Consider the following 51,608-nt stretch of genomic DNA (forward strand, 5'->3'; position numbering starts at 1 on the left):
CCTTGTCTGCCATCAATGCGGCGAGACGAAACCGATCCCCACCGCCTGCCCCTCCTGCGGTGTCGAGGGCAAGCTGGCCCCCGTCGGCCCCGGGGTCGAGCGGCTGGCCGAGGAGGTGGCGGAACGCTTCCCCACGGCGCGGGTGGCGGTGCTGTCCTCGGACCTGTTCGGCTCGGCCCGGGCGCTGAAGGAGGCGGTGGCAAATATCGCGCAAGGCGGCGCCGACATCCTCATCGGCACGCAGATCGTCGCCAAGGGGCACAATTTTCCACTTCTGACGCTGGTCGGCGTGATCGATGCCGATCTGGGCCTGCAGGGCTCCGACCTGCGCGCGGCGGAACGCACCTTTCAGCTGATGCGACAGGTGGCGGGCCGGGCGGGGCGGGCGGAAAAACCCGGGCTGGCGCTGCTTCAGACCTTTCAGCCCGAACATCCGGTGATCCGCGCCATTCTGGGCGGCGACGAGGAGGCGTTCTGGAAGGCCGAGGCCGAGGGGCGCCGGGCGGCGAATGTGCCGCCCTATGGCCGGATGGCGGGGATCATCCTTTCGGGCGCCGAGATCGAGCCGCTTTTCGCCTATGGCAATGACCTTGCGCAGCACGACGGCCCCCTGCGCCACATCGGCGCGCAGCTTTACGGCCCCGCCCCCGCCCCCATCGCCCGCATCCGCGGCCGCCACCGGGTCCGCCTCCTGATCCGCGCCGACAAGACCGCGCCGCTGCAACAGGCGATCCGGGCCTGGCTGCGCGGGGTGAAACAGCCCAATTCCGTCCGCCTGGCCATCGACATCGACCCGCAAAGCTTCCTTTAGACCCGCTTTCGATTGACCGCCCGCCGCTTTCGCGCCATTGGGGGCAAAACCAACGGAGCCCGCCCATGACCACCTTCACCGCCTTTGCCGTCCTGCCCGAGCGCGAGCTTGCCGACGATCTGGCCGAGCGGCTGGAAGATCTGGACCCCGGCCCCTATGGCGTCGGCGTCTTCGAGATCGAGGATGGCTCGGGCAATTTCGAGGTCGGCGCCTATTTTCTGGACCGCCCCGATGACATCGTGCTCGATCTGCTCGCCGCCGCCTATGGCGCTACCGGCTTCGTCATTTCGGAACTGCCGGAAACCGACTGGGTGGCGCATGTGAAGCGCGAACTGGCCCCGGTCGTGGCCGGGCGCTTCTTCGTGCATGGCAGCCATGATGCCGACAAGGTGCCCGAGGGGTCGATCCCGCTGCTGATCGATGCCGCCATGGCCTTCGGCACCGGCCATCACGGCACGACGCTGGGCTGCCTGACCGCGCTTGACCGGCTGGCGGCCGAGGGGATCCATCCGCGCAGGACCATCGACATCGGCTGCGGCACCGCCGTTCTGGCGATGGCGGCCGCGAAGCTCTGGCCCGAGACCGTGCTGGCCTCCGACATCGACCCCGTCGCGGTCGAAACCGCCGCGGCGAATGTCACCGGCAATGATCTGGCGGGCCGGGTGATCTGCCTGCAGGCGGCCGGTTTCGCCCATCCCGAGCTGCAATCCGCTGCCCCCTTCGACCTTGTTTTTGCCAATATCCTGAAAGGCCCGCTGATCACGCTCGCCCCCGACATGGGGCGGTTTTGCGCCGAATCGGGCCGTGTCATCCTCTCCGGGATCTTGATCGAGCAGGGTGACGAGGTGATCGACGCCTATCAGGCGCAGGGCTTCCGTCTCGTTTCGCGCGACAATCACGGCGATTGGACGACATTGGTTCTGCAGCGGAGCTGATCCGCGGAAAGCCATCTCGCCGGAGCGGCGAAATTCGGGCATGATTGTTAATCAGTCGTTAGGCATGTTGCCCGCGACCGGTTTTGAGTGGAGCCCGTCATGCGTCGTTCGATCAATGCGGATTTCGAAGACCGCCTTGCGCGGATCGACCGGATTCACGCTGCTGGCGGGGCTTTCGAGGCGTCAGGGGCGCTTGGCCGCGCCTATTTCGACAGCCACCGCCCGAAGGAGCGCCGCCGCTTTCCCTGGCGGGCCGTGGCGATGCTGCTTTTGGGGATGCTGCTGTTCAAGGGCGCGATCCTGGCGCAGGTCGGCCCGGAAACCTATGCCCGCCGGGTCGAGGTCCTGCGGCAAGGCTCTGCGCTGGAACAGGCGGGGGCCTGGGTGTTGCAAGCCGATGCGCCGACGCGATTCATCGCCGCGCAGCTGCGCGCGCTGCTGTTCTGACCGCGATTTCGGCGTGAAAAAGCCGCGCAGGGCGCTGCGCGGCCTTTGGTAATTCCCGCGGCTTCAGCGGCCGATGCCGTCGATATCGAACCGCGTCAGGCCGATATCATTGAGTTCCCGGTCGCTCAGCCGCGCAAGCGCCCGCCGCGTCAGCCGGGCGTCGTTCCACAGCGTCATCGCGTCGATCAGGCGGGCAAACATCCCGGCCCGGCCATGGCGGGCGGAAAGGGCGAGGGTGTCGAGGGCGGACATGATACGGTTCCTTTGTATTCTGCCGATTTGTTAGGCGTCTCTTTGTTGACTGAGCAGTTAATCAAGGCAACTGGCGAAAACAAGCGCCCCCCGGTCAGCCCCGCCATGCAGTTTTTGCATGGCTTTTCGGACAGTTGACGGCTTCGTGACCGGCCCCGGCATTTTGTCGTCCCGCTTCGTCATTTTGCTGGCGCATTCGGCTGCGAAGCGTCGCTTTGCGCCGTTTGATGATCGTTTCGCCGCCAGGGCGCAGAGCTGTCGCCGCCGCTTTGCGCTTTCCGATGTTCTGCTTTTGTGCTAAATGCGGAAAAAATGCCACAGGCAAAAGGGCAGTCACATGCGGGTGATCGGGATCGATCCGGGGTTACGCAACCTCGGCTGGGGGGTGATCGAGGTCGAGGGCGCCCGCTTGCGGCACATCGCGAATGGAATCATCCATTCCGAGGGCACGGATCTGGCGAAACGCCTTGTCGTGCTGCATGCGGGCCTGACCGCGGTGATCGCGGCGCATCGCCCCGAGGCCGCGGCGGTGGAACAGACCTTCGTCAACAAGGATGCGGTGGCGACGCTGAAGCTGGGTCAGGCGCGCGGCATCGCGCTTCTGGTGCCCGCGCAGGCCGGGCTCGAAATCGGGGAATATGCGCCCAATGCGGTGAAAAAGGCCGTTGTGGGGGTGGGTCACGCCGACAAGGCGCAGGTGCAACACATGGTGCGCCACCAGCTGCCGGGCGTCGTCTTTGACGGGCCCGATGCGGCGGATGCGCTGGCCATCGCGATCTGCCACGCCCATCACCTGCAATCGGCACGCCGCGCCTCGGCGGCGATGCTCGGCCGCGGCGCGCTCGAAATCACCGCGGGGCAAGCCCGGATCCGGAGGACAGGCGCATGATCGGACGCATCGCCGGGATCATCCTGCACCGCGCCATGGACCATGTGCTGATCGACGTGCGCGGGGTGGGCTACATCGTCCATGTCTCCTCGCGCACCGCCGCGAACCTGCCGCCGGTGGGCGAGGCCTGCGCGCTTTACACCGAGCTTCTGGTGCGCGAGGACCTGTTGCAGCTCTTCGGCTTCCCGACGCTGATCGAAAAGGAATGGCACCGGCTGCTGACCTCGGTGCAGGGGATCGGCGCCAAGGCTTCGCTGGCAATCCTTGGCACGCTGGGCCCCGAGGGCGTCTCCCGCGCGCTCGCCCTTGGCGACTGGAACGCGATCAAGGCCGCCCCCGGGGTCGGGCCGAAACTGGCGCAGCGCGTGGTGATGGAGTTGAAGGACAAGGCGCCGACGGTGATGGCGATGGGCGGCACGCTGACCGTCGACACCGCCCCCTCGGACGAGGTGATCGAGGCCGCGCCACAGCCGGTCAAACGCCCCGCCCCCGCCGCCACAAGGCAGGTGAACTTCACCGCCGAGGCGCTCTCGGCCCTGACGAACCTCGGCTATTCCCCCTCGGATGCCGCCACCGCCGTCGCCCGGGCCAGCGAAAACCCCGAGGCCACCGACACCGCGAAACTGATCCGCACCGCCCTGCGCCTGCTCGCCCCAAAGGACTAGCCTTTTCATCTTGCCTCAAATACCTCGGGGGTGTGGGGGCAGCGCCCCCACCCTCGTTGAAAGCCCGCCATGACCGAACCCGATCCAACCCTTCGCCCCGACCGCCTGCCCGAGGACGCCGACCGCGCCCTGCGGCCGCAGGTGCTCGAGGATTTCGTCGGTCAGGCCGAGGCGCGGGCGAACCTGCGCGTCTTCATCGAAAGCGCGAAGATGCGCGGTCAGGCGATGGATCACACGCTGTTTCATGGCCCGCCCGGGCTTGGGAAAACCACGCTGGCGCAGATCATGGCGCGGGAGTTGGGGGTGAATTTCAAGATGACCTCCGGCCCGGTTCTGGCGCGGGCGGGCGATCTGGCGGCGATCCTCACCAACCTTGAAAACCGCGATGTTCTTTTCATCGACGAGATCCACCGGATGAACCCGGCGGTCGAGGAGGTGCTTTATCCGGCGATGGAGGATTTCGAGCTGGATCTGGTGATCGGCGAGGGCCCGGCCGCGCGCACCGTGCGGATCGAACTGCAGCCCTTCACCCTGGTCGGCGCCACGACCCGGCTCGGCCTGCTGACCACGCCGCTGCGGGACCGCTTCGGCATTCCGACGCGGCTGCAATTTTACACCGAGGACGAGCTCGACCTCATCGTCAGCCGCGGCGCCCGGCTTCTGGGCATTCCCGCCGACCCGGACGGCACGCGCGAGATCGCCAAACGCGCCCGCGGCACGCCGCGGATTGCGGGCCGCCTGCTGCGCCGGGTCGTCGATTTCGCGCTGGTCGAGGGCGACGGGCGGCTGACCCGCAAGCTGGCCGACAATGCGCTGACCCGGCTCGGCGTCGATCATCTGGGGCTCGATGGCGCCGACCGGCGCTACATGATGCTGATGGCGGAGCATTACGGCGGCGGGCCGGTGGGGGTGGAGACGCTCTCGGCCGCGCTTTCCGAAAGCCGCGATGCGCTGGAAGAGGTGATCGAGCCTTACCTGTTGCAGCAGGGTCTCATTCAGCGCACGCCGCGCGGGCGGATGCTCGGCCACCGGGCCTGGCGGCATCTGGGGCTCGAGGCGCCGCAAGTCCCGCCGCAAACGCAAGTTCCGGTCCAGACCGACCTTTTCGACGCGGGCTGACTGGACGCGCCGCGGTGGCGGTGTATCCTTGGCCCATGTCCACGCCCCTGCCCCCCCGTTTTCCCGTCACCGAAGCCCAGATCGAGGCCGTGGTGGCCGAGTTCTATGCCCGCGTCCGCGCCCATCCCGATCTGGCGCCGATCTTTGCCGCGCATGTGACCGACTGGGCGCATCACGAGGCGAAGATCGCCCGGTTCTGGAAGGGCTCGATCCTGCACATGCAGGGTTACGAGGGCAGCCCGATGATCTCGCATCGCCGCGCGGGCGATGTCGAGGGCGGGCATTTTCCGCTGTGGCTTGCGACCTTCGATGCGGTGCTGCACGACACGCTTGACCCGGCGGCGGCGGCGGGCTGGTCGGCGCTTGCGCATCGGATCGGCAAGGGGCTGCGGATGGGGGTCGAGGATGTCGGCCGCCCGGCCGGGGCGGTGCCCAACCTGCGCTGAGCGCCCCTTCCCGGCCCGGGAAAGGGCGTATTTGGACCAAGAAAAAGCCGAAGGCTCAGTCTTCGTCTTTCGATCTGGTGAAGACGCCTTTCAGCGCGCCGCCGGTCAGTTGCGTGACTTTCGGGCGCGGCAGCGCGGCGAAGGGCATCGGGCGGCAGACCTCCATCGCGGCGATGCCGACCCGGGCGGTCAGCGCGCCGTTGATCACGCCCTCGCCGAAGCGGCGCGAGATTTTCGCGGCCAGATGGCCCCCGGTCATCGTCTCGATCAGATCATCGCCCGCGGCGACGGCCCCCGTCGCGATCACATGCGTCATCACCGTGCGGGCCAGCCGCAGCGCCCCAAGGCTGCCCGCGCGGCCGCCGTAGATCTCGGCCACGCCGCGGATCATCCGCAGGTTGGCAATCAGCGCGGTGGCGACATCGGCCAGCGCCAGCGGCACCAGCGCCGTCACCGTCGCCACCGTGCGCGCGGCGGCCTCGATCTCCAGACGCGCGGCAGCATCGAGCGGCGCCATCAGCTCGGTTTCGGTCAGCCGCAGCAGGGTTTGCGTGTCAAGCTGCTCGGGCGCGCGCTCGCGCAGGCGGGCGAGCGACCATTTCATCTCGGGCCGGGCGGAGTAAAGCTTCGCCATCCGGTCGACCGCCTTGCGCGCGGCGCGCAGATCGTCGCGGTTGCCCGCCTCGATCACCTCCTGATGCAGCTTGTCGAGACGGCCAAGCTTGGCGAAGGCGGTCAGCTCGCGCAGGGCCACCAGAACGCAGGCGATCAGGAACAGGATCAGAAGCCCCGTCGCCACCCAGCCCAGCATCGGATTGGCGGCGAAAAGCCCGGTGACGAAATTCCACAGCGCGACGGTGATCAGGAAGCCCACCAGCGCCCCGGTCGCCTGCCAGAAGAACCGCGTCAGCCGCGAGCGCGGCCGGGCGGCGAGTTTCGCCGCGATCTGCATGGCGCGGCCCTGCGGGGCGGCGTCGAAAGCGGGTTGATCGATCACCGGCGGCGCCTCGGCGGGCGAGGCGGGCGGGGCGTCCAGTTCCAGAATGACAGGTCGTTTCACAGCTTGTCCCCGATCAGGAATTCGGCGGCGCGGTCGATGCGGATATGCGGCGGGCCCTCGCCCGGGCGCAAAACGCCCGGCGCGGGCGCAAAGTTCATCAGGCCGAAATCGGCATCCAGCCACTCCTCGGCGCCGTCGCGGGCGGCGGTCAGGAGTTCCGCCGGATCGGCGGGCAATTCGCCGGGATAAAGCGCGACCGAGCGGCCATCGGCCAGGCGCCCGCGCACCGCGGGCAGATCCTCGCCGCCATGGGGGATGATGTCTTCGGTCGTCGTGCGCAACGAGGCCAGCGACATCGCCGCGGTCTCGGCCCCGGCAAAACTGGCGCGGTCCTTGGCCTCGCGCAAAAGCGCCTCGGTGATCGCGGTCAGTTTCGCATGCTGGATGTGGTGCAGATGATCGGCCTTGGTCGCGGCGAACAGGATCCGTTCGACCCGTTTCGCCCCCAACAGCGTCAGCAGGAACCCGGGCACGCCGGGGCGGAAGGCCGTCAGGATCGCCGCCATGGATTGGCGCAGATCTTCGAGCGCCGCGGGCCCGGCATGGATGGCGCCGAGCACATCGACCAGCACCACCTGCCGGTCGATGCGGGCGAAGTGATCGCGGAAGAACGGTCGCACCACCTCGCGCTTGTAGGCCTCGAACCGGCGTTCCATCTCGCGCCCAAGCGAGTCGCGCGGATAGGTGGCGGGCGGGATCGGCGCGAAGGTCAAGACGGGCGAGCCCGCCATTTCGCCCGGCAACAGGAACCGCCCCGGCGAGCAATCGGAAAACCCGGCCTCGCGCGAGGCGATCAGATGCGCGGTGAAGGCTTCGGACAGCGCCTTCGCCGCGGTCTCGCTGAAGCGGGCGTAAAGGTCGATCTCGTCCAGCGTTTGCAGGAAGGCATCCGATCCGGGGCGGCCGGGCAGACGGTCAAGCACGCCCGCCGACCATTCCTCGAAGGTCTTGTCGATCAGCCCAAGATCCAGCAGCCATTCGCCGGGATAATCGACGATGTCGAGATGCACGGTGCGCGGCTTGTAAAGCGCGCCCAGCATCCCCGAAGGCTGCAGCCGGAAGCTGAGCCGCAGTTCCGAAACCGCCCGCGTGCCCTCGGGCCAGGCGGGATTGGCGCCGGTCATGCTGGCGAGATGGCTTTCATAGTCGAACCGCGGCACGGTGTCGTCGGGTTGCGGTTTCAGATAGGCGGCGCGGATGCGCCCCGCCCCGGTCAGCGCGGGCATCCGGCCGCGGTCGAGCAGATTGGCCACCAGCGAGGTGATGAAAACGGTCTTGCCCGACCGCGACAGCCCGGTGACGCCCAGCCGGATCACCGGCTCGAACAGGGCTTCGGAAACCGAGGAGCCGAGCCCCTCGATGCTGCGGCCGATGTCCTCGGCAAGGTCGCTGATGCCCACTGCGCTGCCTTTCCCGGTCGTTCTGGTTGCGCCGAAGATAGGCATTGCGCAAAGCGATTCACAGAGGGGAAAGCAGCGCACCCCCGGGGGCATTGCGCAAAGCCAAAAGCCGCGCTATCGCCGGGACATGCCCAGATTTGCCTTCAGGATCGAATATGACGGCGGCCCCTTTGCCGGGTGGCAAAGACAGGCCATCCTGCCCTCGGTGCAGGGCGCGGTGGAGGCTGCGCTGGCCCGGCTTGAACCCGGGGACCACACGATTGCCGCCGCCGGGCGGACCGATGCCGGGGTGCATGCGACGGCGCAGGTCGCCCATGCCGATCTGACGAAGGACTGGGACCCGTTCCGGCTCTCGGAGGCGCTGAACCACCATCTGCGCCCGGCTCCGGTGGCGATCACCGCCTGCGCGCGCGTCAGTGACGATTTCCACGCCCGGTTTTCCGCGCGCGAGCGGCGCTATCTGTTCCGGCTGGTCAGCCGCCGCGCCCCCGTGGTGCATGACCGCGGCAAGGTCTGGCAGGTGCAGAACCCGCTCGATGTCGCGGCGATGCGGGAAGGGGCGGCACAGCTGATCGGGCTGCACGACTTCACCACCTTCCGCGCCGCGATGTGTCAGGCGAAATCTCCGGTGAAGACGCTCGACGAAATCGCGATCACGGAAATCGCCCTGCCGAGCGGGCAGGAAGTTCGCTTCCATCTGCGCGCGCGCAGCTTCCTGCACAATCAGGTGCGCTCGATCGTCGGCACGCTGGAACGGGTGGGGGCAGGCGCCTGGGCGCCCGAGGATGTCGGCCGGGCGCTGGCCGCGCGCGACCGGGCCGCCTGCGGGCCGGTCTGTCCGCCGCAGGGGCTTTACCTTTGCGGCGTGGGCTACCCCGAAGATCCGTTTGCCTGAGTCATTCGGCGGGCAGGTCCGCGGCGCGCTCGTTGCGCTGCGCCTGCACGACCTGACATTGCAGCGCCGAAGCGGGCAGGCTTTGCGGCGCATATTCCGGCACCGCCCGCGCCACGACCGCAATCATGTCGGTCTCCGAGCCGCGGTCGATCGCCTCGCGCAGATCGCGCAGCGCCGCCGCCGTGGCCAGTTCCGACAGGTGATCTTCCCGCACCGAGATGATCTTCGGATGCGCCGTCGTCTGCGCGCCCTTGCGCACCATCAACTCCTCGTGCAGCTTTTCGCCCGGACGCAGCCCGGTGGTGACGATCTCGATATCGCCATCGGGGGTGTTCGCGTCGCGCACGGTGAAGCCCGAGGTCTCGATCAGCCGCCGCGCCAGATCGATGATCTTCACCGGCTTTCCCATGTCCAGAACGAAGACCTCGCCTCCCTCGGCGAAGGAGCCCGCCAGCAGCACCAGCCGCGAGGCCTCCTGGATCGTCATGAAATAGCGCGTCACCCGTTCGTCGGTCAGCGTCACCGGGCCGCCGCGGGCGATCTGTTCCTGAAACAGCGGCACGACCGAGCCCGAAGAGCCGAGCACATTGCCAAAGCGCACGATCGAGAACACCGTCCGCCCCGGCCGCGCCGCCAGATCCTGCACGATCAGTTCCGCCAGCCGCTTCGAGGCGCCCATCAGATTGCCCGGCCGCACCGCCTTGTCGGTGGAGACCAGAACGAAGCGCTTGACCTGCGCCTCCCGCGCCGCCCGCGCCAGCACGGCCGTGCCCAGCACATTGTTCGCCATGCCCGCCCGGGCATTGATCTCGACCAGCGGCACATGCTTGTAGGCGGCGGCATGCAGCACGATGTCGATGCCATGCCGGTCCAGCACCTGCATCACCTGCACCCGGTCGGCGATCGTGCCCAGAACCGCCACGATCTCGACACCGGTCGCCTCGGCCAGAAGCCGCATCTCGGCCTCGGCATTGTAAAGCGCCAGCTCGGAAAGTTCGTACAGCACCAGCGTCTTCGGACGGCAGACCACGACCTGACGGCACAGCTCCAGCCCGATCGAGCCCCCCGCCCCGGAAATCAGCACATTGGCATCGCGATAGGCGTTGCGGCCCGCGGTCAGCTCATGGTTGAGAGGGTCGCGGCACAAAAGCCCCGCGGTGCCCGCCGGGCGCATCAGGTCAAGCAGTTCCTGACCGCCGTGGATCTGGGTGAAGGCGGGCAGGCTGTGCACCTGCAGCCCCAGCTTTTCCAGCCGTTGCGACAGGAAGGTCTGCTTGTCGCTCGAGACCGAGGGCATCGCCAGAATGACCTGATTGATCTTGTATTGCTCGATCACCCGCGCCGCGTGAACGCCGGAATGGATCGGCACGCCGTTCATCGTCATGCCCGCCAGCGTGGCGTTGTCGTCCAGAAAGGCGCAGACGACGAAATCGTCGCTGTTGCGCAATTCGCGCGCCAAGGCCATGCCGGTGCGGCCCGCGCCATAGATCGCCACGCGCGAGAGGGTGCGGGAATTGCGATAGATCGCCGTCAGGATCCGCGTCAGCGCCAGCCGGGTGAAGAAGAAGGCGGTGAAATAGAGCAGGCCGAAGACCACATGCAGCCCGGGCGATTGCTCGACCGCGGCCAGGTCCGATTGCACCGCCGAGGTGATCGCCAGCGCCGAGGCGAGGATCGCCGAGCGCACCACCGCCTCGCCCTGATATTCGCGCAGCTTGATCCGCGACAGGCCCAGAAGGCCGCTCAGCACCCCGGCTTCGGCGATCAGCAGCGGCTGCTCCAGCGCATGCGCCCGCAAAAGCGGCAAAAGGGCGGTGCCCTCGTTCAGCAGCACCAGCGCAAGGCAAAAGCTCAGCGGCACCAGCATCAGATCGATCGCCATCAGGATCGAGGACTTCTGCCTGCGGCTGAGCGAGATAATGGACTTCAAGAGCACCGCCAGCCCCGCTCCGAGATATGTATTGCGACTGCAGCATACCCTGTGCCCGGTTTCGGTCAACGGGATGCATCCAAAATCAGCGGCTTGTCGCTAAACCATTGCAAAAAGGACGCGCCATCGGCGGCAATCAGCTTATCATCCGTGCAATGGTGCGCCCGATCAGCCGCAAATCGAGGCAGACCGAGGCGTGACGCGCATAAATCAGATCCAGTTTCGCCTTGGCCGGGATGCAGATGCGGCAATAGAGGCGGTCGGTCTCCTCGGCGCTGCGCGAGCGCGCCAGCAGCCATTCCTCGTGCCGGTGATAATGGATCGAGGCCAGCCCGGTCACGCCGGGGCGGGATTTCAGCACCTCGGCATAGATCCCGGGGAAGCGCTCGACATAGGAGCGCAGCGGCGGACGCGGCCCGACGAAGCTGATGTCGCCGCGCAGGATGTTCCAGAGCTGCGGCAGCTCATCAAGCCGGAAGCGGCGCAGCAGCCGGCCGACCGGGGTGATCCGCCCGGCCTTGTCGCCGCCCGAGACGCCCGCATCGGTGGCGACCACGGTCATGGTGCGGAATTTCCACAGCCGAAAGGCGGTGTCGGGCGTCTTCATCCGCTCGGCGGCATAGAAATAGGGGCGGCCCTGGGTCAGCGCCAGCGCCGCCAGAACCAGCAGGCCCAGCAGCCCAATCACCGGCAGGATCAGCAGCGCAAAGCCGATGTCAAACAGTCGTTTCGTCAGGCTCATGCCCGTCCCTCCTCGAACCGCAGATCGGCGATCAGCCCCGCCGCGGTGACCGGCAGATCGGGCACGAGGCCCAGCGCCAGCGCCCGATCGACCGCAAGCTCCACCGAGGCGATCGCCTCGGGCGGGGCCGGATCGGCCTGCCAACTTTCCCCCGCCGCGCGCAACAGCGCCTCCATGCCCACGGCCCCGGGCAGCGCCAGATTGATCACCCCGGGCAGCGTCGCCCCGCCGCCCGCCGCCAGCCGCACCAGCCGCGCCAGCGCCCGCGCCAGCGCCTGCGGCCCGATGTAGCTGCGCCGCGGTGCAAGCCCGTCGGCAAAAACATGCAGCCGCCGCCCGCCCGGCGGCGCGGCCTGCCCCAAAAGCGCATCCGCCCCGGCGACATTGCCGATCCGCAGCACCACCGCGCCGGGCCGCCCGGCAGCCACCGCCTCCATCGCCACCTTGGCGCGGCCGTAGTCCGAGACCGGCGCGGGCGCGTCCTCCTCGTGGCAAAGCCGCCCGGCAGGCCGACCATAGACCGCCGCCGAAGAGGCCAGCAAGACCGGCCGCCCCCCGGCCCGGTCGAGCACCGCCGCCGCCAGATCGCGATGCGCCGCCATCTCCGCCGCCGTGCCCCGGGTCGGACCGGCCAGCAGCAGCACCGCCGCGGCCGACGCCACCGCGCGGGCCAGCGCCTCGGGCTCGGCCAGCGGATCGAACACCACCGTCGGGCCGCCGAAAGCGGCGAAATCCTCGGGCCTGCGCGCCTGCCACACCGTCTGCGGCGCGACGCCGCCGGACAGGCTCCAGACCCGGCGCAGCAACCCGCCCAGCCGCCCGGATCCGCCCAGAACAAGCAGGCGCGGAAACTCTGGCTTGAGGTTTGATCTGAATGACCGCATAGACTTGGCTGCCGTGGATCTGCTGACTCGTCGCTGCAACGAGCCTTAGCATCCGATGCGCGGCGCGGAAACGGGGGAACGTGAATGGCTTCGAAACCGGGACTCATCGTCGCCGTGATGCTGGCTGTGGCCGCTTCGGGCTGCACCTTGCCGCGCGGCGCGGCGATGCAAAGCGAGATCCTGAAGAACGCCTCCGACAAGACCCCGGAGTTTTCGCATTACCCGGTGGATTCGAAACTGCTTGCCGAGCTGCCGCACTGGCCCTCGGGCAAGGCCGCGTCGCACCGGCGGTCCTGGATCAAGGGCGGCAGCGGCGGCGCCGGGCAGGTTCTGGCGGCGGGCGACACGGTGTCGCTGGCGATCTGGGAAGGCGGGCAGAACAAGCTTCTGACCAGCGAGGGCGCCCCCACGACGCAGATCGCCCCCACCACCGTCTCGAACAGCGGCCAGATCTTCGTGCCCTATGTCGGCGCGGTGAAGGTCTCGGGGCTCAGCGTCGAGGCGGCGCGCGAAAAGGTGCAGCAATCGGTTACCGCGCTGATCCCCGAGGCGCAGGTGCAACTGGCCGCGACGCCCGGCAAGGGCAATGCCGTCTCGCTGATCGGCGGCGTGTCGAGCCCGGGCACGATCCCGCTGATCGACCGCTCGCTGACCGTGCTGGGCGCGATTTCCGAAGCGGGCGGCGTGCAATCCTCGATCGAGAACCCGCAGCTGCGGCTTTACCGCGGCGGCAAGGTTTATGAAACCTCGTTGCAACGCGTGCTGGACGATCCGGCGCTGGATGCCGGGCTGCGGCCGGGCGACAAGCTGATGGTGCTCAAGGACGATCGCAGCTTCCTCGCGCTCGGCGCCTCGGGGGTGGAAAAGATCATCGCCTTCCCGAAAGATCATGTGAATGCGCTTGAGGCGGTGACGCTGGCGGGCGGCATCAGCGACACCCGCGCCAACCCCAAGGGCGTGCTGATCTTGCGCGAATATCCGGCCAGCGCGGTGCGCAGCGAGGCGACGCAGGGGCCGCAGAATGCCCGGGTGGTGTTCTCGATGGATCTGACCTCTTCCGAGGGGCTGTTCTCGGCGCAGAATTTCGAGGTGCAGTCGAATGACCTCGTGCTGGCCACCGAAAGCCCGCTGGTCAACACCCGGACGATCCTGGGGCTCTTCGGCTCGACGCTGGGTCTGGCGCGGACGGCGGACACGATCACGAACTGATCCCCTGTCCCCGATACAATCCGGTCTCTGGACCTTTGGGCGCGGCTGTGGCTAGGGTCGCGGCCGACAAAGGAGACCGTCATGGCATTCGGAACGAATATCCGCACCTGGTTCGAGGGACGCTGGCACGAGGGCGACGTCGCCGTCATGCGCGCGGCCGATCACGGCATCTGGCAGGGCTCGTCGGTGTTCGACGGCGCGCGGCTGTTCGACGGGCTTGTGCCCGATCTTGACCTGCATTGCGCGCGGGTGAACCGCTCCGCCGCGGCGCTGATGATCACGCCGACGATCGATCCCGCCGAGATGGTCGAGATCGCCCGCGAAGGCCTGCGCAAATATGCGAAAGGCGCGGCGGTCTATGTGCGGCCGATGTATTGGGCGCTCGACGGCTCCGATCTGGGCGTGGCCCCGCAGGAGGGCGCGACGGGTTTCGCGCTTTGTCTGGAAGAGGTGCCGATGCCGCCCGCCGACAGGGCGACGACGCTGACGACAACGCAATTCCGCCGCCCGGTGCTCGCTGACAACGTCTGCAACGCCAAGGCGGGCTGTCTTTATCCCAACAACGCCCGGATGCTGGTCGAGGCCAAGCGCAAGGGCTTCGGCAATGCGCTGGTGCAGGACGCGATGGGCAATGTCGCGGAATCGGCGACGGCGAACGTTTTCATCGTGAAGGACGGCGTGGTGCTGACGCCGGTTGCGAATGGCACCTTCCTTGCGGGCATCACCCGGGCGCGGCACATGGCGAACCTGCGCGCCGCCGGGGTCGAGGTGCGCGAAGCCGTGCTGACGCTCGAGGACGTGCGGGCGGCGGACGAGGTGTTCCTGTCGGGCAACTTCGGCAAGGTAACGCCGGTGACGGGCTTTGAGGACGTGACCTATGCCCATGGCCCGATGACGAAACGCATCCGCGAGATCTACATGGACTGGGCGCTTTCGTCGCCGCTTTGAGCCAGTTGCCAAAGGGTCCGGTTCCGGTCCATGATGGCCGCAATCCGGAGGACAGGATGCGCAAGTTTCTCGTGGTGCTGGACCAGACCCGCGAATGTCTGAATGCGATGCGCTATGCCGCGATGCGGGCGGCGCATACGGGCGGGGGCGTCACCATCCTGTCGGTGATCCCGCCCGATGATTACCAGCACTGGATCGGCGTCGCGGAAATCATGCGTGCCGAAGCCCGCGAAACCATCACCGCGCATTTCGAGGTCTTCGCGAAATGGATGCGCGACAAGCAGGGGGTGAACCCCGATCTGGTGATCCGCGAGGGCGATCCGGTGACGGAGATCATGGCGCTGGTGCGCGAAGACCCGGAAATCGGCGTGCTGGTGCTGGGCGCGGGGACGGAAAAATCCGGCCCCGGCCCGCTGGTGACGCAGCTGTCGCGCAGCTCTGGCAGCCTGCCGATCCCGCTCACCATCGTTCCGGGCGACATGTCCAAGGAACGGCTGGAATCGATCACCTAAGCCGCCAATCTTGACGGTTTCGGTCGCCAAGCGCATATAGACCGCAAGCCAAGGAGGCGCCCGATGTTCATCCAGACCGAGACCACCCCGAACCCCGCCACGCTGAAATTCCTGCCGGGCCTTGACGTGATGCCCGAGGGGGTCGCGGATTTCACCTCTGCCGAGGCCGCGCAGGTCTCGCCGCTGGCGGGGCGGATCTTCCGCGTCGCAGGCGTCAAGGCGGTGTTTCTGGGATCTGATTTCGTCACCGTGACGAAGGACGAGGCCACCGAATGGGCCCATGCCCGCCCCGCGATCATGGGCGCGATCATGGAACATTACCAGTCGGGCCAGCCGGTGCTGATGGGCGCGGCCGCGGGCGGCCACACCGAGGGCAGCGCCGACACCGGCGAAGACGGGGCGATCATCACCCAGATCAAGGAATTGCTGGATACAAGGGTGCGCCCGGCGGTGGCGCGCGACGGCGGCGACATCACCTTCCACGGCTTTGAAAAGGGTGTCGTCTATCTGCACATGCAGGGCGCCTGCGCCGGTTGCCCGTCCTCCACCTACACGCTGAAGATGGGGATCGAGAACCTGCTGCGCCACTACATCCCGGAAGTGAGCGAGGTCCGCGCCGTTGCGCAGTGAGCCGCTCGTTCTGGGCTTTGATACCTCGGCCGCGCATTGCGCGGCCGCTTTGGTTCGGGGCGACACGGTTCTGGCCGCCAGCGCCGAGGATATGGCCAAGGGGCAGGCCGAACGGCTGATGCCGCTGCTGGAAGAGCTGCTGGCCGAGGCGGGTCTGGGCTGGCACGATCTGGCCGCGATCGGCGTCGGCACGGGCCCCGGCAATTTCACCGGCGTGCGGATCTCCGTCGCCGCCGCCCGCGGTCTGGCGCTGGGGCTGGGCATCCCGGCGGTGGGCGTTTCGGTCTTCGAGGCGCTGGCTCAGGGTGCCCCGCGCCCGGTCGCGGTGGCCCTCGATGCGCGGCGCGACGAGGCCTATGCGCAGCTCTTCCCCGCGACGGGCGCCGAGGCGCCGACCCTGACCCCCGCCGCCGATCTGGCGCAGGCTCTGGCCGGGGTTCCGGTGATCGGCCTTGCCCTGCCCCATTCGGCGCCGCTTGCCCCCTGCCATCCGCTGGCCGTGGCGGTGGCGCTGGTCGCGGCCTCGAGATGCGGCACGCCGCAGCCCCGGCCCGCGCCGCTTTACCTGCGCGGCGCCGATGCCGCGCCGCCCTCGGACCCGCCGCCGGTGATTCTCGACTGATGACCCCCGAAGCCCTGGCCGATCTGCATGCGCGCTGCTTCACCACGCCCCGGCCGTGGTCGGCGACGGAATTTGCCGATTTTCTGGGCTCTCGCTTCTGTTTCCTGCTGACCGAACCGGCCGGTTTCCTGCTTGGCCGGGTGATCGCCGACGAGGCCGAACTGCTGACCGTCGCCGTCGATCCGGCGGCGCGGCGGCAGGGCATGGGGGCGCGGCTTCTGGCCGGCTTTGCCGCCACCGCAAGGGCCCGCGGCGCCACCACCGCCTTTCTGGAAGTCGCCGCCGGAAACACCCCGGCGCAGGCGCTCTACCGGCAGGCGGGCTGGGTCGAGGCCGGGCGGCGCAAGCGCTATTACCACGCCCCCGACGGCACCGCCGAAGACGCGCTGGTGCTGGGATGCGACCTGTCGCGCGGCTGAGGCCGTGCCGCGAAGTCCCCCTTGACCCCCTGCCCCGGTTCTGGCCCTATCGGCAGCGGGTTGCCCATCCTCGCCGGGCGGACCAGAACGGACAGAGGCCGCCAGAACCGGCGGCCATAGTCGACAGGAGAGATGTCATGAAGAACGTTTTGCTGGGAACCGTCGCTTTCCTCGCGGTGGCTGCGGTCGGTGGGTATGTCCTCGTCCTCAAGCCCGGAGCGTCTTCCGCCCCGCAACCCGCCCCCGCGGCCGCCGCCCCGGCTGCCCCGGCAGCGGATGCCACCGCCGCGGCCGGTCCGGCGCTGATCTTCGATCTGGGCGGCAAGTTCGACAAATCCTTCAACGAAGCCGCCTTCAACGGCGCGCAGAAATGGGCGGCCGAGACCGGCGCGACCTTCAAGGAACTGGAAATGCAGTCGGAGGCCCAGCGCGAACAGGCGCTGCGCCGCTTCGCCGAGGCGGGCGCGAACCCGATCGCGATGACCGGCTTCGCCTTTGGCGACGTGCTCAACACCGTCGCCCCGGACTATCCGAACACGAAATTCGTCATCGTCGATGCGGTCGTCGATCAGCCCAACGTGCGCTCGGTGGTGTTTCAGGAAGAACAGGGTTCGTATCTGGTCGGCATGATGGCGGCGATGGCCTCGAAGACCGGCACCGTGGGCTTTGTCGGCGGCATGGACATCCCGCTGATCCGCAAGTTCGAATGCGGCTATGCGCAGGGCGCGAAAGCGGCGAAACCCGAGATCAAGGTCGTCTACAACATGACCGGCACCACCCCCGCCGCCTGGAACGACCCGGTGAAGGGCTCGGAGCTGACCAAGGCGCAGATCGCGCAGGGCGCCGACGTGGTCTTTGCCGCCGCGGGCTCGACCGGGCTTGGCATCCTGCAGACCGCCGCGGATGAAAACATCCTCGGCATCGGCGTCGACAGCAACCAGAACTTCCTGCACCCGGGCAAGGTCCTGACCTCGATGATCAAGCGCGTCGACGTGACGATCTATGACGCGTTCAAGGAAGGCGCCGCGATGCAGACCGGCACCGTCGTCGCCGGGCTGAAGGACGAGGGCATCGGCTATGCGCTCGATGAACACAACGCCAAGCTGGTGACGCCCGAGATGAAGGCCGCGGTCGATGCCGCCGCCGAAAAGATCAAGTCGGGCGAGATCAAGGTGCATGACTACATGACGGACAACACCTGCCCGGTGAACTGATGGCATCGGCCACCGACACGGGGCGGCAGGCAACTGCCGCCCCCGCGGCCGGGCCGCCTGCGATCGAGCTGCGGGGGATTTCGAAATCCTTCGGCGCGGTGCAGGCGAACCGGGACATTTCGATCCGCGTGCGGCCGGGCACGATCCACGGCATCGTCGGCGAGAACGGCGCGGGCAAATCGACGCTGATGTCGATCCTTTACGGCTTTTACCGCGCCGATGCGGGCGAAATCCTGATCGACGGCCGCCCGACCGAGATTCCCGACAGCCAGGCGGCGATCCGCGCGGGCATCGGGATGGTGTTCCAGCATTTCAAGCTGGTGCCGAACTTCTCGGTGCTGGAAAACGTCATCCTGGGCGCCGAAGACGGCGCGCTGTTGCGCCCCTCGCTCGCCAAGGCGCGGAAAACGCTGGCCGATCTGGCGCGGGACTACGACCTTGACGTCGATCCCGAGGCGCTGGTCGAAGAGCTTTCCGTGGGCCACCAGCAGCGCGTCGAGATCCTCAAGGCGCTTTATCGCCACGCCGACATTCTCATTCTGGACGAGCCGACCGGGGTTCTGACCCCGGACGAGGCCGACCATCTGTTTCGCATCCTGCGCGGGCTGAAGGCGCAGGGCAAGACGATCCTTCTGATCACCCACAAGCTGCGCGAGATCATGGAGATCACCGACGAAGTCTCGGTGATGCGCCGCGGCGAGATCGTGGCGACCGTGACGACGGCAAAGACCAGCCCCGAACAGCTGGCCGAGCTGATGGTGGGCCGCAAGGTGCTGTTGCATGTGCCCAAGGGCTCCGCCCATCCGGGGCGCGAGGTGCTGCGCATCGAGGATCTGCGCGTCACCGATGCGCAGGGCGTGGCGCGGCTCAAGGGCGTCAGCCTGACGATCCGCGCGGGCGAGATCCTCGGCATCGCGGGGGTGGCGGGCAACGGCCAGTCGGAATTGTTGCAGGTGCTGGGCGGTTTCGCCAGGGGCAGGGTCAGCGGCACGATCGCGGTGGACGGGCAACAGATCCCCGCCGCGGGCAAGGGCGCGACCGGCCAGACGCGGCGGCAGATCGGGATCGCGCATGTGCCCGAGGATCGCCACCACCTCGGCCTGATCCTTGATTTCACGGCCTGGGAAAATGTCGCCTTCGGCTATCAGGCGGCGCCGGACTATCAGGCGCATGGGCTGTTCATGGACAATGACGCCATCCTGCGCGACACCCGGGGCAAGATGGACCGCTTCGACGTGCGCCCGCCCGATCCCATGTTGCCCGCGAAAAGCTTTTCCGGCGGCAATCAACAGAAAATCGTGCTGGCCCGCGAGATCGAGCGCAATCCGGTGCTGCTGCTGGTCGGTCAGCCGACGCGCGGGGTCGATATCGGCGCCATCGAATTCATCCACCGCCGCATCGTCGCGCTGCGCGACGCGGGGGCGGCGGTGCTGCTGGTCTCGGTCGAACTGGATGAAATCCTGTCGCTCTCGGACCGCATCGCGGTGATGTTCGACGGCCAGATCATGGGCGAACGCCTGCCCGCCGAGACGAACGAACGCGAGCTGGGCCTCTTGATGGCCGGGGTCGCCAGCACCGCGGGGGCCGCGTGATGGAGAAACTTCCGGCCTGGGCCGATCTGGTGCTGGTGCCGTTGATTTCGCTTTTGCTGGCGGCGCTGATCTCGGCGCTGGTGGTGCTGGGCATCGGCGGCGACCCGATCGAGGCGGTCTCGGTGATGGTCAAGGGCGCGCTTGGCTCCGCCTATGGCTGGGGCTACACGCTTTACTACACCACGTCTTTCATCTTCACCGGGCTTGCGGTCACCGTCGCCTATCACGCCAGCCAGTTCAACATCGGCGGCGAGGGACAGGCGCAGCTGGGCGGCCTTGGCGTCGCGCTGGTGCTTCTGGCGGTCGACTGGCCGCATTGGTCGGTGGCGCTGCTTGCGGCAAGCCTCGGCGCGGCGGCTTTCGGCGCGGCCTGGGCGGCGATCCCGGCCTGGCTGCAGGCGAAACGCGGCAGCCATATCGTCATCACCACGATCATGTTCAACTACATCGCCGCGGCGCTGATCGTCTATCTGCTGGTCGAGGTGCTGCGCCCGGTAGGCCAGATGGACCCGGCCACGGCGCGGTTTCCGGCCGCAGCGCATCTGCCAAGCTTCGGCGAGATCCCGGGCCTGTCGCTGATCTTCTCGAAACAGGTGCCCGCGAATATCAGCTTCTTTCTGGCGCTCGCGGCCTGTTTTGCGGTCTGGGCGCTGTTGTGGCGGACCCGGCTGGGCTATGAGATCCGCGCCTTCGGCAAATCCGAAAGCGCCGCGGTCTATGCCGGGATCTCGCCGACCCGGGTCATCCTTGTCTCGATGCTGATTTCGGGCGCGCTGGCCGGGCTGATGGCGGTCAACAACGTCATGGGCGAGGCCGAACGGCTGATGCAGAACGCCTCCGAAGGGGCCGGGTTCATCGGCATCGCGGTGGCGCTGATGGGGCGCAACCACCCGCTGGGGGTGTTTCTGGCGGCGCTGCTGTTCGGCGTCCTCTATCAGGGCGGCGCCGAGATGGGGCTTTGGACCAATATCCCGATCGAGCTGCGCACGCTGTTGCAGGGGCTCGTGATCCTCTTCACCGGTGCGCTCGATACGATGGTGCGGATGATGCTGGTGCCCGCCTTCCGGCTGGTCGCGGCCAGACGCATCGGGGGGGCCGCGTGATGGACTACATGACGCTGATCGAGATTCTCGGCTCGACGCTGCGCCTTGGCACGCCCTTGCTGCTCGCCTGCATCGCCGGGCTTTATTCCGAACGCGCGGGCATTTTCGACATCGGGCTGGAAGGCAAGATGCTGATGGCCGCGATGGCCTCGGGCGCGGTGGCGGCGCTGAGCGGCTCGGCCTGGATCGGGCTGGGCGCGGGCATCCTTGCGTCGCTCCTTTTCGCGGCGATCCATGGGCTGGCCTCGATCACCTTCCGCGGCAACCAGCTGATTTCCGGGGTGGCGCTGAACTTCGTCGCCTCGGGCGCGACGATCCTGATCGCGCAGACGCTGTTCGGACAGGGCGGCCGCACGCCGCCGCTGACGGGCGAGGCCCGGTTCGGCCCCATCACCCTGCCCTTTGCCGAGGCGCTCTCGGGCGTGCCTTTCCTTGGCCCCTTCTATGGCCGGGTGATCTCGGGACAGTCGCTGCTGGTCTATCTGGCGCTGGCCACCGTGCCGCTGACCTGGTGGCTTCTCTATCGCACCCGCTTCGGGCTGCGGCTGCGCGCGGTGGGCGAAAACCCGGAATCCGTCGATACCGCCGGGGTTTCGGTGGTGCGGCTGCGCTATACCGCCGTCGCGCTGACCGGGGTTCTGTGCGGCATTGCCGGGGCCTATATGGCGACATCCCTGCAGGCGGGCTTCGGCCGCGAGATGACCGCGGGGCGCGGCTATATCGCCTTGGCCGCGCTGATCTTTGCGAAATGGCGGCCGTGGCAGGCGCTGTGGGCGACGATGCTGTTCGGCTTCCTGCAGGCGCTCGCGCTGCGCCCCGACGTGATCGACGCCGCGCTGCCCGGCAGCCTGACCATCCCGGTCTCGTTCCTTGACGCGCTGCCCTATATCCTGACCGTGATCGTGCTGGCGGGCTTCGTCGGCCGCGCCATCCCCCCCCGTGCCGGAGGCCAACCCTATGTCAAAGAGCGCTGAACTTGCCGATCTGATCCGCGCCCGCGCCGGGGCGGAGCCGCCCGCGATCGGGCTGATCCTCGGCTCGGGCCTTGGTCACATCGCCGAAGAAGTCGAGGGCATCTTCATCGATTACGCCGAGCTGCCGGGCTTTCCCCATGCGGGGGTCTCGGGGCACAATCCGAAGCTGGTGATCGGCCAGCTTGAGGGCGTGCGCGTCGCGGTCTTCGGCGGGCGGGTGCATTACTACGAACACGGCAACCCGGCCGAGATGCGGCTGCCGCTGGAAATCCTGCGCGATCTGGGCTGTTCCGAAGTGCTGCTGACCAATGCCGCGGGCTCGTTGCGCGACGACATCGGGCCGGGCGATCTGATGGCGCTCTGCGATCACATCAATTTCGCCGGGGTGAACCCGCTGATCGGCGAGCCCACCGAGGCCCGCTTCGTGCCGATGACCGAAGCTTACGATCCGCAGCTGCGCGCCGCGCTGCAAACCGCCGCCACGGCCGAGGGCATCGCGCTGCCCGAGGGCGTCTATTGCTGGTTTTCGGGCCCGTCCTTCGAGACCCCGGCCGAGATCCGCGCCGCGAAAATCCTCGGCGCCGATGCGGTCGGCATGTCGACCGTGCCCGAGGTGATCCTGGCCCGTTTCCTCGGCCTGCGGGTGGCTGCGGTGTCGATCGTCACCAACATGGGCGCGGGGCTGTCCTCCGAGGCGATCAGCCATGACCACACCAAGGCGATGGCCCCGCTTGGCGCGGCGAAATTCGAACGCATCCTGCGACGGTTCCTGCGGTCTCGATAACGTTACGGCAAGCCCCTCTTGCTACGCTTTGCCGCACGGGGCATGGTGGGGCAACCAAGCCGTCGGACACCCATGCAGATCTACCTCCCCATCGCCGAGGTATCGGTCAACCTCTTCCTGTTGCTGGGTCTGGGCGGCCTTGTCGGGCTGCTGTCCGGCCTTTTCGGCGTCGGCGGCGGCTTCATCATCACGCCGCTTTTGTTCTTCATCGGCATTCCGCCCACCGTCGCCGTGGCCACGGGGGCCAATCAGGTCGTCGCCTCCTCGGTCTCGGGGGTGCTGGCGCAGTTCCGGCGCAAGGCGGTCGATGTGCCGATGGGGATGGTGCTGCAGGCGGGGGGGATCCTCGGCTCGGGGCTTGGCATCCTTGTCTTCAACTGGCTGACCCGATTGGGGCAGGTCGATCTGGCGGTGCAGCTGGCCTATGTCGTGTTTCTGGGCGGCATCGGGGCGATGATGCTGCAGGAATCGATCCGTGCCCTGCGCCGCGCCAATCGCCCCGGGGCGGTGCGGCCCCGCGATCAAAGCCGCAAGCTGGTGCACCGGCTGCCCTTCAAGATGCGGTTTCGCACCTCGGGGCTGTACATCTCGGTCATTCCGCCCTTCGTCATCGGCATGGCCGTCGGCGTGCTGGCCGCGGTGATGGGGGTGGGCGGCGGCTTCATCATGGTGCCCGCGATGATCTACCTGCTCGGCATGCCGACCAAGGTGGTGATCGGCACCTCGCTGTTTCAGATCCTGATCGTCTCGGCCTTCACCACGCTCTTGCATGCGATCACCAACCAGTCGGTCGATGTGATGCTGGCGCTTTTGCTGATCGTCGGCGGCGTCGTCGGCGCGCAGATCGGCACCCGCCTTGGCGCGAAGCTGAAGGCGGAACAGCTGCGCATCCTGCTGGCGCTGCTGGTGCTGGCCGTCGCGCTGAAACTTGGCCTTGATCTGGTCTTGCCGCCCTCCGAGCTTTACAGCCTGCAGACGGGGGCCTCGCGATGATCCTGCGCGCGCTCCTGCTGCTGCTCCTGCTGACCCTGCCCGCCCGGGCCGAGCGGGTCGTGGCGGGCATCAGCGCCGACAATATCGGCATCACCACCGCCTTTGACGGCTCTTCGATCCTGATCTTCGGCGCGGTGAAACGCGCCGCCCCCGAGCCCGACGGCCCGCTGGGCGTCATCGTCACCCTGGAAGGCCCGCCGCAAAAGGTCACCGTCCGGCGCAAGACCCGCGAGATGGGGATCTGGGTCAACAGCGACAAGATGGTGATCGACTCGGTGCCCAGCTTCTATGCCGTCGCCTCCTCGGCGCCGCTCGACCGCATCCTGGCGCCCGAGACGGATGCGAAGGAACGCATTTCCGTGCCCGTCGCGGTGGAGGCCTATGCCGGGCCGCTCGGCCGCAGCGACGGCCGCCCCTTCGCCGAGGCGCTGTTGCGGCTGCGCGCGGGGTCGGGGGCCTATACGGTTTCGGAACGCGCGGTGACGCTGGCGGCGGACACGCTGTTTCGGGCCGATTTCGACCTGCCCGCGAACCTGATCGAGGGCGATTACACCGCCCGCATGTATCTTCTGCGCGAGGGCCGGGTGATCGACCAGACCTGGGCGCCGATCAAGGTGCGCCGGATCGGGCTGGAACGCTTCACCTATGTCCTGTCGCGCGAACAGCCGCTGGCCTATGGGCTTCTGTCGCTGGGGCTGGCGATCTTTGCGGGCTGGGCGGCGGCGGCGGCGTTCCGGCTGATCCGCAATTCCTGACCGTTTCGGAACGCCCTGCCTTCAGAACGCCCTGAACGTCATCGTCGTCAGGGTGCGGGCGATGCCCTCGATGCCGAACAGCTTTTCGTTCAGCCAATGGCCGACATCGGCCTCTTCCGGGATATAGACCTTGGCGATCAGGTCGAACTCGCCCGAGGTGGAATAAAGCTCGCTCACCACCTCGCGTTCATAGATGGCATCGGCCACGGCATAGGTCTTGCCGGGCTGGCAACGGAACTGGACGAAAACGCAACGCATCGCGGGCCTCCATGGGGCGGGGCAGATTGGGGTTGCAGCCAGATTAGGCGCGGACGCCGGAAAGGAAAAGCCTCACTCTTCCTCGGGGGCAAGCGTCAGCGCCGCGGCGGCACTGGGCAGATCGTCGATGCCCAAGGGCGCCGAGGGCCGCGCCAGCATCGACTTGGTGATCCACAAGAGCCGGTGTTCCGCCCGGGTGATCGCCACATAAGCGAGCCGCTTCCACAGCGCGATCCCGGCCTCGCTGCGCCCGGTGCGGAAGGCAGCATAGATGTCGGGGGCGAAGACCTGCACATCGGGCCATTGGCTGCCCTGCGCCTTGTGGATGGTGACGGCGGCGCCATGCAGGAAGGTCGCCCCCATCCGCGCGGCAAAGGGGATGAAGGGCTCTTCCTCGTCCGGCATCTCGATCTTCACGATCGAGGCGGCGGACAGCCGCGGATCCTCGGCGCCGATCACATGCAGCCGCGAAAAGCCGGGCTTGCGGCCGGGACCAAGATAGATCACTTGCGCCCCCTTGATCAGACCGCGGGCCTCAAGGTCGATACGCTTCTTGCGATGCTTGAGCGGCAATTCGATCCCGTCGCAGATCAGCGGTTCCCCGGGCAACAGCGCATCGGCGGGGGCGCCATGGGCATTGCGGAAGGCCTGAATGAGCCGGATGCGGGTGGCATTGCGCCAGACCAGCACCGGCGAGCGCGCCATCAGATCGCTTTCCACCCGCTCGGCCCGGACCACCCGCGGATCGCGCCGCGCCGCCTCTTCGACCATCCGCTCAAAAGTGTAGAAATCAAGGCTCTCGTCGGCCAAGGCATGGGCCAGATCGAGGATCGGGTTGTCATCGGCCTGCCGGTGGATGCGGTGCAGCGCATGCACCGAAGCCTCGGGCAGGCGTTCGAAACTCATGTGGCCGGACTGGTTCACCGGCGCGAGCTGCGCCGGATCGCCAAACAGAACCAGCGTCGGGAAGATCTCCTTCAGATCGTCGAACTGGCGTTCGTCCAGCATCGAGGCTTCATCGACAAAACCGATGTCGAGCGGGTCTTCGCGCCGCTTCCAGCCCGAGATGAAATCCGACCCGCGCAGCCCCGCCGCGGCCAAGGCCCCGGGGATCGACTTGTTGGTCTCGTAGAACGCCTTCGCCCGGTCGAGCGCCAGATCGGTCAGCCCCTCGATGCGCAACAGGTCGAGGTTCGGCCGCTCGCCCTGCCCCGCCAGCCATTCCGCGATCGCCTCATATTCCGGATGATAGACGGGGGTATAAAGGATGCGGTGAATGGTGGTCGCGGGCACGCCGCGCGAACGCAGGACGGAAGCCGCCTTGTTCGTCGGCGCCAGGATCGCCAGCGTGCGCCGGTCCTTGCGCCGCTTGCCCTCCCAATCGCCCGAGACAAGCTCGACCCCCGTGGCCTCCAGCGCCTTGTAAAGCTCGGCCAAAAGCAGGGTCTTGCCCGAGCCCGCCTTGCCGATCACCGCCATCACCGAGGGCTCGCCGCCCTCGGGCATCACCGTGCCATCGACAAGATCGACCCCCGCGCGTTCCAGCGCAGCAGCGACGGCATCCCAGGCTTCGGCCTGATCTTCGGAAAAGGTGACGGTGGCAGGCAGGCTCATGGCCGCGACCCTACACGGCACGCCCGGCTTTCGAAAGGCACGAAATCACCCGCGGTGGGAGCCTCCGGCGGAGGTATTTGACGCAAGATGAATGGGGCTTGTTTCATCTTGCCCCAAATACCTCGGGGTGAGACGGGATCGAGCAAGCGTCCAGGGAACGCTTGCCCCGTCGAACGGGCTGCCCGTGGCAGCCCTGGGGGGCAGCGCCCCCGCTTCCACGGCTCAGGCCGCGACCGTCTCCGGGGTCGCAAGCGCAACGATGTCCATCATGATCCGGTTCAGTTCGAAATCCTTCGGCGTATAGACCCGGGCCACGCCCATTTCCTTGAGCTTGACCGCATCTTCCTCGGGGATGATGCCGCCGACGCAGACCGGAATATGGTCAAGCCCCGCCGCGCGCATCCGTTCCATCACCTCGGAGATCAGCGGCAGATGCGAGCCCGACAGGATCGAGAGGCCGATCACATGTACCTCTTCGGCGGCGGCCTGGGTCACGATCTGCTCGGGCGTCAGGCGGATGCCCTCGTAGGTGATGTCCATCCCGCAATCGCGGGCGCGGAAGGCGATCTGCTCGGCGCCGTTGCTATGCCCGTCAAGCCCCGGCTTGCCGACCAGGAATTTCAGCCGCCGCCCCAGTTTCGACGACACCGCATCGACCGCGGCGCGGATGTCATCGAGCCCCTCGGTCCGGTTCGACGGGCTGCGCGAGACCCCGGTGGGCCCGCGATATTCGCCATGCACGGCGCGCATCACCCCCGCCCATTCGCCGGTCGTCGCCCCGGCCTTCGCCGCCGCGATCGAGGCCGGCATGATGTTCTTGCCCGCCGCCGCATCGGCACGCAGCTGTTCCAGCGCCACCGCCACCGCCACCGCATCGCGCGACGCCCGCCAGGCCTGCAGCCGGGCAATCTGATCGGCCTCCACCGCCGGATCGACAGTCATGATGCCGCCATCCGACCCCACCAGCGGCGAGGGCTCGGCCTCGGTCCAGCGGTTCACGCCCACGATCGTGGTCTCGCCGGTCTCGATATTGCCGACGCGGGCGGCGTTGCTGTCGACCAGACGCGCCTTCATGTAATCGATCGCGGCAATCGCGCCCCCCATCGCATCGAGGGTTTCGAGCTCCTGCCGCGCCCCCGCCTTCAGGCTTTCGACCTTCGCCGTCACCACCGGATTGCCGTCGAACAGATCGCCATATTCCAGCAGGTCGGTCTCATAGGCCATGATCTGCTGCATGCGCAGCGACCATTGCTGATCCCAGGGCCGCGGCAGGCCCAGCGCCTCGTTCCAGGCGGGCAGCTGCACCGCCCGCGCGCGGGCATTCTTCGACAGCGTCACGGCAAGCATCTCGATCAGGATGCGGTAGACGTTGTTTTCCGGCTGCTGCTCGGTCAGGCCCAGGCTGTTCACCTGCACGCCGTAGCGGAAGCGGCGGTATTTTTCCTCGGCGATGCCGTAGCGCTCGCGGCAGATCTCGTCCCACAGCTCGGTGAAGGCGCGCATCTTGCACAGCTCGGTGACGAAGCGGATCCCCGCGTTCACGAAGAAGGAAATCCGCCCCACCATCGCCGGGAATTCCGCCGCCGGAACCTTGCCCTTGAGGTCATCGAGCACCGCAATGCCGGTGGCCAGCGCAAAGGCCAGCTCCTGTTCCGGCGTCGCCCCCGCTTCCTGCAGGTGATAGGAACAGACGTTCATCGGGTTCCATTTCGGCAGGTTCTGCGCCGTATAGGCCGCGACGTCGGTGATCATCGTCAGGGACGGTTTCGGCGGGCAGATATAGGTGCCGCGCGACAGATATTCCTTGACCAGATCGTTCTGCACCGTGCCCTGCAGCTTCGAAACATCGGCGCCCTGCTCCTCGGCCACCGCGATGTAAAGCGAGAGCAGCCACGGCGCCGGGGCGTTGATCGTCATCGAGGTGTTCATCTGCTCGAGCGGGATCTGGTCAAAGAGCGTGCGCATGTCGCCCAGATGGCAGACCGGCACGCCGACCTTGCCCACCTCGCCGCGCGCCAGCACGTGGTCGCTGTCATAGCCCGTCTGCGTCGGCAGATCGAAGGCCACCGACAGACCCGTCTGCCCCTTGGCCAGGTTGGTGCGATAAAGCGCGTTCGACTTCGCCGCCGTCGAGTGACCCGCATAGGTGCGGAACAGCCAGGGGTGATCCTTCTTGGGCTTCATCGTCTCGGTCATGGCGGCCTCCGGCGTCGATTCTGGTTTCGCAAGAATGTTGCTTTGAAAGACCTGATAGGCGAAAGAATGTGTCCCTGTCAATTCGCCGCAGTGCGGCAAGATGCGGACGGAAAATCTGCGCGGCCTTGCAACACGGCGCTTGCCGCCGATCACGTTTCTATCATCCTTGCCGCGATGGCGCGTTAGGCCATCCACACAGGGGGACGAACATGTTGCACAAAAGACTTGTGACTGCGCTGGCCTTTGCGGCCGTCGTGGGGTCGATTGCCTCGCCGGGTTGGGCGTTGAACCGTCATGTGACGGTCGTGAACAACACCGGGTTCACCATGGTGAAATTCTACGGCTCGAACACCGGCTCCGAAAATTGGGAGGAAGACATTCTCGGCGAGGACGTGCTGCCCTCGGGCGCGTCGGTCGACATCAATTTCGACGACGACTCGGGCTATTGCAAGTTCGACTTCAAGGCGGTCTTCGAAGACGGCGACGAGCTGGTGCGCCAGAACGTGAACGTCTGCGAAGTCAGCACCTTCACTTACAACTGAGCCCTCGGGCCCCGGCGGCCGCGCCCTGGGTGCGGCCGTCTGTCTCGATAATGCTGCGCCCGCTCGGTCATAAAATTACAAAAACCTAACGTCACCAATTGCATTGTTGCGTAGCCAAGTTTATTTACTCCTCGGACCCCGCGCTGATTCTGCACCGCGGCGAAAACAGGAGACGCTGATGGCCCTCGATCAGAACACCGGCATCGCGCCTTATGAGGCGCCCGAGAAAGACCTTTACGAAATCGGCGAGATGCCGCCGCTCGGCTATGTGCCGAAGAACATGTACGCCTGGGCGATCCGCCGCGAGCGTCACGGCGAGCCCGAGCAGTCGTTTCAGGTCGAGGTCGTGCCGACCTGGGAGATCGACAGCCACGAGGTGCTGGTGCTGGTGATGGCCGCGGGCGTGAACTACAATGGCGTCTGGGCGGGGCTTGGCGTGCCGATCTCGCCGTTTGACGGCCACAAGCAGCCCTATCACATCGCGGGCTCGGATGCGTCGGGGATCGTCTGGAAGGTCGGTTCCAAGGTCAAGGGCTGGAAGGTCGGCGACGAGGTGGTGATCCACTGCAACCAGGACGACGGCGACGACGAGGAATGCAACGGCGGCGATCCGATGTTCTCGCCCAGCCAGCGGATCTGGGGTTACGAAACCCATGACGGCAGTTTCGCCCAGTTCACCCGGGTGCAGGCGCAGCAGCTGATGCGGCGTCCGCAGCACCTGACCTGGGAGGAATCGGCCTGCTACACGCTGACGCTGGCCACCGCCTACCGGATGCTGTTCGGCCATGCGCCGCATGACCTGCAGCCCGGTCAGAACGTGCTGGTCTGGGGCGCTTCGGGCGGGCTGGGCAGCTATGCGATCCAGCTGATCAACGCGGCGGGCGGCAATGCGATCGGGGTGATCTCGGACGAGGACAAGCGCGAGTTTGTCATGGGGCTGGGTGCCAAGGGCGTGATCAACCGCAAGGATTTCAAGTGCTGGGGCCAGCTGCCCAAGGTCAACACGCCGGAATACAACGACTGGCTGAAAGAGGCGCGCAAGTTCGGCAAGGCGATCTGGGACATCACCGGCAAGGGCGTGAACGTCGACATGGTGTTCGAGCATCCGGGCGAAGCGACCTTCCCGGTCAGCTCGCTTGTCTGCAAAAAGGGCGGCATGGTGGTGATCTGCGCCGGCACCTCGGGCTTCAACTGCACCTTTGACGTGCGCTACATGTGGATGCACCAGAAGCGTCTGCAGGGCAGCCACTTCGCGCATCTGAAGCAGGCGGCCTCGGCGAACCGGCTGATGCTGGAACGGCGGCTCGACCCCTGCATGTCCGAGGTCTTCCCCTGGGCCGAAATCCCCAAGGCGCATACGAAAATGCTGCGCAACCAGCACAAGCCGGGCAACATGGCGGTGCTGGTGCAGGCGCCCACGACCGGACTGCGCACGTTTGAGGACGCGCTGGAAGCCGGTCCGAAAGCATAAGTTTCCTCCGAAACGCTTGTGAAACCCGCGCCCCCCGTGGCGCGGGTTTTGCATGTCTGCCATGCGTTAAATCAACATTGTTTAGGTATTCCTTGACCGGCGCCGTCCTGCGCGTCATGCTTGGACGAAGCGGGGGGCAATCGTGCAACGGATGGTCAGGGACGAGACGGACAGCGCGAAGATCGGCACCGACCATTCGGCGATGCGGGCGCGCAACGAACGGCTGGTGCTGTCGCTGATCCGCCGTCACGGCGCGCTGGCGAAATCCGAAATCGCGCGGCTGACCGGGCTTTCGGCGCAGACCGTGTCGGTGATCATGCGCGGGCTTGAAGCCGCCGGGCTTCTGACCCGTCAGGCGCCGGTGCGCGGCAAGGTCGGCCAGCCCACGGTGCCGATGTCGTTGGCGCCCGAAGGCGCGTTGTTTCTGGGCCTCAAGGTCGGGCGGCGCCGGACCGAGATGGTGCTGATCGACTTTCTGGGGCAGGTCCGCGGCGCGCAGGTGATGCGGCATGACTACCCGACGCCCGATGGCGTGCTGGACTTTGCCCGCAGCTCGGTCAGCGCATTGACCGAACCGCTGCCCGAGGATTTGCACAAGCGGATTCAAGGGCTTGGCATCGGCCTGCCGTTCCAGCTCTGGGACTGGGCGGGCACGCTTGGCCTTGCCTTCAACGCGATGGACGATTGGCGTCACCGCGATATCCGCGCCGAGCTGGCGCTGGAAATGCCCTGGCCGGTGCTTTTGGAAAACGACGCCTCGGCCGCCTGCAATGCCGAACTGGTTTTCGGCAAGGGCCGCCTGCCGAAGGATTTCGTCTATGCCTTCCTCGGCTTCTTCGTCGGCGGCGGGCTGGTTCTGGGCGGCTCGATGTTTGCCGGGCACAGCGGCAATGCCGGGGCGCTGGCCTCGACCCCGGTGCCTGACGGCAAGGGCGGCGCGCGGCAGTTGGTCGAGGTGGCCTCGCTTTCGGCTTTGGAACGGGCGCTGGCGGCGCGCGGGCAAAGCGGGGCGTTTCTGTGGGAATCCGCCCCGGATTGGGAATTGGACGAAGAGATCGTCGCCCCCTGGCTGGCCGAGGCGGCCAAGGGGCTGGCCCATGTCGCGGCCTCGGCGGGGGCCCTGTGCGATCTGCAGGCGATGGTGATCGACGGCTGGCTGCCGGAGCGGTTGCGGGCCCGGCTGATCGCGGCGATCGAGGCGGAACTGGATCGCATCGACCTGTCGGGGATGGCGCGGCCGCGGATCCTGGCGGGCACGGCGGGGCCGCAGGCCCGCGCGCTGGGCGCAGCAAGCCTGCCGCTTTCGGCGAAGTTTCTGGTCGAATTCGCCGCGCTGCCCGACGTGCCCGATCGCGACTAGGCCGCAAGGCCCCGCATCGCCACGATCTGCCCGATGGCGCGATGCAGCGGCACGGTGCCGAACATGTCGGCCAGCATGCGGATATCGGCCCGGATCCCGGCCAGACGACCGCGTTTGGCACCTTTCCAGGGGCTGGCCACCCCGGGCCAGCGCACGATGGCCAGCCGCGCCCGCGCCGCGATCAGACGGCGGTTCAGGTGCATTTCCAGCCCGAAGCGCGGCAGCGCCCGCAGCGCCTGCGGATCGCCGATCAGCGCCCGGCGCAGAACCCGCTCGCCCGAGATGTAATCCAGCCCGATCAGCCGCCACGGCCAGGGCGCATTGCCGCGCAGCGAGATCGCCACATCGGCCCGCCCGGATTGCACCGGGTCGATCAGCGCGGCAATCGCCTCGGGCGCCAGTCCCAGCAGATCGCTGTCCAGAAGCAGGATCAGCTCGTGGCGGGCCACCTCGATGCCGACCGAAACCGCCCAGCTCTTGCCCCGGTTCGGGCTTTGCCGGATCAGCCGCACGCCCGGCACCTGCGCCGCCACTGCGGCGGTGCCGTCGCTTGAGCCGTCATCGACGACGATCACCTCGTCGATCAGCGGATGGCCGACGACACTCTGCAGCACGGCGGCGATGCGCGGGGCCTCGTTATAAGCGGGGATGATGCAGGAAACGCCCATGGCCTACACCTTCGCTTCCTGCCCGGGCGCGAGCGCGTTGCCGCGCCATTCAAACCCGCGCGACCGCCAGGTGGCGACCCAGAGCGGGGCGAGCAAAAGATCGCGCAGCACCATGGCGAGGATGTCGATCCGCCGCGCAGGCCAGCCCGCGACGCGGTTCATCGCCACCTCGACGCCATACCAGAGCGCGAGGAAAGGCAGCGCCAGCGCCGCCGTCCAAAGGCCGAGCGCCGGGATCAGCGCGGCCAGCGGCACGAAGGGCCCCAGCAGGATTTCCGCGGCAAAGAGCGCCGGGAACCCGTCGCGCCGCACCCGCGCCCAGCGCAACTGCCGCTTCCAGACCGCGGCAAAGCTGCGCTTGCCGATCGGCTGGGTAAAGGCCCGCCGCGTCAGCCGCACCTTCAGCCCCTGCGCCCGCACTGCCTTGGTCGAGGCGACATCTTCGGCCAGATCGCGGCCCAAAGCCACCAGACCGCCCGCGTTTTCCAGCACGTCGCGCCGCCACGCCAGTGTCTTGCCCTGCGCGAAACCGTTGCCCAGGCTGTCCGCGGCCAGCTGCCAGCGATCCTGAAACCCGTCCAGAAAGGCACATTCCAGCGCCGCCCAGAGCCCCTCGGCGCGGATGCCCACGGGGGGCGAGGTGACCAGCCCGGTATCGGGGCGGAAGGTGGCGAGGATCTGCTCGATGTAATCGCGCGGCAACAGCAGGTTCGAATCCGCCATTGCGACGATTTCGCCCCGCGACGCGGTCCAGCCCTTTTGCAGATTGTTGAGCTTGGGGTTACCGGTGATCCGGTCCTCGCCAATCAAGAGCTGCGCCCGCGCCTGCGGGTACTCGGCAATCAGGGCGCGCAACAGCGCCACGGCGGGGTCGTCCTCGACCGCGGCGCAGAAGATGATTTCGAGGTTCGGATAGCTGAGTTCAAAGGAGGAGCGCAGGGTTTCGGCATCATGCGTGTCCAGCCCGCAGACCGGACGCAGAAGCGTCACCAGCGGCGGGTTGGCGGGCAGGACGGTCGGCGCGGGGCCGCGATAGCGCCAGGCGGTCAGCGCGGCAGAGGCGACATGCAGGGCAGCGGCCAGACCGGCAAACCCGGCGAGCGTTTCGGCGATCATGCGTCCACCTCTTCCATCAGACCCTGGCGGACCGGGGCGGCTTCGACCTCGGCGCGCCATTCCACAAGTTGGAGTGCGCCCTCGAAGGTTTCAACCAGCGCGGTCCGGCTGTCGACCCAATCGCCGCAATTGGCATAGGTGATCGGGCCGCTTTGCCGCAGCGCCGCCTTGTGGAAGTGACCGCAAATCACCCCGTCGTGCCCGGTCGTGACCGCCATCGCGGCCAGACGCTTTTCAAAACCGTTGCCGACCATCATCAGCGCATTGACGCCGCAGATCGCCCATTCGAAGATCCCGCGCTTAGCCGAGGGCCGCAGCCCGCGCAGGGCGTGATCGACCGCGCGCAGCGCGGCATCGAGCCGCGAGCCGATCCGGGTCATGACATGAAAGCGGAAGATCCGCGCATCGACCTGATCGCCGTGCAGCACCAGATAGCGGGTGCCGTCGGCGGCGACATGGGTCAGGCTGTCGGTCAGCTCGAAGCGGTCGAAGCGGCCGGTCGCGATCTCGCGCAGCGGCGCATCATGGTTGCCGGGCAGATAGACGACGCGGGTGCCGGTGTTGGCGCGGTTGCCCAGCTCGGTCCAGATCGCATCCTGCAGCCCGCCCCAATGCACCCGGCCGGGGTGCCAGACATCGAGGATATCGCCGACAAGATAGATCGTCTCGGCCTCGACACTGTCCAGAAACGCGAGGATCTCGGCGGCGCGGCACCCCCGCGCCCCCAGATGCAGATCGGACAGAAAGAGGCTGCGGTAACGACGGCGCAGACGGGTAGCGGAAGCGTCGAACATGATCATTCCCCGTTGTCGATGCGTTTGCACTATCAACAACCGGGAACGACGCTTCCGTTGCAGCTTCACGAAGATTTCATGACGCGGCGCCGCAATGCAGCGACAGGCTGTCGCATTCCCGGGCAAAGCGCTTGAAAAGCCCGACGCGCGGGCGCTTCGGGCGGATTTAGGTCCGCTTCGGACTCAGCCGCGGGCGAGCAGCGCCGAGGGGCGGTATTGCGCGATGGTGCGCGCGACCAGCCCCGTCACCACCACCTTGATCAGATCGCCCGGGATGAAGGGCGCCATGATCAGCGTCGCGGCCCAAAGGCTCATCGGCGCGTCCCCGGGGTTCAGCCCGGCGTTCTTCACCAGCCAGAAGCCAAGGATGCCCAGCGCATACATGATAACGATCCCGCCCAGCGTCGCGCCGATCCCGGCGGCAAGGGCGACCGGAACGCGGCGCAGGCGCTCGACGATCAGGCCGGTGACGAAGGCGGCCGGAAGCCAGCCGATCAGGAAGCCCGCGGTCGGGCCGACGAAGATGCCAAGGCCGCCGCGGCCGCCCGCCAGCACCGGCAGGCCGATCGCCACCAGCGCCTGCACCAGAAGCACCGCCAGCGCGCCACGCCAGCTGCCCAGCACCGCGCCCGCCAGCATCACGCCCAGCGACTGCAGCGTGATCGGCACGCCAAAGCCCAGCGGAATCGCGGGCACGAAGCCAAGCGCGACGATCAGCGCGGCGAAAAGCCCGATCAGGGTCACGTTACGTTCCAACTGTGTCTCTCCCTTTGCGCGGCAGGGCCAATCCACCGCGTGCGCGCAAGGCATCGGCCATATGATCCGCATCGTCAAGCAGCGAAAACGTCAATGGCGCAAGGAGTTTCATCCGCGGCTTGCGGGCGGAGCGGGCCCGCCAGGCCTCGGCCAAAATGTCGTGACGGGCGCGCAGGACCGGCACGAAGCGGATCACCAAAGCCACCGAAATCGCCGGGACACGCGGGGAAATCCCAAGCCGCGCAAGCGGTTGCGCCAGCCATTCGATCAGCGCCACGATCTCGGGCAGCGGCGTCGTCAGGGTGACGAGATTGGCCAGACCGACCATCGCCAGCACCCGCAGGCCGAACACAACCCCCAGCTGAAAACGCCCCTGCGCCGTGTCCCAGAGCAGGATCACCGCCACGATCCAGACCAGCGGACGCAACGTCACCAGGCTTTGCCGGATCGCCCCGCGGCCGAGGCTGGCGGTCAGGGCGGCCACGACCAGCACCGCCGCCCCCTGCCCCGCCAGACTGCCGATCCGCATCAGGGCGATCATCGCCACGGCGAGCAGGCCGAATTTCACCGCCGCGGGCAGCCGATGCGCCCAGGTGCGATAAGGCAGCGCCAGGCTCAGCATGCGCCCTCGCGCGCCAGCGCCTGCATCGCCGCGATGTAGCGCGGCAGCACCTCGGCGGGCGGGCCGTCGGCCTCGATCCGGCCGGCCTCCAGCCACAGGACGCGGTCAAACCCGCTCAGCCGCGACGGGTCATGCGTCACCAGCACGACATTTTGCGCCAGCCCCGCGATCCGCGCCTCGATCGCAAGCGCGGTGGGCAGGTCAAGCGCGTTGAACGGCTCGTCGAACAGGATCCAGTCCGGCTCCATCGCCAGGACCGACATCAGGCACAGAAGCTGGCGCTGCCCCTGCGAGAGCGTGTGGCACAGCCGGTCGCCCCAGTCCGCGCGCCCCTGCGCCGCCAGAACGGCCTCGGCCCGGGCCAGCGCCGCGGCGCGTTTCAACCCCTTCTGCTCCAGCCCGAAGGCGATCTCGTCACGCACCACCGGAAAGATGATCTGATGATCGGGGTTCTGGAACAACAGCCCCACCGTGCCCAGCGCCCCGGCGCGGTCGGCGGCGACATCGACGCCATTCACCATCACCCGGCCCTTTTGCGGCGCCACCAGCCCGGTGATCAGCCGGATCAGCGAGGATTTGCCCGCGCCATTGCGCCCGACGATGCCGATGCGCCGCTCGGTCAGGCGCAGGGTCAGGTCGGAAAACACCTCGGTCCCGTCGCGGTCCAGCGTCACATGTCCGATATCGATTGCCTGCATCATGGCCTCCGGCTGCTGCCTTGCCCGCTTGGCGCCGCAAGGTCAACCGCGAAGCGGTGGCGATTGCGCGACGGGGGTGATAAGGCTGGCCGTGGTGGGCGGAATCATGTCGCCGATCCTGACCCATCGCCTCGCAAGGCCCAAGACCGAAGGCTCGATGACCGAAACCTGTCTTTCCCCCGCTGACGCCAAGGCCGAACTGGCCCGCCTGACCGCCCCGGTATCGAAGCAGCTGCGCTCGGCCGGGATGCTGGCCTCGCTTTCCGAAGTGCTCTGGGCGGCGCAGGCGGCGCTGGTCGCGCTGGCTTTGGGGGGGCTTGTCGCCCCGCCCGCCAGCCTGAGCGTGCCGCAGGCGGCCTTGGGCTTCGTCTTCGTGATGCTGCTGCGCGCGGGGCTTGACGCTGCGGCGCAGGCCCGCGCCAACCACGCCGCGACGACGCTGGTGGCGGCCGAACGCGCCCGGCTGCTGACCGAGGCGGCGCGGCTGGACGCCCGCGCCACCGGCCTTGCCCCGGCGCAGCTGGCCAGCCTTGCGGGCGAGAAACTGGCGCTGCTTGGCCCCTATGTCTCGCGCTTCACCCCGGCGATGACCCGCTCGCGCATCGTGCCGATCGTATTTCTGGCGCTGGTGGCGCCGCTCTCCTGGGTCGTGGCGGTGATCTTCCTGATCGCCGGGCCGCTGATCCCGGTCTTCATGGCGCTGATCGGGATGGCGGCGCAGCAGGCGTCCGAGCGGCAGATGGCGCATCTGGGCACGCTGAACGGCACGCTGGCCGACCGCATCGCCGCCAGCGCCGATCTGCGGCTGCTGGGCGCCGAGGCCCGGGCGGGGCGCGAATTGTCGATCGTGTTCCATATCCTGCGGGCGCGGACGATGAAGGTGCTGACGGTGGCCTTCCTGTCCTCGACCGTGCTCGAACTCTTTTCCGCGCTGGGCGTGGCGCTGGTCGCGGTTTACGTCGGCTTCAACCTGCTGGGCGAGATCACCTGGGGCTCCTGGGGCACGCCGCTGCATCCGGCCGGGGGGATCTTCCTTTTGATGCTGGCGCCGAACATGTTTCAGCCGATGCGCGATCTGGCCGCGGCCTGGCATGACCGGGCCTCGGCCTTTGCCGTCGCGGGCGAACTCAAGGCCGCCAAGGCGATGCTGTCCGAAGAAGGCCAGATCATGGGCACGGGCGCTGCGGCCAAGGCGCTGCCGCCCGCGGTTCTGTCCTGGGCGGGGCTCGCGCTGCGGCCGGGCCCCGGGGCGGCGCCGATCGCCCTGCCCGACGGGCAGGTCGCGCCCGGTGAGGCCGTGGCGATTTCCGGCCCCTCGGGGGCGGGGAAATCGACGCTGATCGCCGCGCTCGCCGGGCTGATCCGTCCCGATGCGGGCGAAATCCGCTGGGGCGAAACCGTGCTGGCCGAGGACAGCGCCGATGCGATCCGGGCGGGGATGGGCTGGCTGCCGCAGGCGCCGCAATTCATCGCCGCGCCGCTGTCCGAGGCGATCACGCTCGGCCGTCCGGGCGATCTTGCCGCGGCGTTGCGGGCCGCCCATGCCGAGGAAATCATCGCCGCCCTGCCCGAGGGGCTGGCAACGCCGCTCGGCGACATCGGCGGCGGGGTTTCGGGCGGCGAGGCGCGGCGGCTGATGCTGGCGCGCGCCCATCACGCCCAGGCGCATCTGATCCTGGCCGACGAGCCCACCGCCGATCTGGATGCCGAAACGGCGCAGGCGGTTCTGGCCGGGCTGATGGCACTGCGCGATGGCGGCGCGGCGCTCTTGATTGCCAGCCATGACCCCGCCGTGATCGCCGCGATGGATCGCGTCATCACCCTGGGTCACGATGCGGAGGACCGGACATGATCGCGCTTTTCCGTCTGGCACGGCGTCTGTCAGAGGCCGAACGCACCGCCTTTCTGCGCGGCCTTGCACTGATGGTGACGGTGCTGGTGATGGGCGTCGCCCTTCTGGGCCTGTCGGGCTGGTTCGTCACCGCCGCCGCCGCCGCGGGCATCGCCGGGGTCATCGGCTTCGATTTCTTCCGCCCCTCGGCCGGGGTGCGGTTTCTGGCGCTGGGCCGGGCGATGGCGCGCTATGGCGAGCGTCTTCTGACCCATGACGCCACTTTGCGCGCGCTGGCGGGGATGCGCAGCGCGGTCTATGCCGGGATCACCCGGCTGCCGCATGAGGTGCAATCGCGCCTGCGCGGCGCCGAGGCGCTCAACCGCATCACCTCGGATATCGACGCGCTCGACGGGCTGATGCTGCGCCTGGTGCTGCCGCTTTCCGCCGCTGTGGCGGGGCTGGCGGCGGGCACGCTGGCGATCTGGTTTCTGGTCACGCCCGCCGCCGCGTTGGCCGTGGCGCTGATCTATGCGCTGGGCGGCACGCTGGTTCTGGTCGTGACCGCCCGCATCGCGCATCGCCCCGCCGCCGAGGCCGAGGCCGGGCTGCAGGGGCTGCGCGCCGCGGGGCTTGATCTGATGCGCAACCGCGCCGATCTGGCGGTGGCGGGGGCGCTCGACCGGCTGACCGGGGTGGCGCTGGAGGCCGTGACCGCCGAGGAAACCGCGCGCAACCGGCTCGATGACATTGAACGGCAATCCTCCTCTGCGCTGGCGCTGACGGTGGGCAGTGCCGCCGCCGCCGCGCTTTATCTGGGCGGCAGTGCCGCCGAGGCCGGGCTGATCTCTCCCGCCCGCGCCGCGATCGGGTTTTTCGTCGCGCTGGCGCTGGCCGAAAGTCTGGGCGCGCTGCGCCGGGGTCTGGCCGAATGGGGTCGGATGCAGGGCGCCGCCGAACGGGTTCTGCGCCTGACCGACACGCCGCCGCGGCCCGATCCGCAGGTGGTGCCGCTGCCCTTGCCGGAAAAACCGCTGCTGAGTGTGACCGACCTGCGCCACCGCCGCACCGGCGCGCAGCGCGACAGTTTCGGGCCGGTCAGCTTTGAGTTGATCCGCGGCGAGACGCTGCTGATCACCGGCCCTTCAGGGGTCGGAAAATCGACGCTTCTGGCCACGCTCGCCGGGCTGACGGCGCCGGTCTCGGGGCAGATCCTGCTCTCGGGCGTGGCGCTTGCGGATTGGTCCGAGGAGCTGTTGCGCTCCTGGCTGACGCTGGTGCCGCAACGCTCGGCGCTGATGGCGGGGACCGTGGCCGAGAACCTGGCGCTGGCCCTGCCCGAGGGACAGCCGGTCGACGAGGCGCAGCTCTGGCAGGTGCTGGAGGCGGTCGATCTGGCCGGGCCGCTGCAGGCGCGCGAGGGTCTGGCGACGGCTCTCGGACCGCATGGATCGGGGCTTTCGGGCGGTCAGGCGAAGCGGCTGGCGTTGGCGCGGGCGCTGTTGCGCCGCCCCAAGGTGCTGCTTCTGGACGAGCCGACCGAGGGGCTGGATGCGCCGACGGCCACGGCGACGCTGCAGGGCATCCGCAAGCTCTTGCCGGAAACCGGGATCGTTTTCGTCAGCCACCGCAGCCCCGATGCCGATCTGGCCGACCGGGTGCTGCATCTGGCCGAGTGACCTGCCCCCGCTCAGCTGCGGGGGGTCAGTGTCAGCCTGATCCCGGCATCGGACCGCACCGTCAGATGCGCCACCGGCATCGGCACCGCGCCCGGGACCGGATCAAACCGGAAGGCGCGCAGGAACATCGACAGCAAAAGCGGCCCTTCCGCCATGGCGAAAGCCGCGCCGGGGCAGACCCGCGGCCCCTCGGAAAACGGCACATAGGCGTCGCGCAGCCCGGCCTTGCCGTTCTCCGTCTCCCAGCGGCCGGGGTCGAAAGCGTCCGGGTTGTCCCAGATCCGTTCATGCCGGTGCAGGTGCCAGGGGGAAACGATGATCTGCGCCCCCTTTTTGACCTTCCGCCCGCGGAAGGTCATCGGGCAGGCGGCTTCGCGCACGAACATCGGCACCGGCGGGTAAAGCCGCATCGCCTCGCGGAACACCGCGCGCGAGAGTTTCAGCCGGTTGACGATGGAAAACACCGGCACGCCATCGCCCAGAACCTCGGTCGCCTCGACGGCCAGTTTCTCCTGCCAGTCGGGATGGGTAGCGAGCAGATAAAGCGACCAGGCCAGCGCCGCGGCCGAGGTCTCGTGCCCGGCCAGGAAAAAGATCGCCACCTGATCGACCATCTCTTCGGTCTCGAAGACCCGGCCGGTTTCCGGGTCGGGCGTCGTCATGATCTTCGTCGCCAGATCGTCGGGCGCAGTGCCGTTCTCGATCTCCCCCGCCCGCATCCGCGCCAGCTGCCCGATCAGCGCCCGGATTGCCCGGGCAGTGTCGCGCGTCTGTTTCGAATGGAAACCGGGGACCCATTTCGGCAAGGGCAGGATCGCCGCCAGATTGGCCACCGGATGCGCCGCCTGATGGGCGCGGAACCCTTCAAAGGCCGCCTGCGCGATCTCATGCTCGATCGGCATCGAGAACATCGTGCGGAAGATCACATCCATCGCCACATGGCTGGTTTCCGCCTCGATCTCCAGCGGTTGCCCATCGGCTTTCGCCCGCAGCCGGTCGACCGCCGCGACGCCGCTGTCCCACATCGCGGGGAAAACCTCGCGCAATCTGCCGCCCTCGAAAGCCGGGTCGATGATGCGGCGCTGATGTTCCCAAAGCGCGCCGTTGGTGATGAAGACAGAGTCGCGCAAAAGCGGCTTCAGGCCAAAGCGGATGCGCTCGGACTTGGGGAACTCATGCGGCGAGCCGCGCAGGACGCGATGCACCAGCTCGGGCTCGTTGCACAGGAAGGACCGGAAGAACGGCGTCTTCATCTCGGCCATCCAGGCCCGGTAAAGATGCGCGGGCTGCGCCGAAAGGATGTCGCGCTGAAACAGCCGCAGATATTCCAGAAGCGAGACCTTGCCCGCGCGCGCCTGCGGTTTCGGCGGCAGGGTCACTGCGGGCGGCGCGGCGGCGGTTTCATCGGTCATCGGCGCACTCCGGTTCTGCATCTGGGGGCTCGGGGCCATCGGTCGGGTATCCGGAGAGGTTTCGGGCTTGTCAGTGACGGCTATCACAGGAAATTGCCCTTGTCCGCCCCGTGATACCTTGGGTCGCACTCGCCCGCGCCGGGAAAGACGCGTAAAGTCACGCGACCCCACTCCGCCGCAAAGGCCGTTCGTCCATGCTCGACGCCCTCGACACCCCGGCGCATCCCTGCGGGAAGTGCCTCTTTTACGAAAAGAGCCTGTGGAACCCGGTGGGCCTTGGCGGCGTCTCGGTGCTGGCCTGCGGCTTTTCCCGCCGCGATGTCGCCGCGGGCGAGGTTCTGTTTGAACAGGGCAGCCGCAACAAGGGCGTCTTTTGCATCTCGAAGGGGCTGATCGCGCTGCGCAGCCACAATCCCGACGGCTCCTCGACGCTGATGCGGCTCGCCTATCCGGGCGAGATCGTCGGCTTCCGCTCCTTCCTGAGCCATGGCGAGCACCAGACCGAGGCGCGGGCCTTGATGCCCGCGCGGGTCTGCACCGTGGCGCGGGGCAGCGCGGAAAAGCTTCTGCGCAACAGTCCCGCGATCATGGAGCGGCTGATGGTGCGGGCCGTGGCGGAAATCGACCGCAGCCATGCGCGGATCATCGCGGCGGCCACCACCTCGAACAAGGACCGGCTGGAACAGTTGCTCGGTTGGCTGATGGCGCGGCATGGCGCCCGCATCGGCGCCGAGATGCGGATGCAGTTGCCGATGACGCGCTCTGACCTCGCCGATCTGATCGGGGTGCAGCGGGAAACCATGTCGCGGCTGATCAAGCGGCTGGAGGAAGACGGCGTGTTCCGCTTTTCCGGCCGCGAGGTCTGCATGCGGGTTCCGGGCGATCTGATGGCGCAATGCTCCGACGCCGAACGCGAAGAGGTCCGGCTGCTGGTGCAACGGCTGCGCTGAGATCGCTCAGCGCGGGCTCAGCGCCAGCCAGATCCCGTCGCGACCGCGCACGGTCAGCTGCGCCACCGGCATCGGCTCGCGCCCGGGCACCAGCGCGACGCGGAAATGCTTCAGCATCATCGCCAGAAGCAGCGGCCCCTCGGCCATGGCAAAACCCGCCCCGGGGCAGACCCGTGGCCCGGCCGAGAACGGCACATAGGCCAGACGCGAGCTTTCCCGCCCCTCGGGCGTGTCCCAGCGCGTGGGGTCGAAATCGTCCGGGTCCTTCCAGATCCGCTCGTGCCGGTGCAGGTGCCAGGGGCTGACCACGACCAGCGCGCCTTTGGGCACCTTGCGACCACGGAAGGTCTCTTCCTGCACGGCCTCGCGCAGATACATCGGCACCGGCGGGTAAAGCCGCATCGATTCGCGAAACACCGCGCGGGCCAGTTTCAGCCGCGGCACCGAGGAGGCATAGATCTTTTCGATGTCGATCACCGCCTCGGCTTCCTCGGCCAGACGGTCCTGCCATTCCGGGTAAAGCGCCATCAGGTACAGCGACCAGGCCAGCGCCGCCGCCCCGGTCTCGTGCCCGGCCAAAAGGAAGATGCCGACCTGATCGACCATCTCGCCCGGGCTGAAGCACTTGCCATCCTCGGGGTCGGGGGTGGTCATGATCCGCGTCGCCAGATCATCAGGCGCGGTGCCCGCGGCGATCTCGGCCGCGCGGGCCTCGACAAGACCGGAAATGAAGCCGCGGATCTGTTTCGCCGTCTTCGCCGTCGCACCAAAGCGCAGCCGCGGCAGCCAGCGCGGCAGGCTGAACAAGGTCCCCGTGTTCACCATCGGCCGCGAGGCCTGATGCGCGCGGAAAGCATCGAAAACCGCATTCGCCGTCGCGTTCTCGACCGGGATCGAAAAGAGCGTGCGGAAGATCACATCCAGCGCGATATGGCTGGCCTGGCCCTCGACATCGACGGGGCGGCCATCGGCGAGCGGTTTCAGCCGCTCGACGCCAGACAGGGCCGCATCCCACATCGCGGGCAGCACGTCCTTGGTGCGGCCGCCGTCAAAGGCCGGGTCGATGATCCGGCGTTGCCGTTCCCATTCCGGGCCGTTGGTGATGAAGATCGAATGGCCCAGAAGCGGCGTCAGCCCCTCGAAAAGGCGCAGCGATTTCGGGAAATCCTCGGGGCGGCGGGTCAGGATCAGATCGACCAGATCGGGGTCGTTGCACAGGAACGAGGTGAAGAAGGGCGAATGGAATTCGGCCATCCAGGCGCGGAACATCCGGGCGGGTTGCACGGCCAGGATGTCCTGGCGGATCAGGCGGAAGAAATCGCGCGGGCCGACGCGCTCGGGCCGGGGCGCGGGCTTGACCGGGCGGCGATGCGCAAAGGGGCATTGCGGCGCTTCGGCGGAACGGTCGGCGGCGTCTTTCATCGGGTCTCTCACCTTGGCCTGCTTCGGCCCCTTGTGGCATGAAGCAGGCGCAGGCTTGGTGACCATCGTCAAGTCGATGCTGCGATCTCAGTCGGCGACAGGCAGCAGCACGGGCTCGGCCCGCCACTCGGCCGGGAAGATCCGCTCCAGCGCGGCGATTTTCGGCCTGTCCACCGTGACGATATAGGGGTGGTCGGGGTTCAGGCTCAGGAAGTTCTGATGATAGGCCTCGGCCGGGTAAAAGGCGGCGCCGGGGTCCAGCTGCGTGACGATGGCGGCCTCAAAGGCCCGGGCGCGGCCCAGCTGGTCGATATAGGCTTTCGCGATCCTTGCCTGATCCTCGGTCACGGGAAACAGCGCCGAGCGGTATTGCGGCCCGACATCGGGGCCCTGCCGATTGAGCTGCGTCGGATCATGCGCAACGGAAAAGAACACATGCAAGAGCTCGCCATAGCTGATCTGCTTCGGGTCGAAGACCACCTGCACGGCTTCCGCATGGCCGGTGTCGCCGCCCGAGACCTGATCGTAACGGGCCGTCGCCGCCGTGCCGCCCGCATAGCCCGAAGTGGCGCTGATCACGCCGTTCAGATGCTGAAACACCCCCTGCACGCCCCAGAAACACCCGCCTGCGAAGATCGCGGTTTCCGGGCCGGTCATCGCCGCCGCATCCACGGCTGGCGGCGGGATCACCCGGAATTCCTCGGCAAAGGCGGGGGGCGCAAGGGCAAGCGCAAGGGCAAGAACAAGGCGGCGCATGGGGCGATCCTTTATCCAAAGGTGAAGGCGAAGGCCTGAACGCCGGGGGCGTCGAAGCGGATCTCGAACAGGTGGTCGGTGACCGGCCCCTTGGCGCGGTAAAGCTGATAAAGCCGGTCTTCGGTCACGATGCCCCGGCCCGCGGCATCGACGTCAAGCCCGGCATCGGCGCCGGGGGGCTGCCCGTCGATCGTCACGGTAAAGGGCACCGGCGCGGCGCCGGGGGCCAGCACCAGATGCAGGTCGCGGGCGTGAAAGCGCATCGTCACGCTGCCGCCGGGGGCATTCAGCTGCGCGGCCTCGGCCCCCACGGTCCAGTCGCCCGCCAGCGCCCATTCGTTGAGCCGCAGATCGGGCGCGGTGTAGCGGTGCGGCTGATCGGCGATCAGCCCCTCGGCGTTCAGGTTGCCGCTGGCGCGGGCATGGCCCAGATAGGTCTCGGGCGAGAGCACATCGCGCATGTCGGCGGGGGCAGAGACGCCCGCGGCCTGCACCTGCGCTGTGGTGTCGGGGCTGGCCCCGGCCTCGGCCAGAAGGCTGCGGATCACCTGTTCGGACTGCTCATAGCCGCCCTCGCCGAAATGGTGGTGACGGATCTGCCCCTTGGCATCGATGAAATAATGCGCGGGCCAGTAGCGGTTCGAAAACGCCCGCCACAGCGCGTAATCATTGTCGAGCGCCACGGGATAGGTGATGCCCAGATCGCGGACCGCCTTTTCGACATTGGCCGGGTTCTTTTCAAAGGCGAATTCCGGCGCATGCACGCCGATCACCACCAGCCCCTTGTCGCGATAGGCGGCATCCCAGGCCTGCACATGCGGCAGCGCCCGCAGGCAGTTGATGCAGGAATAGGTCCAGAAGTCGATCAGCACGACCTTGCCGCGCAGTTGCGCTGCGGTGAGCGGCGGGGAATTGAGCCATTGCACCGCGCCGGTCAGATCGGGCATCTGCCCCTCGACCGGCAGGGCCTCGGGCTGGCCCTTGGCCACCATCGCCGGGCCCGCCATCATCGCGGGGCCTCCGGTCATCGCAGGCCCGCCCGTCATCGCAGGCCCGCCCGTCATTGCCGGACCACCCGTCATCGCCGGGGCGGGTTGCATCACCGTGCTGCCCTCGGGGCCGAAGCGGGTCAGCAGCGCGGCTTCGAGCCGGTTCGTCGAGGCGGTCGAAAGCCGGGTCAAAAGCCCGGTATCGAGCCCCAAAGCAATCGCCGCGACCGCCGCCAGAACCAGCGCGCCCAGACCACGCCGCAGCCCCTCGCCAAAGCCAAGGCTGCGCTTCATCAGCGCGAAGACCCGCCCCCCGGCCAGCAGCGCCACGGCCAGCGCCGTCGCCGCCCCCAGCGCATAGGCGAACAAAAGCCCCGTCGTCGCGACGCTCGCCCCGTTCAGCGCCGCCCCGGTCAGGATCAGGCCAAGGATCGGCCCGGCGCAGGGCGCCCACAAAAGCCCGGTGGCCACGCCCAAAGCGGCCGAACCGAAGGCCCCCTCGCCCCGCCCCGAAGCGCGGTTGCCCAGCGCGACAAGCGGCCGGGTCAGCCGTTCGGACAGCGCGGGGAACAGAAGCATCAGCCCGAACAGGCCCAGAAGGGTCAGCGCGATCCCCCGCCCCCAGCCATTTGCCGTCACCGCCCAGCCGCCGCCCACGGCGGCAAGGCTTGCCACCGCGGCAAAGGCCAGCGCCATCCCGGCCAGCATCGGCAAGCCATTCGTCAAAAAGGGTTTTCCGGCGCGGGCAAAGACGAAGGGCAAAACCGGCAGGATGCAGGGGCTGAGGATCGTCAGCACCCCGCCGAGCCAGGCCAGAAGGGCAAGGGTCATCGCTTAGGTCTCCGGGGTGAAGGTCATGGCGACGCCGTTCATGCAATAGCGCAGCCCGGTCGGTGGCGGGCCGTCCTCAAACACATGGCCCAGATGGCCGCCGCAGCGGGCGCAATGCACCTCGGTCCGGGTCATCATCAGCGCACCGTCAATGCGGGTGCCCACCGCGGTTTCGGAAATCGGCTGGTAGAAACTGGGCCAGCCGGTGCCGCTGTCGAATTTCGTCTCGGACGAAAACAACGCCTGCCCGCAGCCCGCACAGGCAAAGCTGCCTTTGCGGTGTTCCTGCTCCAAGGGGCTGGTGTAGGGATATTCCGTGCCCTCCTTGCGCAGGACCGAATAGGCCTCGGGCGACAAGAGCTTGCGCCACTCCTCGTCGCTGTGCACGACCTCGAATGTTTCGGCGGCGGCCTTGTGCGCCGCCAGCCCGACGGCCGCCAGACCGGCCGAAAGAAGAAGATGTCTCCGGTTCATGCGCTCCTCCGCAGCTTGATCCGAAGCATCAATTAGGGCGCTAACGGCCGCCGTCACGCGGCCGCGGGCAACGCTTTCGTGAATGCGCTAAAAGATCGCGTGATCGCCGCGGTCATCGGCAATCTCGCCGCGCAGCATCGCGGCGACGTAATCCTCGAACCGCTCGGTGCCATATTCCGGCGTCGCATCAGGATCATAGCAGCCCTTGACCGGGTTCCACAGCAGCATCGATTCCGAGGCATAATAGCGCCCGATCCGGGCCAGCTCCGCCTTGGCGGCCAGTTTCGGGGAAAATTTGCCCAAAAGGCTCAGAACGCCGACGATCGCATCCATCAGCTTCGGCGTCACATGCCGGATCTTCACCGGCTTGCCGGTCAGCCGCTCCAGCATCGCCGCCTGATCGAGCGGCGTGAGCGCGGGCCCGGGGCCGCCGATGGGCAGCACTTTGCGGATCTTCTCGGGATCGCTCAGGCAGGAGGTGATGAACCGCCCCAGATCGGCATCGGAAATCGGCTTGCAGGCGGTGATGCGGCCATCGCCGAAGACCAGGAAGGGCTTGCCCGCCTGCACCCGCGGGATCTGCCCCGAAAGCGATTTGAAAAACGCCGTCGGCCGCACGATCGACCATTCCAAGGGCGAGCCGCGCAGCTGCGCCTCGAAGGCCAGTTTCGCCTTCTGGAACTCCAGATAGGGTTTTTGCACGCAAATGGCGGAGAGCAGCACGAATTTGCGCACCCGCGCCTCCATCGCCGCTTCCAGCGCATGGGCATGGGCGCGGTCGTCGATCGCCCAGGCGTCGGCGGGCAGCCCGGTGCGCGAGGCAAGACAGGACACGATCGCCGCGCAGGGATGATCTTTCAGCACCCGGGCGACGGTGTCGGGATGGCTCACGTCGGCCTCGATCAGCGTGCAGCCGGGCAGCTTCGCCGGATCGGTGCCCGGACGCACCAGCGCCCAGACGCCATGCCCGGCCGCCAGCAGCGCAGCGGCAGTGGCGCGGCCGATGGTGCCGGTGCCCCCCAGCAAAAGAACACGGTATTTCAGATCGTTCATCGCAAGGCCCCCTCTTCGCGCCCGCACCTTAGCAGGATGCACGGGCGCGGCCAGATGCAGTTTGGCGCAGGGCCAAAGGAAGGGGGCGCAGCCGCCCGGCCGCGCCCCCCGCCCTGGTCGTTCGATCAGTTCTTGCCGACGATGACGTCGGAGGCCTTGATGATCGCGCAGGCCTCGTCGCCGACCTTCAGCGCCAGATCGGCGGCGGCTTCATTGGTGATCGAGGCGGTGACGACGGTGCCGCCGATGTCGATCTTGACATGGGTGGTGACATTGCCGGTCTCGACAGCGGTCACCTTGCCCGCCAGAATATTGCGTGCGCTGAGTTTCATCGGGGGGTCCTTTCCCGGAGAGATTGAGTCGATTTTTGCCAATTTCTTGCGGCAAGGCCAGTGTTAACCTTTGCTACCTCTTTGACAATATGAGAAAAATTTACATATCGGAGCCATGCGGTGATCGCATGGCTCCTCCTCCGGCGGCGGGACGCGCGCTCAACCCTCGGGCACGGTCAGAAGGTCGGTCAGCGCCGAGAGCGGCAGATCCAGACGACGGATCTGCAGCTCTTCCAGGAACTTCTCCTCCATCTTCGTCAGCGGCCCGGGGATCACCGCGACATGGCCGGGGGCAGAACGCTTGGCGATCTGGCGGGCATAGATGCGCAACAGCTGGTCATCGAAGCGGCAGCCCAGGAACAGGAACGGCCGCCCGGTGCGGCGTTCGCGCACCTCTTCGGGGATCGGCGTCTGGATGTCGATCTCGGTCAGCACCTCGACGTAATCGGCGTCCGAGAGCAGGAACGAAGACCCCATCCGCACGAGGCCATGCGGCTTGTAGATCAGCGATGTCCACGCCGGATCGGCGGCGGCGACGGGGGTGCCGAAACTGTCGAAGGCGGCGGTGAAAGCGTCGGAATGCGTCCCTGCCCGGCTGATCCCCTGCACATGGCCCCAATCGCCATCGCCGGGGCCGAAGGCGCGCAGGAGACCCTCGTCATACCAGGTGTCGACGACCATCGGCACCCGCATCGCGGCCAGCCAGTCATGCACCGGATTGGGCCGGTCGGGGCGGCCGACGAAAGCCTTGCGCACCAGCGCGTCGAGCGTGGCGCGGAATTTCCGGCTTTCGATATATTGCGCCACCGCCCACAGATTGCCCGCGGCGCGGCGCGGCACCCGGACCTCGGCTTCCAGCCTGCGGCACAGCTCGGCCGTCGTGCCGGGCGCCTGCCCGCCCGACAAGGCCGAGACCTCGGGGCCCAGATAGGGGATGCGACGGCCCGCCCCCACCTCGGCCATGACGGTTTCCAGAAGCGCGATGTCGGTCATGCTCAGTCCTCGTCGGAAATCTTGCGCGCCTCGACCGTCACCGGCAACTGCGGCGGCGTGTCGAAGGCGGGCATGGCAAAGACCCAGCCATTGGCCAGCTTCGCCCAGCCGCCCCAAAGCCCGGGTTTCTCCTGTTCGACCACCATTTCCTCGAGGTCCTTCTTCGGCACATAGGCTTCGATCCCCTTGGCGGTTTCGCGAATCATCACTTTCATCGGGGCAGTTCCTTTGCAGTTTGCGCAAGGCTTGCGCGGGTCACGATATGGGATTGCAGCGCATGTTCGGCCTCGCGCGCGGCAAGGGTCCCGGCGGGCTTGATTTCCTTTTCGCGCATGCCGACGATCGAGCCGCGCTCGATGAAGTCGATGGCGTAGATGTAGAATTGCGACAGGAACACGCCGATGTCGCGGACATAGCCGACATCGCCCTTTTTCACCACGATGTCGCCGATCTCGAACCCGGCCATGGTGCCGTCGTTCTTCACCTGCTTGCGGGCGATCACCTTGTCGCCCGGCCGGTAGGCGGGGGCGCGGTAGACCTCGATTTCACGGTCGTCGGTCGACATGGGTCACTCCTTCATATGGGCAAGCCGCTGGATCGCGGTCTCGCGGATGATCTCTTCGGGGTCTGCAACAAGGCGGCGCAATTCCTCGCGCCCGCCTTCCTCGGCAACGGCGTGGCGGACGCGGATATCGTCATCCGTCACGAACAGCCCGGGCCGCCGCCGCGCCGCCATGCGCCGCACCAGCGGCTCTGGGTCGGTGCGGAAACGGTCGAGACAAGCGGGCGCGATGCGACGGGCGACCTCGGCGCGGACCTCGGGATCGGGGTCGGCACAAAGCATCGGCAGCATCCCCGGCTCGGCACGCCGGGCAACGATCAGCCGGACATGGCCGTCCCTGTCCTGCAGCATCGGCAGCAGTTGACCGGGCGGCAACCGATGCGCCACCGCAATGCGCACGGCGCGGTCCGGGTCGCGGATCAGCCGTTCCGCATGGGCCGCGGGCAGGCGCAACACCGCCATGCCGCGCACGGCAGGATCTTCGTCGGCCAGAAGCCGCGGCAGCCGGAAGACCGAGGCCGTCCGCGCCGCCTGCACCCGGGTTTCGAAATGGGGATGGCTCAGGTTTTCATCGGCCAGTTCCGGGTTGAGGGTGAAGAACCGCTCGATCCGCTTGGCGTAGCGATCATTCAGGCAGGACCAGCCCAGCCCGCATTGCCCGCTCTCCAGCCGGTCATGGAACCGGCAGGCGCCGCATTCCAGCGCCTTGCCAGTCCAGTCGAGCGGTTCGGGGCCTTCGGGCATGCCTGAATCCTTACGCGGTGATGGCTTGTTTTTGGGCCATTCTTTCGCGGTAGAGGGTTGAGATTGCGGGTTCGATATAGTCCTGCGCCCAGCTGTCGAGCGCGGTGATTCCGGCGGCGGCCAGGCCCTCGCGCGGGCAGTCGCCGATCTTTGCGACCAGGACCGTGTCGATGCCGTCAAGCGCCGCGATGACGCGCTCGAGCCGGTCTTCCTCGCCGCCGCCGTCGACGCAATAGTTGTCGCAGCGGCGGTGAAAGGCGAAGCGCACGCCGGTCGCGTCGACCTCGAAGACCTGGAACTCGGTCGCATGGCCGAAATGCTGGTTGATCCGGCCGCCGCCCTGGGTCGTCACCGCCACCAGAAGCTTCGGCGAGCTCGCCGCGCAGGCCGCCTCGGTCGCTTCCTGCGCGGCTTTTGCCGCGGCGCGGCGGTCTTCGCGCTCGGCCCCCACCCAGTCGCGATAGGTTTCGCGCGCCGCGCCGTCATAGACCGGCGCCTCGGGCACCAGATCCAGGGTGAATTCCTGACCCCGATCCTCGCCAAGAAACCCCACCGCATCGGCGCGGCACTGGCGGCAGTGCTTCATCAGATTGGCGCCGCCCGCGCAGGCCTCCTGCACCGCCAGAAGCTCGGCCGCGGTGGGCCCGCGCTGCCCGGTCAGACCGAAATGCGTGCCATGTTCGGGCGCCGAAATCAGCGGCATGATGTTGTGCAAAAACGCGCCGCGGCGTTTGACTTCGCGGTTCACCTCCAGCAGGTGTGCGTCATTGATGCCGGGGATCAGCACCGAATTCACCTTGACCAGAATGCCCCGCGCCACGAGGCCGTCCAGCGCCTCCATCTGCCGTTCGTGCAGGATGCGGCTGGCTTCCACGCCGTAGATCCGCTGGCGGTTGTGAAAGATCCAAGGGTAGATCTTTGCCCCCACCTCGGGGTCGATCATGTTGATGGTGATCGTGACGTGATCGACATTCATCTCGACCAGCTCGTCCAGGTGATCGGGCAGCGCCAGACCGTTCGAGGACAGACACAGCTTGATATCGGGGATCTGCGCCGTCACCAGCCGAAAAGTTTCCCTTGTTTTCTGCCAGTCATAGGCGCTGTCGCCCGGCCCGGCGATGCCCAGAACCGAGAGCTGCGGCACTTCGTTGGCCACCGCAATCACCTTGCGCGCGGCCTGCGCCGGCGTCAGCCGCTCCGACACCACCCCGGGGCGGCTTTCGTTCGAACAATCGTATTTGCGGTTGCAGTAATT

General features: G+C 67.6%; 54 protein-coding genes (1 of these 54 cut by a window edge). 27 read left to right on the forward strand and 27 right to left on the reverse strand.

Going from position 1 to position 51,608, the window contains the following annotated elements:
* The 3 genes from LY44_RS02145 to LY44_RS02155 all read left to right on the forward strand — a co-directional run.
* Window positions 1-811 carry the 3' end of a primosomal protein N' gene (locus tag LY44_RS02145; protein ID WP_055213243.1) on the forward strand. 1,373 nt of this gene lie to the left of the window's left edge, so the window shows 811 of its 2,184 coding nt (coding positions 1,374-2,184); the start codon falls outside the window, past its left edge; it ends in the stop codon at window positions 809-811.
* A gap of 65 nt (window positions 812-876) precedes the next feature.
* Entirely contained in the window at window positions 877-1,746 is an 870-nt protein-coding gene (locus LY44_RS02150) for a 50S ribosomal protein L11 methyltransferase (protein ID WP_055213241.1), read from the forward strand.
* A gap of 99 nt (window positions 1,747-1,845) precedes the next feature.
* Window positions 1,846-2,193: a hypothetical protein gene (locus LY44_RS02155; protein ID WP_055213239.1), complete on the forward strand. Its 348-nt coding sequence runs from the start codon at window positions 1,846-1,848 to the stop codon at window positions 2,191-2,193.
* A gap of 63 nt (window positions 2,194-2,256) precedes the next feature.
* On the opposite strand, the gene LY44_RS02160 is transcribed toward LY44_RS02155, so the two are convergent.
* The gene (locus LY44_RS02160) at window positions 2,257-2,445 is read right to left on the reverse strand and encodes a DUF1127 domain-containing protein (protein WP_055213237.1); all 189 of its coding nucleotides are present in this window, start codon (window positions 2,443-2,445) and stop codon (window positions 2,257-2,259) included.
* Window positions 2,446-2,782: 337 nt separating this feature from the next.
* Between LY44_RS02160 and ruvC the strand changes: the two genes are divergently transcribed.
* From ruvC to LY44_RS02185, 4 genes are all read left to right on the forward strand, one after another.
* Entirely contained in the window at window positions 2,783-3,334 is a 552-nt protein-coding gene (gene ruvC, locus LY44_RS02170; RefSeq protein WP_055213335.1) for a crossover junction endodeoxyribonuclease RuvC, read from the forward strand.
* On the forward strand, window positions 3,331-3,999 hold the full coding sequence (gene ruvA, locus LY44_RS02175; protein WP_055213233.1) for a Holliday junction branch migration protein RuvA: 669 nt from the start codon (window positions 3,331-3,333) through the stop codon (window positions 3,997-3,999). The genes ruvC and ruvA overlap by 4 nt, the downstream gene beginning before the upstream one ends.
* A gap of 69 nt (window positions 4,000-4,068) precedes the next feature.
* A complete protein-coding gene (gene ruvB, locus LY44_RS02180) occupies window positions 4,069-5,118 on the forward strand; it encodes a Holliday junction branch migration DNA helicase RuvB (protein WP_055213231.1) in 1,050 nt (349 codons plus the stop codon).
* Between the two features lie 35 nt (window positions 5,119-5,153).
* Window positions 5,154-5,564 carry a group III truncated hemoglobin gene (locus LY44_RS02185; RefSeq protein WP_055213230.1) on the forward strand — a complete coding sequence of 137 codons (411 nt, stop codon included), beginning with the start codon at window positions 5,154-5,156 and terminating at the stop codon, window positions 5,562-5,564.
* Window positions 5,565-5,619: 55 nt separating this feature from the next.
* Here LY44_RS02185 and LY44_RS02190 read toward each other — a convergent pair whose 3' ends face one another.
* Window positions 5,620-6,624, reverse strand: a complete 1,005-nt coding sequence (locus LY44_RS02190) for a YcjF family protein (RefSeq protein WP_055213228.1) — start codon at window positions 6,622-6,624, stop codon at window positions 5,620-5,622.
* Window positions 6,621-8,024, reverse strand: coding sequence for a YcjX family GTP-binding protein (locus tag LY44_RS02195; protein WP_111395942.1), 1,404 nt, complete (start codon window positions 8,022-8,024; stop codon window positions 6,621-6,623). Before LY44_RS02195 ends, LY44_RS02190 begins: the two co-directional genes overlap by 4 nt.
* Window positions 8,025-8,151: 127 nt before the next feature.
* Here LY44_RS02195 and truA point away from each other — a divergent pair, with 127 nt between their 5' ends.
* Entirely contained in the window at window positions 8,152-8,919 is a 768-nt protein-coding gene (gene truA, locus LY44_RS02200; protein WP_055213225.1) for a tRNA pseudouridine(38-40) synthase TruA, read from the forward strand.
* 1 nt (window position 8,920) lies between these two features.
* Here truA and LY44_RS02205 read toward each other — a convergent pair whose 3' ends face one another.
* The 3 genes from LY44_RS02205 to LY44_RS02215 form a co-directional block, all read right to left on the reverse strand.
* Complete coding sequence (locus LY44_RS02205) at window positions 8,921-10,855, reverse strand: polysaccharide biosynthesis protein (RefSeq protein ID WP_223230705.1); 1,935 nt, start codon at window positions 10,853-10,855, stop codon at window positions 8,921-8,923.
* Window positions 10,856-10,985: 130 nt separating this feature from the next.
* Window positions 10,986-11,591, reverse strand: a complete 606-nt coding sequence (locus tag LY44_RS02210; protein ID WP_055213223.1) for a sugar transferase — start codon at window positions 11,589-11,591, stop codon at window positions 10,986-10,988.
* A complete protein-coding gene (locus LY44_RS02215; RefSeq protein ID WP_065118439.1) occupies window positions 11,588-12,475 on the reverse strand; it encodes an NAD-dependent epimerase/dehydratase family protein in 888 nt (295 codons plus the stop codon). The genes LY44_RS02210 and LY44_RS02215 overlap by 4 nt, the downstream gene beginning before the upstream one ends.
* 84 nt (window positions 12,476-12,559) lie before the next feature.
* On the opposite strand from LY44_RS02215, the gene LY44_RS02220 reads away from it, so the two are divergent.
* From LY44_RS02220 to LY44_RS02280, 13 genes are all read left to right on the forward strand, one after another.
* On the forward strand, window positions 12,560-13,684 hold the full coding sequence (locus tag LY44_RS02220) for a polysaccharide biosynthesis/export family protein (protein ID WP_055213220.1): 1,125 nt from the start codon (window positions 12,560-12,562) through the stop codon (window positions 13,682-13,684).
* 81 nt (window positions 13,685-13,765) lie between these two features.
* Window positions 13,766-14,632: a branched-chain amino acid aminotransferase gene (locus tag LY44_RS02225; protein WP_055213218.1), complete on the forward strand. Its 867-nt coding sequence runs from the start codon at window positions 13,766-13,768 to the stop codon at window positions 14,630-14,632.
* A gap of 56 nt (window positions 14,633-14,688) precedes the next feature.
* Window positions 14,689-15,144: a universal stress protein gene (locus tag LY44_RS02230; RefSeq protein ID WP_055213217.1), complete on the forward strand. Its 456-nt coding sequence runs from the start codon at window positions 14,689-14,691 to the stop codon at window positions 15,142-15,144.
* A gap of 63 nt (window positions 15,145-15,207) precedes the next feature.
* Complete coding sequence (locus tag LY44_RS02235) at window positions 15,208-15,774, forward strand: NifU family protein (RefSeq protein ID WP_055213215.1); 567 nt, start codon at window positions 15,208-15,210, stop codon at window positions 15,772-15,774.
* A complete protein-coding gene (gene tsaB, locus LY44_RS02240) occupies window positions 15,764-16,396 on the forward strand; it encodes a tRNA (adenosine(37)-N6)-threonylcarbamoyltransferase complex dimerization subunit type 1 TsaB (protein WP_055213214.1) in 633 nt (210 codons plus the stop codon). The genes LY44_RS02235 and tsaB overlap by 11 nt, the downstream gene beginning before the upstream one ends.
* The gene (gene rimI, locus LY44_RS02245) at window positions 16,396-16,815 is read left to right on the forward strand and encodes a ribosomal protein S18-alanine N-acetyltransferase (protein ID WP_055213213.1); all 420 of its coding nucleotides are present in this window, start codon (window positions 16,396-16,398) and stop codon (window positions 16,813-16,815) included. Before tsaB ends, rimI begins: the two co-directional genes overlap by 1 nt.
* A 137-nt stretch (window positions 16,816-16,952) precedes the next feature.
* Complete coding sequence (locus LY44_RS02250; RefSeq protein WP_055213211.1) at window positions 16,953-18,029, forward strand: BMP family lipoprotein; 1,077 nt, start codon at window positions 16,953-16,955, stop codon at window positions 18,027-18,029.
* On the forward strand, window positions 18,029-19,621 hold the full coding sequence (locus LY44_RS02255; RefSeq protein ID WP_055213210.1) for an ABC transporter ATP-binding protein: 1,593 nt from the start codon (window positions 18,029-18,031) through the stop codon (window positions 19,619-19,621). The genes LY44_RS02250 and LY44_RS02255 overlap by 1 nt, the downstream gene beginning before the upstream one ends.
* A complete protein-coding gene (locus tag LY44_RS02260) occupies window positions 19,621-20,724 on the forward strand; it encodes an ABC transporter permease (protein WP_055213208.1) in 1,104 nt (367 codons plus the stop codon). The genes LY44_RS02255 and LY44_RS02260 overlap by 1 nt, the downstream gene beginning before the upstream one ends.
* Window positions 20,724-21,698: an ABC transporter permease gene (locus LY44_RS02265; protein WP_055213206.1), complete on the forward strand. Its 975-nt coding sequence runs from the start codon at window positions 20,724-20,726 to the stop codon at window positions 21,696-21,698. Before LY44_RS02260 ends, LY44_RS02265 begins: the two co-directional genes overlap by 1 nt.
* A complete protein-coding gene (locus LY44_RS02270) occupies window positions 21,682-22,482 on the forward strand; it encodes a purine-nucleoside phosphorylase (protein WP_055213204.1) in 801 nt (266 codons plus the stop codon). The genes LY44_RS02265 and LY44_RS02270 overlap by 17 nt, the downstream gene beginning before the upstream one ends.
* Before the next feature lie 72 nt (window positions 22,483-22,554).
* Window positions 22,555-23,475 (forward strand): sulfite exporter TauE/SafE family protein, encoded by a 921-nt coding sequence (locus tag LY44_RS02275; RefSeq protein ID WP_055213202.1) that lies wholly within the window; start codon window positions 22,555-22,557, stop codon window positions 23,473-23,475.
* On the forward strand, window positions 23,472-24,230 hold the full coding sequence (locus tag LY44_RS02280; RefSeq protein ID WP_055213200.1) for a TIGR02186 family protein: 759 nt from the start codon (window positions 23,472-23,474) through the stop codon (window positions 24,228-24,230). The genes LY44_RS02275 and LY44_RS02280 overlap by 4 nt, the downstream gene beginning before the upstream one ends.
* A gap of 21 nt (window positions 24,231-24,251) precedes the next feature.
* On the opposite strand, the gene LY44_RS02285 is transcribed toward LY44_RS02280, so the two are convergent.
* The 3 genes from LY44_RS02285 to LY44_RS02295 form a co-directional block, all read right to left on the reverse strand.
* Window positions 24,252-24,488, reverse strand: a complete 237-nt coding sequence (locus LY44_RS02285) for an Lrp/AsnC family transcriptional regulator (RefSeq protein WP_055213199.1) — start codon at window positions 24,486-24,488, stop codon at window positions 24,252-24,254.
* 72 nt (window positions 24,489-24,560) lie between these two features.
* Window positions 24,561-26,102: an ATP-dependent DNA helicase gene (locus LY44_RS02290; protein WP_055213197.1), complete on the reverse strand. Its 1,542-nt coding sequence runs from the start codon at window positions 26,100-26,102 to the stop codon at window positions 24,561-24,563.
* A 222-nt stretch (window positions 26,103-26,324) separates the two neighbouring features.
* Window positions 26,325-28,298 carry a protein meaA gene (locus tag LY44_RS02295; protein ID WP_173644539.1) on the reverse strand — a complete coding sequence of 658 codons (1,974 nt, stop codon included), beginning with the start codon at window positions 28,296-28,298 and terminating at the stop codon, window positions 26,325-26,327.
* Between the two features lie 209 nt (window positions 28,299-28,507).
* Between LY44_RS02295 and LY44_RS02300 the strand changes: the two genes are divergently transcribed.
* The 3 genes from LY44_RS02300 (at window position 28,508) to LY44_RS02310 (ending at window position 31,671) form a co-directional block, all read left to right on the forward strand.
* Complete coding sequence (locus LY44_RS02300) at window positions 28,508-28,840, forward strand: hypothetical protein (protein ID WP_055213196.1); 333 nt, start codon at window positions 28,508-28,510, stop codon at window positions 28,838-28,840.
* A gap of 178 nt (window positions 28,841-29,018) precedes the next feature.
* The gene (gene ccrA, locus LY44_RS02305; protein WP_055213194.1) at window positions 29,019-30,311 is read left to right on the forward strand and encodes a crotonyl-CoA carboxylase/reductase; all 1,293 of its coding nucleotides are present in this window, start codon (window positions 29,019-29,021) and stop codon (window positions 30,309-30,311) included.
* Window positions 30,312-30,462: 151 nt separating this feature from the next.
* Window positions 30,463-31,671, forward strand: coding sequence for an ROK family transcriptional regulator (locus tag LY44_RS02310; protein WP_055213193.1), 1,209 nt, complete (start codon window positions 30,463-30,465; stop codon window positions 31,669-31,671).
* Here the strand turns inward: LY44_RS02310 and LY44_RS02315 are convergent.
* From LY44_RS02315 to LY44_RS02340, 6 genes are all read right to left on the reverse strand, one after another.
* Entirely contained in the window at window positions 31,668-32,339 is a 672-nt protein-coding gene (locus LY44_RS02315; RefSeq protein WP_055213191.1) for a glycosyltransferase family 2 protein, read from the reverse strand. The two genes, LY44_RS02310 and LY44_RS02315, sit on opposite strands and share 4 nt — an antisense overlap.
* A gap of 3 nt (window positions 32,340-32,342) precedes the next feature.
* Window positions 32,343-33,455: a ceramide glucosyltransferase gene (locus LY44_RS02320; protein ID WP_055213190.1), complete on the reverse strand. Its 1,113-nt coding sequence runs from the start codon at window positions 33,453-33,455 to the stop codon at window positions 32,343-32,345.
* On the reverse strand, window positions 33,452-34,249 hold the full coding sequence (locus LY44_RS02325) for a UDP-2,3-diacylglucosamine diphosphatase (RefSeq protein ID WP_055213332.1): 798 nt from the start codon (window positions 34,247-34,249) through the stop codon (window positions 33,452-33,454). Before LY44_RS02325 ends, LY44_RS02320 begins: the two co-directional genes overlap by 4 nt.
* A gap of 183 nt (window positions 34,250-34,432) precedes the next feature.
* A complete protein-coding gene (locus tag LY44_RS02330) occupies window positions 34,433-35,005 on the reverse strand; it encodes a biotin transporter BioY (protein ID WP_055213188.1) in 573 nt (190 codons plus the stop codon).
* A complete protein-coding gene (locus LY44_RS02335; protein WP_055213187.1) occupies window positions 34,995-35,627 on the reverse strand; it encodes an energy-coupling factor transporter transmembrane component T family protein in 633 nt (210 codons plus the stop codon). The genes LY44_RS02330 and LY44_RS02335 overlap by 11 nt, the downstream gene beginning before the upstream one ends.
* Window positions 35,621-36,325: an energy-coupling factor ABC transporter ATP-binding protein gene (locus tag LY44_RS02340; RefSeq protein ID WP_055213330.1), complete on the reverse strand. Its 705-nt coding sequence runs from the start codon at window positions 36,323-36,325 to the stop codon at window positions 35,621-35,623. The genes LY44_RS02335 and LY44_RS02340 overlap by 7 nt, the downstream gene beginning before the upstream one ends.
* 106 nt (window positions 36,326-36,431) lie before the next feature.
* Between LY44_RS02340 and LY44_RS02345 the strand changes: the two genes are divergently transcribed.
* Together LY44_RS02345 and cydC are read left to right on the forward strand one after the other, a co-directional pair.
* Entirely contained in the window at window positions 36,432-38,177 is a 1,746-nt protein-coding gene (locus LY44_RS02345; protein WP_223230706.1) for an ABC transporter ATP-binding protein/permease, read from the forward strand.
* Window positions 38,174-39,835 carry a thiol reductant ABC exporter subunit CydC gene (gene cydC / locus LY44_RS02350; protein ID WP_055213185.1) on the forward strand — a complete coding sequence of 554 codons (1,662 nt, stop codon included), beginning with the start codon at window positions 38,174-38,176 and terminating at the stop codon, window positions 39,833-39,835. Before LY44_RS02345 ends, cydC begins: the two co-directional genes overlap by 4 nt.
* An 11-nt stretch (window positions 39,836-39,846) precedes the next feature.
* Here the strand turns inward: cydC and LY44_RS02355 are convergent, their stop codons facing one another.
* Window positions 39,847-41,247, reverse strand: coding sequence for a cytochrome P450 (locus tag LY44_RS02355; RefSeq protein ID WP_055213184.1), 1,401 nt, complete (start codon window positions 41,245-41,247; stop codon window positions 39,847-39,849).
* 194 nt (window positions 41,248-41,441) lie between these two features.
* Between LY44_RS02355 and LY44_RS02360 the strand changes: the two genes are divergently transcribed.
* Window positions 41,442-42,197 carry a Crp/Fnr family transcriptional regulator gene (locus LY44_RS02360; RefSeq protein WP_055213183.1) on the forward strand — a complete coding sequence of 252 codons (756 nt, stop codon included), beginning with the start codon at window positions 41,442-41,444 and terminating at the stop codon, window positions 42,195-42,197.
* Window positions 42,198-42,203: 6 nt separating this feature from the next.
* Here the strand turns inward: LY44_RS02360 and LY44_RS02365 are convergent, their stop codons facing one another.
* From LY44_RS02365 to nifB, 11 genes are all read right to left on the reverse strand, one after another.
* Window positions 42,204-43,619 (reverse strand): cytochrome P450, encoded by a 1,416-nt coding sequence (locus LY44_RS02365; protein ID WP_055213181.1) that lies wholly within the window; start codon window positions 43,617-43,619, stop codon window positions 42,204-42,206.
* Window positions 43,620-43,706: 87 nt separating this feature from the next.
* Window positions 43,707-44,375 carry a peptide-methionine (S)-S-oxide reductase MsrA gene (gene msrA / locus LY44_RS02370; RefSeq protein WP_055213180.1) on the reverse strand — a complete coding sequence of 223 codons (669 nt, stop codon included), beginning with the start codon at window positions 44,373-44,375 and terminating at the stop codon, window positions 43,707-43,709.
* A gap of 11 nt (window positions 44,376-44,386) precedes the next feature.
* Window positions 44,387-46,195, reverse strand: a complete 1,809-nt coding sequence (locus tag LY44_RS02375; RefSeq protein ID WP_055213178.1) for a cytochrome c biogenesis protein DipZ — start codon at window positions 46,193-46,195, stop codon at window positions 44,387-44,389.
* Between the two features lie 3 nt (window positions 46,196-46,198).
* Entirely contained in the window at window positions 46,199-46,669 is a 471-nt protein-coding gene (gene msrB / locus LY44_RS02380; protein ID WP_055213176.1) for a peptide-methionine (R)-S-oxide reductase MsrB, read from the reverse strand.
* 87 nt (window positions 46,670-46,756) lie between these two features.
* On the reverse strand, window positions 46,757-47,722 hold the full coding sequence (locus LY44_RS02385; protein ID WP_081024543.1) for an NAD(P)H-binding protein: 966 nt from the start codon (window positions 47,720-47,722) through the stop codon (window positions 46,757-46,759).
* Between the two features lie 125 nt (window positions 47,723-47,847).
* Entirely contained in the window at window positions 47,848-48,054 is a 207-nt protein-coding gene (locus tag LY44_RS02390) for a TOBE domain-containing protein (RefSeq protein ID WP_013068958.1), read from the reverse strand.
* A 159-nt stretch (window positions 48,055-48,213) separates the two neighbouring features.
* The gene (locus LY44_RS02395; protein ID WP_055213174.1) at window positions 48,214-49,047 is read right to left on the reverse strand and encodes an SIR2 family NAD-dependent protein deacylase; all 834 of its coding nucleotides are present in this window, start codon (window positions 49,045-49,047) and stop codon (window positions 48,214-48,216) included.
* Between the two features lie 2 nt (window positions 49,048-49,049).
* Window positions 49,050-49,262: a putative nitrogen fixation protein NifT gene (gene nifT / locus LY44_RS02400; RefSeq protein ID WP_055213172.1), complete on the reverse strand. Its 213-nt coding sequence runs from the start codon at window positions 49,260-49,262 to the stop codon at window positions 49,050-49,052.
* Window positions 49,259-49,612 (reverse strand): nitrogen fixation protein NifZ, encoded by a 354-nt coding sequence (locus LY44_RS02405; protein WP_065118438.1) that lies wholly within the window; start codon window positions 49,610-49,612, stop codon window positions 49,259-49,261. Before LY44_RS02405 ends, nifT begins: the two co-directional genes overlap by 4 nt.
* A 3-nt stretch (window positions 49,613-49,615) precedes the next feature.
* Window positions 49,616-50,353, reverse strand: a complete 738-nt coding sequence (locus LY44_RS02410; protein WP_055213170.1) for a 4Fe4S-binding leucine-rich repeat protein — start codon at window positions 50,351-50,353, stop codon at window positions 49,616-49,618.
* 10 nt (window positions 50,354-50,363) lie between these two features.
* Window positions 50,364-51,608, reverse strand: a 1,245-nt coding sequence (gene nifB, locus LY44_RS02415; protein ID WP_111395943.1) for a nitrogenase cofactor biosynthesis protein NifB, incomplete at its 5' end; no start/stop codon positions are given.

It is taken from the genome of Rhodobacter capsulatus, assembly GCF_003254295.1.
Classification (GTDB): domain Bacteria; phylum Pseudomonadota; class Alphaproteobacteria; order Rhodobacterales; family Rhodobacteraceae; genus Rhodobacter; species Rhodobacter capsulatus.

Coding starts and splice junctions, on each gene's coding strand:
- LY44_RS02335 (WP_055213187.1), bottom strand. CDS start 35,627: ATGCTGAGCCTGGCGCTGCCTTATCGCACCTGGGCGCATCGGCTGCCC.
- LY44_RS02345 (WP_223230706.1), top strand. CDS start 36,432: ATGTCGCCGATCCTGACCCATCGCCTCGCAAGGCCCAAGACCGAAGGC.
- LY44_RS02235 (WP_055213215.1), top strand. CDS start 15,208: ATGTTCATCCAGACCGAGACCACCCCGAACCCCGCCACGCTGAAATTC.
- ccrA (WP_055213194.1), top strand. CDS start 29,019: ATGGCCCTCGATCAGAACACCGGCATCGCGCCTTATGAGGCGCCCGAG.
- LY44_RS02390 (WP_013068958.1), bottom strand. CDS start 48,054: ATGAAACTCAGCGCACGCAATATTCTGGCGGGCAAGGTGACCGCTGTC.
- LY44_RS02285 (WP_055213199.1), bottom strand. CDS start 24,488: ATGCGTTGCGTTTTCGTCCAGTTCCGTTGCCAGCCCGGCAAGACCTAT.
- LY44_RS02410 (WP_055213170.1), bottom strand. CDS start 50,353: ATGCCCGAAGGCCCCGAACCGCTCGACTGGACTGGCAAGGCGCTGGAA.
- msrA (WP_055213180.1), bottom strand. CDS start 44,375: ATGCGCCGCCTTGTTCTTGCCCTTGCGCTTGCCCTTGCGCCCCCCGCC.
- msrB (WP_055213176.1), bottom strand. CDS start 46,669: ATGAACCGGAGACATCTTCTTCTTTCGGCCGGTCTGGCGGCCGTCGGG.
- ruvC (WP_055213335.1), top strand. CDS start 2,783: ATGCGGGTGATCGGGATCGATCCGGGGTTACGCAACCTCGGCTGGGGG.
- LY44_RS02210 (WP_055213223.1), bottom strand. CDS start 11,591: ATGAGCCTGACGAAACGACTGTTTGACATCGGCTTTGCGCTGCTGATC.
- LY44_RS02310 (WP_055213193.1), top strand. CDS start 30,463: ATGGTCAGGGACGAGACGGACAGCGCGAAGATCGGCACCGACCATTCG.
- LY44_RS02325 (WP_055213332.1), bottom strand. CDS start 34,249: ATGTTCGACGCTTCCGCTACCCGTCTGCGCCGTCGTTACCGCAGCCTC.
- LY44_RS02295 (WP_173644539.1), bottom strand. CDS start 28,298: ATGACCGAGACGATGAAGCCCAAGAAGGATCACCCCTGGCTGTTCCGC.
- LY44_RS02225 (WP_055213218.1), top strand. CDS start 13,766: ATGGCATTCGGAACGAATATCCGCACCTGGTTCGAGGGACGCTGGCAC.
- LY44_RS02340 (WP_055213330.1), bottom strand. CDS start 36,325: ATGCAGGCAATCGATATCGGACATGTGACGCTGGACCGCGACGGGACC.
- cydC (WP_055213185.1), top strand. CDS start 38,174: ATGATCGCGCTTTTCCGTCTGGCACGGCGTCTGTCAGAGGCCGAACGC.
- LY44_RS02150 (WP_055213241.1), top strand. CDS start 877: ATGACCACCTTCACCGCCTTTGCCGTCCTGCCCGAGCGCGAGCTTGCC.
- ruvB (WP_055213231.1), top strand. CDS start 4,069: ATGACCGAACCCGATCCAACCCTTCGCCCCGACCGCCTGCCCGAGGAC.
- truA (WP_055213225.1), top strand. CDS start 8,152: ATGCCCAGATTTGCCTTCAGGATCGAATATGACGGCGGCCCCTTTGCC.
- LY44_RS02230 (WP_055213217.1), top strand. CDS start 14,689: ATGCGCAAGTTTCTCGTGGTGCTGGACCAGACCCGCGAATGTCTGAAT.
- ruvA (WP_055213233.1), top strand. CDS start 3,331: ATGATCGGACGCATCGCCGGGATCATCCTGCACCGCGCCATGGACCAT.
- LY44_RS02355 (WP_055213184.1), bottom strand. CDS start 41,247: ATGACCGATGAAACCGCCGCCGCGCCGCCCGCAGTGACCCTGCCGCCG.
- LY44_RS02270 (WP_055213204.1), top strand. CDS start 21,682: ATGTCAAAGAGCGCTGAACTTGCCGATCTGATCCGCGCCCGCGCCGGG.
- LY44_RS02280 (WP_055213200.1), top strand. CDS start 23,472: ATGATCCTGCGCGCGCTCCTGCTGCTGCTCCTGCTGACCCTGCCCGCC.
- LY44_RS02405 (WP_065118438.1), bottom strand. CDS start 49,612: ATGTCGACCGACGACCGTGAAATCGAGGTCTACCGCGCCCCCGCCTAC.
- LY44_RS02185 (WP_055213230.1), top strand. CDS start 5,154: ATGTCCACGCCCCTGCCCCCCCGTTTTCCCGTCACCGAAGCCCAGATC.
- LY44_RS02365 (WP_055213181.1), bottom strand. CDS start 43,619: ATGAAAGACGCCGCCGACCGTTCCGCCGAAGCGCCGCAATGCCCCTTT.
- LY44_RS02265 (WP_055213206.1), top strand. CDS start 20,724: ATGGACTACATGACGCTGATCGAGATTCTCGGCTCGACGCTGCGCCTT.
- LY44_RS02160 (WP_055213237.1), bottom strand. CDS start 2,445: ATGTCCGCCCTCGACACCCTCGCCCTTTCCGCCCGCCATGGCCGGGCC.
- LY44_RS02255 (WP_055213210.1), top strand. CDS start 18,029: ATGGCATCGGCCACCGACACGGGGCGGCAGGCAACTGCCGCCCCCGCG.
- LY44_RS02315 (WP_055213191.1), bottom strand. CDS start 32,339: ATGGGCGTTTCCTGCATCATCCCCGCTTATAACGAGGCCCCGCGCATC.
- LY44_RS02250 (WP_055213211.1), top strand. CDS start 16,953: ATGAAGAACGTTTTGCTGGGAACCGTCGCTTTCCTCGCGGTGGCTGCG.
- LY44_RS02360 (WP_055213183.1), top strand. CDS start 41,442: ATGCTCGACGCCCTCGACACCCCGGCGCATCCCTGCGGGAAGTGCCTC.
- LY44_RS02385 (WP_081024543.1), bottom strand. CDS start 47,722: ATGAACGATCTGAAATACCGTGTTCTTTTGCTGGGGGGCACCGGCACC.
- rimI (WP_055213213.1), top strand. CDS start 16,396: ATGACCCCCGAAGCCCTGGCCGATCTGCATGCGCGCTGCTTCACCACG.
- LY44_RS02290 (WP_055213197.1), bottom strand. CDS start 26,102: ATGAGCCTGCCTGCCACCGTCACCTTTTCCGAAGATCAGGCCGAAGCC.
- LY44_RS02300 (WP_055213196.1), top strand. CDS start 28,508: ATGTTGCACAAAAGACTTGTGACTGCGCTGGCCTTTGCGGCCGTCGTG.
- LY44_RS02215 (WP_065118439.1), bottom strand. CDS start 12,475: ATGCGGTCATTCAGATCAAACCTCAAGCCAGAGTTTCCGCGCCTGCTT.
- LY44_RS02220 (WP_055213220.1), top strand. CDS start 12,560: ATGGCTTCGAAACCGGGACTCATCGTCGCCGTGATGCTGGCTGTGGCC.
- nifT (WP_055213172.1), bottom strand. CDS start 49,262: ATGAAAGTGATGATTCGCGAAACCGCCAAGGGGATCGAAGCCTATGTG.
- LY44_RS02375 (WP_055213178.1), bottom strand. CDS start 46,195: ATGACCCTTGCCCTTCTGGCCTGGCTCGGCGGGGTGCTGACGATCCTC.
- LY44_RS02155 (WP_055213239.1), top strand. CDS start 1,846: ATGCGTCGTTCGATCAATGCGGATTTCGAAGACCGCCTTGCGCGGATC.
- LY44_RS02395 (WP_055213174.1), bottom strand. CDS start 49,047: ATGACCGACATCGCGCTTCTGGAAACCGTCATGGCCGAGGTGGGGGCG.
- LY44_RS02320 (WP_055213190.1), bottom strand. CDS start 33,455: ATGATCGCCGAAACGCTCGCCGGGTTTGCCGGTCTGGCCGCTGCCCTG.
- LY44_RS02275 (WP_055213202.1), top strand. CDS start 22,555: ATGCAGATCTACCTCCCCATCGCCGAGGTATCGGTCAACCTCTTCCTG.
- LY44_RS02260 (WP_055213208.1), top strand. CDS start 19,621: ATGGAGAAACTTCCGGCCTGGGCCGATCTGGTGCTGGTGCCGTTGATT.